Annotated in this window: 55 protein-coding genes (2 of these 55 running past the window's edge); 34 read left to right on the top strand and 21 right to left on the bottom strand. The window is 59.9% G+C overall.

Features of this window, described 5'->3' with window-relative positions; genetic code table 11:
• The 4 genes in view from cobG to N5D22_RS15170 are tightly spaced (each overlapping or abutting the next) and all read left to right on the top strand, a layout consistent with a single transcriptional unit that may run on beyond the window.
• On the top strand, positions 1-1,091 hold the 3' portion of the coding sequence (gene cobG / locus N5D22_RS15185) for a precorrin-3B synthase (protein ID WP_279656752.1). The gene continues 262 nt to the left of window position 1, outside the view; 1,091 of the gene's 1,353 nt are visible here — the last part of the coding sequence; its start codon lies off the left edge, out of view; it ends in the stop codon at positions 1,089-1,091.
• Positions 1,091-1,723 carry a precorrin-8X methylmutase gene (locus N5D22_RS15180; RefSeq protein ID WP_279656497.1) on the top strand — a complete coding sequence of 211 codons (633 nt, stop codon included), beginning with the start codon at positions 1,091-1,093 and terminating at the stop codon, positions 1,721-1,723. Before cobG ends, N5D22_RS15180 begins: the two co-directional genes overlap by 1 nt.
• Positions 1,720-2,487, top strand: coding sequence for a precorrin-2 C(20)-methyltransferase (locus N5D22_RS15175; RefSeq protein ID WP_279656498.1), 768 nt, complete (start codon positions 1,720-1,722; stop codon positions 2,485-2,487). The genes N5D22_RS15180 and N5D22_RS15175 overlap by 4 nt, the downstream gene beginning before the upstream one ends.
• Complete coding sequence (locus N5D22_RS15170) at positions 2,484-3,245, top strand: precorrin-3B C(17)-methyltransferase (RefSeq protein ID WP_279656499.1); 762 nt, start codon at positions 2,484-2,486, stop codon at positions 3,243-3,245. Before N5D22_RS15175 ends, N5D22_RS15170 begins: the two co-directional genes overlap by 4 nt.
• Here N5D22_RS15170 and N5D22_RS15165 read toward each other — a convergent pair.
• On the bottom strand, positions 3,212-3,994 hold the full coding sequence (locus tag N5D22_RS15165; RefSeq protein ID WP_279656500.1) for a cobalt-precorrin-6A reductase: 783 nt from the start codon (positions 3,992-3,994) through the stop codon (positions 3,212-3,214). The genes N5D22_RS15170 and N5D22_RS15165 overlap by 34 nt on opposite strands.
• On the opposite strand from N5D22_RS15165, the gene cbiE reads away from it, so the two are divergent.
• The 3 genes from cbiE to cobM are packed head-to-tail and all read left to right on the top strand — an operon-like array spanning position 3,993 to position 6,435.
• Positions 3,993-5,252: a precorrin-6y C5,15-methyltransferase (decarboxylating) subunit CbiE gene (gene cbiE / locus N5D22_RS15160; protein WP_279656501.1), complete on the top strand. Its 1,260-nt coding sequence runs from the start codon at positions 3,993-3,995 to the stop codon at positions 5,250-5,252. The two genes, N5D22_RS15165 and cbiE, sit on opposite strands and share 2 nt — an antisense overlap.
• On the top strand, positions 5,246-5,665 hold the full coding sequence (locus tag N5D22_RS15155; RefSeq protein ID WP_279656753.1) for a cobalamin biosynthesis protein: 420 nt from the start codon (positions 5,246-5,248) through the stop codon (positions 5,663-5,665). The genes cbiE and N5D22_RS15155 overlap by 7 nt, the downstream gene beginning before the upstream one ends.
• On the top strand, positions 5,662-6,435 hold the full coding sequence (cobM, locus tag N5D22_RS15150; protein WP_279656502.1) for a precorrin-4 C(11)-methyltransferase: 774 nt from the start codon (positions 5,662-5,664) through the stop codon (positions 6,433-6,435). Before N5D22_RS15155 ends, cobM begins: the two co-directional genes overlap by 4 nt.
• Here cobM and N5D22_RS15145 read toward each other — a convergent pair.
• Positions 6,390-7,520 carry a cobalt-precorrin-5B (C(1))-methyltransferase gene (locus tag N5D22_RS15145; RefSeq protein WP_279656503.1) on the bottom strand — a complete coding sequence of 377 codons (1,131 nt, stop codon included), beginning with the start codon at positions 7,518-7,520 and terminating at the stop codon, positions 6,390-6,392. The genes cobM and N5D22_RS15145 overlap by 46 nt on opposite strands.
• Before the next feature lie 60 nt (positions 7,521-7,580).
• On the opposite strand from N5D22_RS15145, the gene cobA reads away from it, so the two are divergent.
• The 3 genes from cobA to N5D22_RS15130 all read left to right on the top strand — a co-directional run bounded on the left by cobA (position 7,581) and on the right by N5D22_RS15130 (position 11,154).
• Positions 7,581-8,369 carry a uroporphyrinogen-III C-methyltransferase gene (cobA, locus tag N5D22_RS15140; protein WP_279656504.1) on the top strand — a complete coding sequence of 263 codons (789 nt, stop codon included), beginning with the start codon at positions 7,581-7,583 and terminating at the stop codon, positions 8,367-8,369.
• Positions 8,366-9,682, top strand: a complete 1,317-nt coding sequence (locus N5D22_RS15135) for a cobyrinate a,c-diamide synthase (RefSeq protein ID WP_279656505.1) — start codon at positions 8,366-8,368, stop codon at positions 9,680-9,682. Before cobA ends, N5D22_RS15135 begins: the two co-directional genes overlap by 4 nt.
• A gap of 221 nt (positions 9,683-9,903) precedes the next feature.
• Complete coding sequence (locus N5D22_RS15130) at positions 9,904-11,154, top strand: cytochrome-c peroxidase (RefSeq protein ID WP_279656507.1); 1,251 nt, start codon at positions 9,904-9,906, stop codon at positions 11,152-11,154.
• Here N5D22_RS15130 and leuB read toward each other — a convergent pair.
• The 3 genes from leuB to N5D22_RS15115 all read right to left on the bottom strand — a co-directional run bounded on the left by leuB (position 11,135) and on the right by N5D22_RS15115 (position 13,470).
• Positions 11,135-12,247, bottom strand: coding sequence for a 3-isopropylmalate dehydrogenase (leuB, locus tag N5D22_RS15125; RefSeq protein ID WP_279656509.1), 1,113 nt, complete (start codon positions 12,245-12,247; stop codon positions 11,135-11,137). The two genes, N5D22_RS15130 and leuB, sit on opposite strands and share 20 nt — an antisense overlap.
• Before the next feature lie 221 nt (positions 12,248-12,468).
• Positions 12,469-13,074: a 3-isopropylmalate dehydratase small subunit gene (gene leuD, locus N5D22_RS15120; RefSeq protein ID WP_065114390.1), complete on the bottom strand. Its 606-nt coding sequence runs from the start codon at positions 13,072-13,074 to the stop codon at positions 12,469-12,471.
• A 165-nt stretch (positions 13,075-13,239) separates the two neighbouring features.
• Complete coding sequence (locus tag N5D22_RS15115; RefSeq protein WP_279656515.1) at positions 13,240-13,470, bottom strand: hypothetical protein; 231 nt, start codon at positions 13,468-13,470, stop codon at positions 13,240-13,242.
• Positions 13,471-13,580: 110 nt separating this feature from the next.
• On the opposite strand from N5D22_RS15115, the gene N5D22_RS15110 reads away from it, so the two are divergent.
• Both N5D22_RS15110 and N5D22_RS15105 read left to right on the top strand, forming a co-directional pair.
• Positions 13,581-14,492 (top strand): CoA ester lyase, encoded by a 912-nt coding sequence (locus N5D22_RS15110; protein WP_279656517.1) that lies wholly within the window; start codon positions 13,581-13,583, stop codon positions 14,490-14,492.
• Positions 14,489-14,695: a DUF1737 domain-containing protein gene (locus N5D22_RS15105; protein ID WP_279656519.1), complete on the top strand. Its 207-nt coding sequence runs from the start codon at positions 14,489-14,491 to the stop codon at positions 14,693-14,695. Before N5D22_RS15110 ends, N5D22_RS15105 begins: the two co-directional genes overlap by 4 nt.
• Positions 14,696-14,712: 17 nt before the next feature.
• Here N5D22_RS15105 and N5D22_RS15100 read toward each other — a convergent pair whose 3' ends face one another.
• Entirely contained in the window at positions 14,713-15,153 is a 441-nt protein-coding gene (locus N5D22_RS15100; RefSeq protein ID WP_003492693.1) for a metallopeptidase family protein, read from the bottom strand.
• 330 nt (positions 15,154-15,483) lie between these two features.
• Here N5D22_RS15100 and rplU point away from each other — a divergent pair, with 330 nt between their 5' ends.
• The 14 genes from rplU to N5D22_RS15030 all read left to right on the top strand — a co-directional run bounded on the left by rplU (position 15,484) and on the right by N5D22_RS15030 (position 27,668).
• Positions 15,484-15,798, top strand: coding sequence for a 50S ribosomal protein L21 (gene rplU, locus N5D22_RS15095; protein ID WP_065114387.1), 315 nt, complete (start codon positions 15,484-15,486; stop codon positions 15,796-15,798).
• A gap of 40 nt (positions 15,799-15,838) precedes the next feature.
• Positions 15,839-16,108, top strand: coding sequence for a 50S ribosomal protein L27 (gene rpmA / locus N5D22_RS15090; protein WP_003492686.1), 270 nt, complete (start codon positions 15,839-15,841; stop codon positions 16,106-16,108).
• A gap of 131 nt (positions 16,109-16,239) precedes the next feature.
• Positions 16,240-16,872, top strand: a complete 633-nt coding sequence (locus tag N5D22_RS15085) for a GNAT family protein (protein WP_003505256.1) — start codon at positions 16,240-16,242, stop codon at positions 16,870-16,872.
• Entirely contained in the window at positions 16,869-17,462 is a 594-nt protein-coding gene (locus N5D22_RS15080; protein ID WP_279656537.1) for a GNAT family N-acetyltransferase, read from the top strand. The genes N5D22_RS15085 and N5D22_RS15080 overlap by 4 nt, the downstream gene beginning before the upstream one ends.
• 168 nt (positions 17,463-17,630) lie before the next feature.
• Entirely contained in the window at positions 17,631-18,701 is a 1,071-nt protein-coding gene (gene obgE / locus N5D22_RS15075) for a GTPase ObgE (RefSeq protein WP_035265258.1), read from the top strand.
• Positions 18,698-19,867, top strand: a complete 1,170-nt coding sequence (proB, locus tag N5D22_RS15070; protein WP_279656538.1) for a glutamate 5-kinase — start codon at positions 18,698-18,700, stop codon at positions 19,865-19,867. Before obgE ends, proB begins: the two co-directional genes overlap by 4 nt.
• Positions 19,860-21,146 (top strand): glutamate-5-semialdehyde dehydrogenase, encoded by a 1,287-nt coding sequence (locus tag N5D22_RS15065; RefSeq protein ID WP_279656539.1) that lies wholly within the window; start codon positions 19,860-19,862, stop codon positions 21,144-21,146. The genes proB and N5D22_RS15065 overlap by 8 nt, the downstream gene beginning before the upstream one ends.
• 3 nt (positions 21,147-21,149) lie before the next feature.
• Positions 21,150-21,773: a nicotinate-nucleotide adenylyltransferase gene (locus N5D22_RS15060; protein WP_279656540.1), complete on the top strand. Its 624-nt coding sequence runs from the start codon at positions 21,150-21,152 to the stop codon at positions 21,771-21,773.
• 69 nt (positions 21,774-21,842) lie between these two features.
• A complete protein-coding gene (gene rsfS / locus N5D22_RS15055; protein WP_279656541.1) occupies positions 21,843-22,331 on the top strand; it encodes a ribosome silencing factor in 489 nt (162 codons plus the stop codon).
• A gap of 158 nt (positions 22,332-22,489) precedes the next feature.
• On the top strand, positions 22,490-22,972 hold the full coding sequence (gene rlmH, locus N5D22_RS15050) for a 23S rRNA (pseudouridine(1915)-N(3))-methyltransferase RlmH (protein WP_279656542.1): 483 nt from the start codon (positions 22,490-22,492) through the stop codon (positions 22,970-22,972).
• A 159-nt stretch (positions 22,973-23,131) separates the two neighbouring features.
• Positions 23,132-24,529, top strand: a complete 1,398-nt coding sequence (locus N5D22_RS15045) for a murein hydrolase activator EnvC (protein ID WP_279656543.1) — start codon at positions 23,132-23,134, stop codon at positions 24,527-24,529.
• Entirely contained in the window at positions 24,519-25,847 is a 1,329-nt protein-coding gene (locus N5D22_RS15040) for a S41 family peptidase (RefSeq protein WP_035265249.1), read from the top strand. The genes N5D22_RS15045 and N5D22_RS15040 overlap by 11 nt, the downstream gene beginning before the upstream one ends.
• A 62-nt stretch (positions 25,848-25,909) precedes the next feature.
• A complete protein-coding gene (locus tag N5D22_RS15035) occupies positions 25,910-27,109 on the top strand; it encodes a divergent polysaccharide deacetylase family protein (RefSeq protein ID WP_279656544.1) in 1,200 nt (399 codons plus the stop codon).
• A gap of 46 nt (positions 27,110-27,155) precedes the next feature.
• Entirely contained in the window at positions 27,156-27,668 is a 513-nt protein-coding gene (locus N5D22_RS15030) for an RNA pyrophosphohydrolase (RefSeq protein WP_279656545.1), read from the top strand.
• 42 nt (positions 27,669-27,710) lie between these two features.
• On the opposite strand, the gene bfr is transcribed toward N5D22_RS15030, so the two are convergent.
• The 4 genes from bfr to N5D22_RS15010 all read right to left on the bottom strand — a co-directional run bounded on the left by bfr (position 27,711) and on the right by N5D22_RS15010 (position 30,774).
• Positions 27,711-28,196 (bottom strand): bacterioferritin, encoded by a 486-nt coding sequence (bfr, locus tag N5D22_RS15025; protein ID WP_279656546.1) that lies wholly within the window; start codon positions 28,194-28,196, stop codon positions 27,711-27,713.
• On the bottom strand, positions 28,162-28,473 hold the full coding sequence (locus N5D22_RS15020) for a (2Fe-2S)-binding protein (RefSeq protein ID WP_279656547.1): 312 nt from the start codon (positions 28,471-28,473) through the stop codon (positions 28,162-28,164). Before N5D22_RS15020 ends, bfr begins: the two co-directional genes overlap by 35 nt.
• Positions 28,474-28,739: 266 nt before the next feature.
• A complete protein-coding gene (gene phbB / locus N5D22_RS15015) occupies positions 28,740-29,465 on the bottom strand; it encodes an acetoacetyl-CoA reductase (RefSeq protein WP_279656548.1) in 726 nt (241 codons plus the stop codon).
• A gap of 127 nt (positions 29,466-29,592) precedes the next feature.
• The gene (locus N5D22_RS15010) at positions 29,593-30,774 is read right to left on the bottom strand and encodes an acetyl-CoA C-acetyltransferase (protein WP_279656549.1); all 1,182 of its coding nucleotides are present in this window, start codon (positions 30,772-30,774) and stop codon (positions 29,593-29,595) included.
• A 243-nt stretch (positions 30,775-31,017) separates the two neighbouring features.
• On the opposite strand from N5D22_RS15010, the gene phaR reads away from it, so the two are divergent.
• On the top strand, positions 31,018-31,593 hold the full coding sequence (gene phaR / locus N5D22_RS15005; protein WP_003520279.1) for a polyhydroxyalkanoate synthesis repressor PhaR: 576 nt from the start codon (positions 31,018-31,020) through the stop codon (positions 31,591-31,593).
• A gap of 59 nt (positions 31,594-31,652) precedes the next feature.
• Here phaR and N5D22_RS15000 read toward each other — a convergent pair whose 3' ends face one another.
• Together N5D22_RS15000 and N5D22_RS14995 are read right to left on the bottom strand one after the other, a co-directional pair.
• A complete protein-coding gene (locus N5D22_RS15000; protein ID WP_279656550.1) occupies positions 31,653-33,029 on the bottom strand; it encodes an MFS transporter in 1,377 nt (458 codons plus the stop codon).
• 113 nt (positions 33,030-33,142) lie between these two features.
• Entirely contained in the window at positions 33,143-37,903 is a 4,761-nt protein-coding gene (locus N5D22_RS14995; RefSeq protein WP_279656551.1) for an NAD-glutamate dehydrogenase, read from the bottom strand.
• Positions 37,904-38,445: 542 nt separating this feature from the next.
• On the opposite strand from N5D22_RS14995, the gene N5D22_RS14990 reads away from it, so the two are divergent.
• Positions 38,446-39,015: a CarD family transcriptional regulator gene (locus N5D22_RS14990; protein WP_003505223.1), complete on the top strand. Its 570-nt coding sequence runs from the start codon at positions 38,446-38,448 to the stop codon at positions 39,013-39,015.
• A gap of 71 nt (positions 39,016-39,086) precedes the next feature.
• Here the strand turns inward: N5D22_RS14990 and N5D22_RS14985 are convergent, their stop codons facing one another.
• On the bottom strand, positions 39,087-39,590 hold the full coding sequence (locus N5D22_RS14985; RefSeq protein ID WP_279656552.1) for a L,D-transpeptidase: 504 nt from the start codon (positions 39,588-39,590) through the stop codon (positions 39,087-39,089).
• Between the two features lie 284 nt (positions 39,591-39,874).
• Here N5D22_RS14985 and N5D22_RS14980 point away from each other — a divergent pair, with 284 nt between their 5' ends.
• Together N5D22_RS14980 and N5D22_RS14975 are read left to right on the top strand one after the other, a co-directional pair.
• On the top strand, positions 39,875-40,558 hold the full coding sequence (locus N5D22_RS14980) for a response regulator transcription factor (RefSeq protein WP_279656553.1): 684 nt from the start codon (positions 39,875-39,877) through the stop codon (positions 40,556-40,558).
• Between the two features lie 152 nt (positions 40,559-40,710).
• Entirely contained in the window at positions 40,711-41,166 is a 456-nt protein-coding gene (locus N5D22_RS14975) for a cyclic nucleotide-binding domain-containing protein (RefSeq protein ID WP_279656554.1), read from the top strand.
• Positions 41,167-41,187: 21 nt separating this feature from the next.
• Here N5D22_RS14975 and N5D22_RS14970 read toward each other — a convergent pair whose 3' ends face one another.
• The 6 genes from N5D22_RS14970 to tesB form a co-directional block, all read right to left on the bottom strand.
• Positions 41,188-41,991 (bottom strand): exodeoxyribonuclease III, encoded by an 804-nt coding sequence (locus N5D22_RS14970; RefSeq protein ID WP_279656555.1) that lies wholly within the window; start codon positions 41,989-41,991, stop codon positions 41,188-41,190.
• 160 nt (positions 41,992-42,151) lie between these two features.
• Positions 42,152-42,829 (bottom strand): outer membrane lipoprotein carrier protein LolA, encoded by a 678-nt coding sequence (locus tag N5D22_RS14965; protein WP_279656556.1) that lies wholly within the window; start codon positions 42,827-42,829, stop codon positions 42,152-42,154.
• Positions 42,830-42,996: 167 nt separating this feature from the next.
• Complete coding sequence (locus tag N5D22_RS14960; protein WP_279656557.1) at positions 42,997-45,660, bottom strand: DNA translocase FtsK; 2,664 nt, start codon at positions 45,658-45,660, stop codon at positions 42,997-42,999.
• 217 nt (positions 45,661-45,877) lie between these two features.
• Positions 45,878-47,290, bottom strand: a complete 1,413-nt coding sequence (locus tag N5D22_RS14955) for an ammonium transporter (protein WP_279656558.1) — start codon at positions 47,288-47,290, stop codon at positions 45,878-45,880.
• Between the two features lie 29 nt (positions 47,291-47,319).
• Positions 47,320-47,670, bottom strand: coding sequence for a P-II family nitrogen regulator (locus N5D22_RS14950; protein WP_004444057.1), 351 nt, complete (start codon positions 47,668-47,670; stop codon positions 47,320-47,322).
• A gap of 213 nt (positions 47,671-47,883) precedes the next feature.
• Positions 47,884-48,768, bottom strand: a complete 885-nt coding sequence (tesB, locus tag N5D22_RS14945) for an acyl-CoA thioesterase II (protein WP_279656559.1) — start codon at positions 48,766-48,768, stop codon at positions 47,884-47,886.
• A gap of 56 nt (positions 48,769-48,824) precedes the next feature.
• On the opposite strand from tesB, the gene N5D22_RS14940 reads away from it, so the two are divergent.
• From N5D22_RS14940 to fdxA, 4 genes are all read left to right on the top strand, one after another.
• Positions 48,825-50,069 (top strand): ubiquinone biosynthesis hydroxylase, encoded by a 1,245-nt coding sequence (locus tag N5D22_RS14940; protein WP_279656754.1) that lies wholly within the window; start codon positions 48,825-48,827, stop codon positions 50,067-50,069.
• A 457-nt stretch (positions 50,070-50,526) separates the two neighbouring features.
• Positions 50,527-53,607 (top strand): helicase-related protein, encoded by a 3,081-nt coding sequence (locus N5D22_RS14935; protein WP_279656755.1) that lies wholly within the window; start codon positions 50,527-50,529, stop codon positions 53,605-53,607.
• Positions 53,608-53,611: 4 nt separating this feature from the next.
• Positions 53,612-54,028 (top strand): RNA-binding S4 domain-containing protein, encoded by a 417-nt coding sequence (locus tag N5D22_RS14930; protein ID WP_279656560.1) that lies wholly within the window; start codon positions 53,612-53,614, stop codon positions 54,026-54,028.
• A gap of 158 nt (positions 54,029-54,186) precedes the next feature.
• Entirely contained in the window at positions 54,187-54,525 is a 339-nt protein-coding gene (fdxA, locus tag N5D22_RS14925) for a ferredoxin FdxA (RefSeq protein ID WP_003520294.1), read from the top strand.
• Positions 54,526-54,593: 68 nt separating this feature from the next.
• Here the strand turns inward: fdxA and holA are convergent, their stop codons facing one another.
• On the bottom strand, positions 54,594-55,631 hold the full coding sequence (gene holA, locus N5D22_RS14920; protein ID WP_279656561.1) for a DNA polymerase III subunit delta: 1,038 nt from the start codon (positions 55,629-55,631) through the stop codon (positions 54,594-54,596).
• A gap of 11 nt (positions 55,632-55,642) precedes the next feature.
• Positions 55,643-56,138, bottom strand: the 3' portion of a protein-coding gene (lptE, locus tag N5D22_RS14915) for an LPS assembly lipoprotein LptE (protein ID WP_279656562.1). It continues 50 nt past the right edge of the window; only the last 496 of its 546 coding nucleotides appear in the window; its start codon lies off the right edge, out of view; its stop codon occupies positions 55,643-55,645.

The raw sequence follows: 56,138 nt of genomic DNA, 5'->3' as shown, positions 1-56,138 counted from the left end.
TCGGTCTGCCTCTGCGCGAGGGGCTGGCAGTCGAGATTTCACCCCTTGCCGGCCGGGACGAGGTGGAAATTGCTGATAGCCGTCCCCTCGCCGCGGAGATTCGTAAAGAAGCTGACCGACTTGCTCTCCATGAAAAGCTCGCCGCCAAAATGTCCGTCGTCATCGACGGTGGCGGGCGTCCTTCCATGGGGGATTTGTTCGCCGATATTCGCCTGAAAGCAGTGTCGGTGGATGGTCAGGCCTTCTGGCGACTGCTGGTCGGAGGGCCTGAAAGCAAGGCGCTGAGCGCGGGAGTGGTTGAGACAGGTGCGGCGGCGGGTGTGGTTCTGTCACTGCTTCTTTGTCTGGCCGGCAAGGGACCGCTCGCGCGTGGCCGTGATCTGGATAGGCAGACCGTAAAAGCGGTCTGCGGCGATTGTTTGCAGGATCAGGTGACTGGCGGCGAAGCCGCCGCAGCGTTTTCGCCCTTGGGGCTGATGACCGTGGGAAAGGATCGCTCCGCTGCCTGGGTTGCGCCTGCCTTTGGCCAGGTGCGAGGATCCGACTTATCGCGCCTGTGCGAGCGTGCCGATCTGCTCGGTATCAAGGCCTTGCGGCCATCGCTGAACCATAGCCTGCTATTCTTTGGCTCGTCATCCGCCTGCAGCGCCGTTATTGAGACTGCGAAGGTGTCCGGTTTCGTCACTGCGGCCGGCGATGCGCGTTCGTCCATTGCCGCCTGCTCGGGTGCTCCGGGCTGCGCCTCTGCTTTTTTTTCGACCCACGAACTGGCCGCTTTTGCGTTCCGGGAATGTGCGTCGATGCTCGACGGCTCCTTCACGCTGCATTTTTCCGGCTGCGGTAAAGGTTGCGGGCATCCTGCTCCTTCACTTCTTGCCCTTTGCGGCACAGCCGATGGTCTCGCCGTTTCCGTTTCCGGCCGCGCAGGTGACCCGCCCGTTGTGATTATACCTTTCGAGCAACAGAAGACGGTGCTTTCGCGGCTTGCCCGTCTTTACGAAAAAGAACATAAGCCCGGGGAAAACGCTGCCACCCTGTTTGCCCGCCTGGGCAGGGACAAGATCGGTGCGGCGCTTCGACAGGATGACTGATGACAGACTATGATTATATTCGCGATGGCAATGCGATCTATGAGCGCTCTTTTGCCATTATCCGCGAGGAAGCGGATTTATCCGCCTTTACCGAAGAGCAGGCGGATATCGCCATCCGCATGATCCATGCCTGTGGGCAGGTGGAGGCAGCTAGCCATTTCCGCTTCTCGCCGAACTTCGTTTCGGCCGCCCGCGGCGCGCTTCTTGCCGGAAAGCCCGTTCTGTGCGACGCGGAAATGGTCGCCCATGGCGTGACCCGCGCCCGGCTTCCGGGCGATAATGCCGTCATCTGCACGCTGCGCGATCCGCGCACGCCGGAACTCGCGAAAAAGATCGGCAACACCCGGTCTGCGGCGGCTCTCGATCTCTGGGCGGACAAGCTCGAGGGTGCGCTCGTTGCGATCGGCAATGCGCCGACGGCCCTGTTCTATCTTCTGGAGATGCTGGAAAAGGGCGCCCCCCGTCCCGCCGCCATCCTCGGCATGCCGGTTGGTTTTGTCGGCGCGGCGGAATCGAAAGACGCGCTGGAGGCGAGTGGGCTCGGCATTCCCTATGCCATCGTCAAGGGACGGATGGGCGGCTCAGCCATGACGGCCGCCGCCGTCAACGCGGTTGCGAGGGCAGGCCTGTGAGTGCTGCTCTTTTTGAACATTCCAAGGGCAAACTCGTCGGTGTCGGCACCGGCCCCGGCGATCCCGAGCTGCTGACGCTGAAGGCCGTCCGCGCCATTGAAAATGCCGATGTCCTTGCCTTTTTCTGCAAGAAGGGCGGCAGCGGCAATGGTCGCGGCATCGTCGAGGCCTTCATCCGCCCCGGCACGCTGGAAATGCCGCTGATCTATCCCGTCACCGTCGAAAGCGACAAGAACGGCGAAGACTATCGTGGTGCGATCGCTGCATTCTTCGATCAGTCGGCGAAGGACATTGCGGCCCATCTCGATGCCGGACGTAATGTCGCCGTGCTCTCGGAAGGCGATCCGCTGTTTTACGGCTCGTATATGCATCTCCATCTGCGGCTTGCGCCCGCCTATGAGGCCGAGGTCGTTGCCGGCATCACTGCCATGTCCGGTTGCTGGTCCATGGCAGGGCTGCCGCTGGTACAGGGGGATGACATATTGAGCGTACTTCCCGGAACGCTCGGCGAGGATGTTCTGACGGAGCGCCTGTCCGGAACGGACGGCGCCGTCATCATGAAAGTCGGGCGTAACTTGCCAAAAATCCGCCGGGCGCTGGAAAAGGCCGGCAAGCTAAAAGAGGCGATTTATGTCGAGCGCGGCACCATGGCAAACAGCCACGCGGTACCGCTCATCGAGCGTGATGCATCGCCGGCACCCTATTTTTCGCTGGTTCTCGTACCCGGCTGGAAAACCAGACCCGGTGCGGGTGAAAAGCCATGACCGGCAAGCTCGTCGTTGTCGGCCTCGGCCCCGGCAATGTGGCGCAGGTAACGCCGGAGGCGCTTGCCGCCGTCGAAGCCTCGGAAGATTTCTTCGGTTATATCCCTTATCTCGACCGCCTGTCGCTGGCGCCGCACCAGCGTCGCCATGCCTCTGACAATCGCGAGGAAATCTCCCGCGCCGAACAGGCGCTCACCCTTGCGGCCGAGGGCGGCAAGGTCTGTGTGGTTTCCGGCGGCGATCCCGGGGTCTTCGCCATGGCGGCGGCGATTTGCGAGGCGATTGAAAACGGCCCGTCCGAATGGCGCAATATCGATTTTTCCGTCGTGCCGGGCGTGACCGCCATGCTGGCCGTTGCCGCTAAGGCCGGCGCGCCGCTGGGGCATGATTTTTGCGCCATTTCGCTGTCGGATAATCTGAAGCCGTGGAGCATCATCGAAAAACGGTTGATTGCGGCAGCGGAGGCCGGATTTGTGATGGCTTTCTACAATCCCGTCAGCAAGGCGCGTCCGCACCAGCTCGGCACCGCCTTCGACGTGTTGCGGGCGCATTTGCCCGGCTCGGTCCCGGTCATTTTCGGCCGCGCCGCGGGCCGTATGGAGGAGCGAATTAGGATCGTGCCGCTGTCGGAGGCAGCAAGCGACATGGCGGATATGGCCACCTGCATCATCGTCGGGTCGGTGGAAACACGTCTCATCGCGCGTTCCGGCAAAGAACCGATCGTTTATTCGCCGCGTTTTTCAAAAAGGGAAAGCTGATGGCGGATGGCGGTAAGCGCGGTTGCGATATCAGGCGCCGTCACCCTGTTTGCAGGCGTGTCGCTCAACTGTTGCGGCCGCTCGATCATGATGACCGGCAGGCCGAGCCGCCTCGCCGCTTCGATCTTGCCGTAACTGGCGCTGCCGCCCGAGTTTTTCGATATTACCGTCTCGATACGGTTTTCCTGCAGCATGCGGATTTCGTCATCCAATATGAAGGGGCCGCGGGCGGTGATGTAGCGCGCGTCCGGCACATTCAACTGCGGCTCCACGGGGTCCACGCTGCGAATGAGATAGCTGTGCTGGGGCGCGATTTCAAAAGGAAGAAGCTCCTGCCGGCCGAGCGCCAGAAAGACACGCTTTCTTTCGTTGCCGAGCGCGGCAACGGCCTGTCCGACAGTCTCGACGCTGTGCCATGTGTCCCCCGGCTGCCGGTCCCAGGCGGGACGCGCAAGTACGATAAGCGGGATACCGGCAAGCCTTGCCGCCTCAGTAGCGTTGGCGGAGATTCTCGCCGCATAGGGATGGGTGGCGTCCACCAGAATATCGAAACTCCCGGCCCGAATGAAATTCGCCAGCCCCGCCGCGCCGCCGAACCCGCCGCTGCGCATCGGTACGGGCTGTTCGACCGGCGAGAGCGTGCGCCCTGCCATGGACAGCAGAATTCGGTAGCCGGAGTCTTCCGCCAGCCTGCCGGCCAGAATGCGGGCATCCGCGGTGCCGCCAAGGATGAGTATGGAGCGCGTCATGACGTCTGAATATTCCGGAATGGGCGAGGCTTCCACCGAAAAGAGAGAAAAGCCCTGGCTTTCCATCGTCGGCATTGGCGAGGACGGGCTTGACGGACTTGGGAAAAATGCGCTCCGGGCGATTGAGGCTGCGGAGGTGGTGTTTGGAGGCAAACGCCATCTGGAGCTAGCGGCCGCAGCCGTTCGCGGTGAGGCCCGTCCATGGCCGGTGCCGTTCGATGTGGAGATGAGCGATGTTCTGGCGCTGCGTGGCAGGCGGATTTGCGTTCTCGCCTCTGGCGATCCATTCTTCTACGGCGTGGGTGTGACGCTTCTTCGGCGGATTCCGTCGAAGGAGACGATCTGCTATCCCGCCCCTTGCGCCTTTTCCCTGGCCGCCGCGCGGCTTGGCTGGGCATTGCAGTCAACCGAATGCGTATCGCTGCATGGGCGCTCCATCGATTTCCTGCGGCCGCATCTGCATGCCGGCGCGCGGATCATTGCGCTTACCTCGGATGAGCGTGACCCGGCCTTGATTGCGGAACTGCTCTCCGAGTCCGGTTTCGGTCAATCGGAGTTTCTTTTGCTCGAAGCCTTGGGCGGGGAGCGGGAACGGCGGCGGCAGGTTAAGGCGGCCGATTTTACCTTTGAAGAGATAGACCCGCTGAACCTGGTGGCGATCGACGTCGTGGCGGATGCGGATGCGCGAATCCTGGCTTTTACGCATGGTCTCGATGATAGCCTGTTCGAACATGACGGACAGATAACCAAACGCGAAATCCGGGCTGTGACGCTTTCCTCGCTGGCGCCCCGGCGTGGAGAATTGCTTTGGGATGTTGGCGCCGGTTCGGGTTCGATCGGTATCGAATGGATGTTGTCGCATCCCTCGCTGCGCGCCATCGCCATCGAGCAGCATTCGGAAAGGGCGGAGCGGATCACCCGCAATGCCGATGCTTGCGGCGTTCCGGGGCTTGAGGTCATGATAGGCGTAGCCCCCGGGGCTTTAGAAGGCTTGCCTGAGCCGGATGCGATCTTCATCGGCGGCGGCGGCAGTGAAACGGGTGTGTTCGAGGCTGCCGTGGACGCCCTGAAACCGGGCGGACGGCTGGTTGCCAATGCGGTGACGCTGGAAATGGAAGCGGTATTGCTTGCCGCCCAGGCGAAATTCGGTGGCTCGATGATCCGGCTGGAAGTTTCACGTGCGGGGGCTGTCGGTGCCATGTCGGGCTGGCGTCCTGCCATGCCGGTGACACAATGGAGCTGGATCAAACCGTGGTGACAGTCGCCGGCATAGGTTGCCGCAGGGGCACGGATTCGAAAGCGATTGTGGCTGCCGTGCGTGCTGCCGAGCAGATGTTTGGTATGATCGTCGAAAGCCTTGCGACCGCGCCGCTCAAGTCAGAAGAAGCAGGTCTTCGGGAGGCGGCGCAAAACCTGTCGCTGCTGCTTGAAATCATATCTGAGGATCGGCTCGATGCCGTTGCCTCAAAAACGATGACATTTTCACAGGCCAGCCTCGATCACGCCCACACGCCAAGCGTCAGCGAAGCTGCGGCTCTCGCCGGCGCGGGGGAAAATGCAAGGCTTGTCGCGCCGCGACTCGTGGTCGGTGATGTCACTGTGGCCATCGCAACGACAAGCAGCGCGCCACGGGATAATGGCTGCGCCATTGAACATGGAGAACAACAATGACGGTTCATTTCATCGGCGCCGGTCCGGGCGCCGCCGATCTCATTACGGTACGCGGGCGGGATCTCATCGCAGCGTGCCCCGTCTGCCTTTACGCCGGTTCGCTGGTCCCGAAGGCCCTGATCGATTATTGCCCGCCGGGTGCGCGCATCATCGATACGGCAGCACTTTCGCTCGATGAGATAGAGGCGGAATTCGTGGCGGCGGCAAAAGCCGGCAAGGATGTGGCGCGGCTGCATTCCGGCGATCTTTCGGTCTGGAGCGCCATGGGCGAACAGATACGCCGTCTGGAGCGTCTGGGCCTCGATTATACCGTCACGCCCGGCGTGCCCTCCTTCGCGGCCGCCGCTGCCACCCTGCAGCGGGAACTGACGGTGCCGGAAGTGGCCCAAAGTCTTGTATTGACCCGCATTTCCGGTCGTGCATCGAAGATGCCCGACGGCGAGACGCTGACGGCTTTCGGGGCGACCGGTGCGACGCTTGCCATCCACCTTGCCATCCACGCCATCGGCAAGGTGGTGGAGGAGCTGACGCCGCTTTACGGTTCCGATTGCCCGGTCGCTATCGTGGTGCGCGCTTCGTGGCCGGATGAGCGTGTCATTCGCGGCACGCTGTTTGATATCGAGGGCAGGCTTGTGGCCGAACCGGTGGAGCGCACGGCGCTGATCTTCGTGGGGCGTGGCCTTGTCTCGACGGATTTTCGTGAGAGCGCGCTTTATAGCGCCGACTATGTACGCCGGTTCCGCTCTCCGAAGGAAGATGCGGTGGGCTGATGCGACGGCGTGGAGGCGGTGCGGCCCTTGAGTGCACCCTGACGGTCAAACACCAGAATATCGAGCGCAATGGTCGGTGTTTTCAGCGCCGCAGCGGCGGTTACCCAGGCCTTTTCCGCAACGATTGCGCCGAGGTCGATGGACCTTTGGTCGGCCAGTTGGAACGCATGGGCCACCGTATTGGCGCTGCGTATGGCCGTGGCAAGCTCCCCGTCGCCTCCGGCTTCCGCGGCCAGCGCAGCCAGCGCGTCGAGATCGGCAAGACCTTTCTTGGAGTGCACGTCGAGCATGCCCTGGGCGAGTTTGGTCATCTTGGCGACGCCGCCGGCAATCGTCACCCGCTCGACCGGGTGGCTGCGCAGGTATTTCAGCATGCCGCCAATGAAATCTCCCATGTCGATCAGGGCGGTTTCGGGCAGGTCGTAAAGCGCCTGCCCGGCCCTTTCGGAACTGTTGCCGGTGGCGCCGAGAACATGCGTGCAGCCCGTAGCGCGCGCCACATCGATGCCGCGCCAGATGGAGTGAATCCAGGCCGAGCAGGAAAAGGGGATGACGACACCGGTGGTGCCGAGAATGGAAATGCCACCGAGAATGCCGAGCCTGCCATTCAGGGTTTTTTCCGCCAGTTTCTCGCCATCGCGAACGGAAATCTCGACTTCGAAATCTGCCTCCGGTCCCGCCACTTCCCGAATGGCGGCCTCGATCATCTTGCGTGGCACCGGGTTGATGGCGGGCTCTCCCGGCGGCAGCGGCAGGCCCGGCCGGGTAACGGTGCCGACGCCTTTTCCAGCCTTGAAGGTGATGCCGCTTCCGGGTTCGCCCCGCCTGATCGTACTTTCGATCAGCGCGCCATGAGTCACGTCTGGATCGTCACCCGCATCCTTGACGACACCGGCGCGGGCGAAGTTTTCACCCTTTTCTTCGGTGGCGAGGGAAAATGCAGGCCTCGCACCGCTTGGAAGTTCGACCTCGACAGGGTAAGGAAATTCGCCGGTCAGAAGGGCGGCGCAGGCCGCCTTCGTGGCGGCTGCCGCGCAGGTGCCCGTGGTCCAGCCGCGGCGAAGGGTCTTTCCATCCGTTTCCATATGAATTCCTATAGCCGGGACGGCTTTTTCCGTCATCGTTAAAAAAGCAGCCAAAAAAGAATGTCGATAGCGCAGATTTTGAACAGCATCGCCGCAAAAGGTCCGGTCTTCGAGGCCGGTCACGTCTGGCTTGCGGGCGCGGGGCCTGGCGATGTGCGTTATCTGACACTGGAAGTGGCGCTGGCGCTGTCTCAGGCCGAGATCATCGTGCGCGATGCGCTGGTGAGCGACGATGTCGTCGCGCTCGGTCCGCAGGCGGAAATCGTATTTGCGGGTAAAAGGGGCGGCAAGCCCTCCGCGACTCAGGACGACATTACCGCTTCGCTGATCGATTTTGCCCGGCAGGGCAAAAAGGTACTGCGGCTGAAGGGCGGCGATCCCTTCATCTTCGGCCGGGGTGGCGAAGAGGCGGAAGCGCTTGTCCGCGCCGGCATTCCCTTTCGCATATTGCCGGGCATGACCTCTTCGCTTGCGGCTCTCGCTTCTGCGCGCATTCCCGCCACCATGCGCGGCATCAGCCGCGCAGTGACGCTTGCCACCGGTCATGCTGCGGGCACTGAGGAGGATCTCGACTGGCCGGCGCTCGCGAAAACGCAGGAACCCATCGTCGTTTATATGGGACTGAAAAATATCGGCGTGATCGCGGCACTGCTGATGCAAGGCGGGCGTTCGGGCACTACCCCGGTTGCGGTTATCATGTCGGCGACGACGGCGCAGGAGCGTATTTTCATCGGAACACTGGAAAGCATAGCTGACGATGCACATCGCGAAAATTTCGAAGCCCCGGCTTTGATCGTCATCGGCGAGATTGTTTCGATGCGCGAACGGCTTGGAGTTTCAGGGGCATGACGGCGCGGGCGATCATCATCGGCGCACCGCGCTCGGGGTCCGGCAAGACCAGCGTGACCATCGGCCTGCTCCGAGCCTTTGCCCGACGCGGTATCAAGGTGCGCGGCATCAAGACGGGGCCGGATTACATCGATCCCGGTTTTCACGCCTTCGCCACCGGCACGCCGGGCCTCAATCTCGACAGCTGGGCCATGAAGCCGGACCTGTTGCGGCACCTGTTCTTGCAGCAGACCGAGGATGCGGAGCTTATTCTGATCGAAAGCGCCATGGGTCTGTTCGACGGTATTCCCGTGGCGGAAAACCGCACCGGTTCAGCTGCAGATCTGGCGCGGCTGTTCGGCATTCCCGTGCTTCTGGTGCTGGATGTGTCGGGCCAGTCGCAGACGGCCGCCGCCATCGCCCATGGTTTTGCCCATTACGACCCGACCGTTACCATGTCGGCGGTGGTGCTCAACCGGGCCGGCAGTGAAAGACACCGGACGTTGTGCACGGAGGCCATCGAAAAGATCGGCCTCCCCGTGGCCGGTTGCGTAATGCGTGATCCGTCGCTCATCCTGCCCGAACGGCATCTGGGGCTGGTGCAGGCGAGCGAACACCCGGAGATTGATGCCCATATCGAGCGGCTCGCGGATGCCATGGAAAAATCCATCGATCTCGATGCCCTGCTTTCACTCGCCGCGCCGGTGAATGTACCGTCCGGCTCGCTGTATGCGGCGATAGACCCCCCCGGGCAGCGCATTGCGCTGGCGGAAGACGCGGCTTTCACCTTCCTTTATCCGCATCTCAGGAAGCACTGGCACGCGGCCGGGGCCGAGATCGTGCCGTTTTCGCCGCTGGCAGATGAGGCGCCCGACGAGAGTTGCGATATCTGCTGGCTGCCCGGCGGATATCCGGAGCTTTTTGCCGGAAAACTCGCGGGCGCGACCGGTTTCAAGGCAGGGATCATCCGTTTTGCGGCGACAAGGCCGGTTCATGGCGAGTGCGGCGGCTACATGGTGCTGGGCGAGGCGCTGGAAGATGCTGGCGGCGTGACCCATGCAATGACTGGCCTTCTGTCGCATGCCACGAGTTTCGCGACGCGCAAAATGAATCTGGGCTACCGGCAGGCCACAATCGCTGCGAATGGCCCGCTCGGCATGGCGGGCGATATTCTGTGCGGCCATGAATTTCATTATGCCCGGGTCACCGATCCCGGCAGCGATGAGCCTTTCGCCCATATTGCTGACGGCCAGGGCCGACCGCTTGGACCATCGGGGGGCAGAAGAGGTCTTGTCTCGGGCACTTTTTTCCATGCCATCGCAAGAGGTGGCTGATCGTCTGCGATTTTGGCCCGGGCGACCTGCGGCAAAGTGGAGCGAGCTGCGAAAGTTTGTAGGCTCAGATCACGGATAAGTGCTATAGGTCGCTTATACGGCGCGGAAAAGCGGAGTTATCTCGCGTGATCCATGTCCGGTGAAGCGTGCGGGACCGAAAGCCGTTTCTTTTTTCCTGGTCCGAACCTGCTATCGCGCATTTATGTCGAGCGTGCCTACCGATGATGAAGCCTGGATTTTTTCTCTCTGCCGCTCTCGCCGCGACTATTCTGCTGGCACCTTTGGGCACCGGGTTCGATGGCACGGCTGCTCATGGCGGTGAAGATTTTGGCACCTTGGAAAAACTCGGTGCTGCGCTGTTCGACGATCCCAATCTTTCGATGAACCGCACCATGGCCTGTTCCACCTGCCATATGCAGGCCGCCGGTTTTTCCGATGCGCGGGAGAGCGACGAGGTGGGGCGGGATGTATCGCTTGGCGATGACGGTATTTCACTGGGCGATCGTAATGCTCCGACTGCAGCCTATGCCCGCTTCACGCCGCCTTTCGGGAGGAATGCTGCGGGAGAATATGTTGGCGGGCAGTTCTGGGATGGCCGTGCCTCCCTGCTGGAGGATCAGGCCGGCGGTCCACCGCTCAATCCCCTCGAAATGGGCATGCCGGACAAGGCTGCCGTCGTGAAACGGCTCAAGGAGAATCCGGATTATGTCGCGGCCTTCGGCACGCAGTTCGGCAAGGATGTTTTTGAGAGCGACGACACCGCCTATGCCGCGATGACCAAGGCGCTGGCGAGTTTCGAGCGGTCGGATGAATTCTCCACCTTCGATTCCAGATATGACCGCTTCCTGCGCGGTGAAGAAAAGCTGACGGATCAGGAAGAGCTGGGCCGGGTGCTGATCTCCTCGACGCAATTTACCAATTGCAATACCTGCCATGAAATCCGTGGCGCTAAAGGCCTGGAAGACGGCCTCTTCACCAACCACAAATATTTCAATATCGGCGTTCCCGCCAATATATCGGTTCGGGCCGTCAACGGCTCCAAGCCGGACGCGGTCGATCTGGGTCTGGCGCAAAATCCTGAAGTTGCCGGCGATGCCGCTCAGCGCGGCAAGTTCAAGGTGCCGACGCTGCGTAATGTCGCCGTCACCGGTCCTTACATGCACAATGGCGTGTTCAAGGATTTACGCACGGTGGTGCTGTTTTACGTGAAATATAAAAGCAAGAAGCCGAGCCGCCAGATCAATCCGGAAACGGGCAAGACGTGGGATGCGCCGGAAGTGCCTGAAAATATCGCCATGGCGGAACTGACATCCGCACCGGCGCTGGACGACAAGCGCGTGGACGCCATTGTCGCCTTTCTGAAGACGCTGACTGACAAAAGATATGAGCATCTTCTGCCAAAGGATGATGGGCAGGCGAACGCGCCGCCTGCCCAGCCGGTTTCGTCAAGCGTTACGCCGAAAGCGCCTTGAATTCGGCGAGAACCGCATCGCCCATTTCGGAGGTGCCGACCTGGCGGCTGCCCTCGGCCATGATGTCGGCAGTGCGGATGCCCTTGTCGAGCACGTTTGCGATCGCTGCTTCGAGCTTTGTTGCCTCATCCACCATGTTGAACGAGTAACGCAGGCACATGGCGAAGGACGCGATCATGGCGATCGGGTTGGCGACGCCCTTGCCGGCAATGTCAGGGGCCGAACCGTGCACAGGCTCATACATGGCCTTGCGCTTGCCGGTCTTGGCGTCCGGTGCGCCGAGCGATGCGGAAGGCAGCATGCCGAGCGAGCCGGTGAGCATGGCGGCGACGTCGGAGAGCATGTCGCCGAAGAGGTTGTCGGTGACGATCACGTCGAACTGCTTGGGCTTGCGCACCAGCTGCATGCCGCCGGCATCGGCCAGCATATGTTCCAGCTGAACATCCCTAAACTTGGTGGCGTGGGTTTCGGTGACCACCTGGTTCCACAAAACGCCTGACTTCATCACGTTGCGCTTTTCCATCGAGCAGACGCGGTTGTCGCGGGTGCGGGCCAGTTCGAAAGCGACGCTGGCGATGCGCTCGATCTCGAAAGTGTCGTAGATCTGTGTGTCGATGCCGCGCTTCTGGCCGTTGCCGAGATCGATGATCTGCTTCGGTTCGCCGAAATAGACGCCGCCGGTCAGCTCGCGGACGATAAGGATATCGAGGCCTTCAACCAGCTCCGGCTTCAGCGAGGAAGCGGCGGCAAGTGCCGGGTAGCAGATGGCGGGGCGCAGATTGGCGAAGAGTTCGAGGTCCTTGCGCAGACGCAGCAGGCCGGCTTCCGGGCGATGCTCATAGGGAACGCCATCCCATTTCGGGCCGCCGACGGCGCCGAACAGGATCGCATCGGCGGCAAGCGCCTTTTCCATATCCGCATCGGAAATCGCCACGCCATGGGCGTCATAGGCGGAGCCGCCGACCAGACCTTCCGAGACGGTAAAGCCGGCATTTTGCGTGCTGTTCATGTAATCGATCAGCTTGCGGACTTCGGCCATGGCCTCCGGGCCGATACCGTCACCGGGCAGAAGGAAAAGCGAACGAACTGTCATGAAAACCCTCCTTGGGCGGCGCGCCGGAAAACATCCTGAAGGGTTTTCGATTGCGGCGAACGCGGCGTCAAACTCATTCCGTCCTGCACATGGCAAATCGTGTCGCAGCCGGACGGGATCGGAGGCTTCTTATCTCCGCCTCAAGGGCTTTTCAAGCAAAGCAAAAGCCGATCCGGTACTGTTTGGTACGGGATCGGCTTTTTTGAAGAGCGGAAATGTGGTCAGGCCCAGGGGCGGACAGAGGCGTTTGCCTTTTCGAACGTGTCGATGGCGCCGGAATGTTCCAGCGTCAGGCCGATATCATCAAGCCCGTTCAGCATGCAATGGCGCTTGAATTCGTCGATCTCGAAGGTAATTGTGCCGCCATCCGGGCCGCTGATTTCCTGGCGTTCCAGATCGATGGACAGGACGGCGTTCGATCCGCGCGATGCGTCGTCCAAGAGCTTTTCGAGATTCTCTGGGCTGACGACGACAGGCAGGATGCCGTTCTTGAAACAGTTATTGTAGAAGATATCGGCGAAGCTGGTGGAGATCACGCAGCGGATGCCGAAATCGAGCAACGCCCATGGCGCATGTTCGCGCGAGGAGCCGCAGCCGAAATTGTCGCCCGCGACAAGAATCTGGGCGTTCTGATAGGCGGGCTTGTTCAGTACGAAATCCGGATTGGGCGAGCCATCCTCTAGGTAGCGCGACTCGGCGAAGAGGCCTTTGCCGAGGCCGGTGCGCTTGATGGTCTTCAGATAGTCTTTCGGAATGATCATATCGGTGTCGATATTGACCACCGGCATGGGCGCGGCAACGCCCGTCAGCTTGGTGAATTTTTCCATCTGTCGCTTCCCGTGTTTCCCTTGAACGAAATCCAGCACGGGCAAGAGCCTACCGGATGTTCTCTGCCGGGAAATACTGCAAAACTCGGCGCTTTAGAAGCGCAAACCCGCGTTCTTCGGTACGCCTCTCGCGGCGTACTGGCGTTTTGACCGGATTAAACGATCTCAGAGATCGATAATCGTGCCCTTGCCGTCGTTCCAGACATGCATGTCGCGCTGGTTGCGGGGCTTGACCGGAATGGGGGCCGGCTTCAGACGCGCGGAAAGCAGGCGGGCAGCGCTGAGGACCGCGAGCACGCCGATGAAAGCGACTGTGAGCGACGCGGTGAAAAGGGCGACTATCGCCAGAATTGCAATGCCGGATGCGGCGATGAAAAACGAACGTATGCCTTGCATGATCCAAACCTTTCTATCCAGACGAATGTGGGCCTTCTTCTTCCGGCTTGCAAGAGGATTCAGTGGATTGTCAGCTTGCAGATGTCACAAAAGCTTGACACAAGTGCGGCATGGCCAATTTTTCCGAAAATATTCTTGTGAGACCCCGCCGGTCGCTGCTCTCCGTTCCGGCCATCAATGTTCGGGCACTGGAAAAAATCCGCGATCTCGATTGTGACGCAGTGATCCTCGATCTGGAGGATTCGGTCGCGCCCGATATGAAGGGCAAGGCGCGGAACAATCTGGAGAAGCTGTTTTCGGAAGCGCCTTTTGCCAGGGACGAGATCATTATCCGCATCAACCCGCTCTCCACGCCGGACGGCGAGGCGGATCTGCGGCTTGTGCTTTCCTGCCGGCCGGATGCAATTCTTTTGCCGAAGGTGGAGCAGCCGGCCGATATTCACGAGGTGGCCGATCTTCTGGCCGAGGCGGATGTGCCGGAGCACCTGAAAATCTGGGCGATGATCGAAACGCCGCTTGGTGTCCTGAATGCCGCCTCTATTGCTGACGCGGCCCATACGCCGGATGCCCGGCTTTCGGCTTTTGTCATCGGGCTCAACGATCTGCGTAAGGCGACGCGGGTGCCGGCCCTTCCCGGACGCACTTATCTCGTACCCTGGATGATGCAGGTGGTGCTTGCCGCCCGCGCCTATGGTCTGGATGTCATCGACAGCGTTTCGAACGACTTTCGCGATATCGCCGCTTTCGAAGCCGAATGTGAGCAGGGTCGCGCCATGGGGTTCGATGGCAAGATGCTGATCCATCCGGCCCAGATCGAGCCGGCCAACCGACACTTCGCGCCGGATGAGGCAGCGGTTGCGGAAGCCCGCGAGATCATTGCCGCTTTCGCAAAACCCGAATCTGTGGAATTGAACGTCATCAACATGAACGGTCGCATGATCGAGCGGCTGCATGTGGGGCAGGCCGAAAGGCTGGTCGCCATGGCCGATATCATCGCACAAAGAAAGGCAAACAGGACGTGAAAGTCTATCGTTTCATAACCGGTCCGGACGACGCGAAATTCTGTCACCGGGTCACCGAGGCGCTGAACAAGGGATGGGAGCTCGCCGGTTCACCGAGCTACGCCTTCAACGCCGCAAGCGGCGTGATGCATTGCGGCCAGGCCGTGACCAAGACGGTCGAAGGCAAGGAATACCATCCGGACATGAAACTCGGCGAGCAATAAATGCGCCGCAGGCGGGGCTAACGCTCCGCCGCGGCCTCGTCGGCGCTTTCCTCAATCCGCTCCATGTCGTCATCCGACAGGCCAAAATGATGGCCGATTTCATGGATCAGGACATGGGTGATGATATCACCAAGTGTTTCCTCGTTCTCGGCCCAGTAATCGAGAATGGGACGGCGATAAAGCGTGATGCGGTTGACCATCTCGCCCGTTTCCATGGTAAAACGTTCGGAGATGCCGCGCCCCTCGAACAGTCCGAGAAGATCGAAGGGGGTTTCGAGCGCCATGTCCTCGAACACGTCATCGGTCGGAAAATCGGCGATCTCGATGATGAGATCTTTTGTCAGTGCGCGAAATTCTTCCGGCAGGTGGCCATATGCCTCGATCGCAAGCGACTCGAAGGCGGAAAGTGTCGGCGCATGGCGGTCCCGCCAATCGTCGGTCTGGTCTATGCGGGCCATTTCTGCTCCTTGTTGGAAGGCCCATATAAACACTTGCTGGACAAATTTCGAGACCCGACTGCTTCACCCGCCGAAAAAGCATGAAATTCTTGGCGTTACAGTTACTTTTCAAGCCGTCGTCATCTTGACATAAACGGGCGTCTCGCGTAATCGGCACCCAAATTGATGGCGTAGTGCGCCTTCTGTTTATTCCGCCCCTCAAAAGGCGGCTTCACCGGCAGACATTCAAAGGGGCATTCAGCCCTGACGGATTTCCGCTACTCCGACTGATAAAAAGACGGCCAGCTTGCATTTGCGGGCAGAGCCGGAACGAACATGAAAGGATAAAAAATGTTCGCAGTCATCAAGACCGGCGGTAAGCAGTACCGCGTAGCGGCCGACGCCGTGCTGACCATCGAAAAGCTGGAAGCAGAGGCAGGCGCAACTGTAGAATTCACCGAAGTTCTCGTTGTTGGCGAAGGCGCCGACGCCAAGATCGGTGCTCCCTTCGTCAAGGGCGCCATCGTCAAGGCTGAAGTTGTCGAGCACAATCGCGGCAAGAAGGTCATCGCCTTCAAGAAGCGTCGTCGTCAGAACTCCAAGCGTTCGCGCGGCCATCGTCAGCATCACACTGTCGTCCGCATCACGGACATCGTTGCTGCCTGATCGGCGCGACACGGGAAACAAGGTTTAAAGGAGAACTCCAATGGCACACAAAAAAGCTGGCGGTTCCTCGCGTAACGGTCGCGATTCCGAATCCAAGCGCCTTGGCGTGAAGAAGTTCGGCGGCGAAGCCGTCATTCCAGGCAACATTATTCTGCGTCAGCGCGGCACGCAGTGGCATCCGGGCGCCAATGTCGGCATCGGCAAGGACCACACGATTTTCGCACTGACCGCAGGTAACGTGAACTTCCGCACGAAGGCCAACGGCCGCGTATTCGTATCCGTGGCCCCGAAAGCGGAAGCCGCAGAATAAGCCGGTAAGCGTCATATGCAGCCGGTGTCCCATCGACCCGGCTGAGACGTATCAGGTTCAGTCAAGAAAACAGGGGAGATGGGGCACCACCCAACTCCCCTTTTTCTTTAACCTCATGGAGGGACTGAACCATGCAAGCTGAATTGTTGAGGGTTGACCAATCACGGTCACCCGAGGAACGGCCGAGGCCCGATCGGTCGAGGAGCGATTGCCCCGTTTTACTGTCGCAGAGGCTGGTTTTGCGCAAGCCTCACGAAGAAGACATCGACGCCCTTGCCCATCTTGCCAACAATGCCAATATCGCGACCATGGTGTCGCGTATGCCGCACCCTTACACGGCCAAAGACGCCGCGGACTTCGTGCGACGCTCCAAAGCTGGCGAGATTGGCAAGTGCGTCTATGCGATTACCCGCATGGACAATGGCGAGTTTTTAGGCTGCTGCGCGCTCGAACCCCAGGAAGATGAAAAGACGCTGGAAATCGGTTACTGGCTGGGGGAACCCTACTGGAACCGGGGTTACATGACGGAAGCGGCGCATGCGCTGATCGACATGGCCTTTCGTACGCGTGAAATCGACCAGATCGATGCCCGTTGCCGGGTCACCAACATCGCTTCGCGACGCGTCATCCAGAAGTGCGGTTTCCAGTTCCAGGGCTCCGGCATGGTCGGTTCGCTGGCGCTCGGCGGCATGGTGCCGGTCGAATGGTACAGGCTGGACCGCAAGACCTGGGTTTCGCTGAAGAGCTGGGGGGATATGGGATGAGCACGATTGAGCTTACCCGTCGCCGCGCCGCCACTGCCGTGGCGCCGCCCGGCCCCTGCCCTGTCATCGAGACAAAGCGCCTGGTGCTGCGGCCGCAGCGGCTTTCCGATGCCGGCAGCATTGCGGAATCGCTTGGCGACTTCGCCGTGACCAGAATGCTGGCCCGTGTTCCCGCGCCCTACCACAGGCAGGATGCGCTGGAATGGCTGGTCTTGCGCACCTCCGGCACCCTGCCCGACTGGGATTTCGCCATTACCAGCGGCGACGATACCCTGATCGGCGTCGTCTCGGTGGAATTGCGGCATGGCGAGTGGCATCTCGGCTATTGGCTGAACCGCTTCTACTGGGGCAAGGGTTACATGACCGAGGCGGTGGCCGCCGTGGTCGAGCGGTTCTTCCGCCGCATGCCGGGAGTGACCCTTCATTCCGGCGTATTTGCGGATAATCCCGCCTCGCTGCGCGTGCAGGAAAAACTCGGCTTCCGGGTGACCGGTTGCCACCAGGTCTACGCCACGGCGCGCGCCGCCATGGTGGCGCATATCGGTACGAAGATCACGGCTGAGGATTTCATTCAGCCGCATCGTACTTGAGGAGCATTGCAAGGCCGGTTTGATCCAAACCGGCCTTGTCTCGCGCATGGGCTTCCCGCACGATAGTCTTTGACCTCGTGAAGAAGCGCTTGTATTCGAAACGACGATATTTTTGTTCGACGCAACGGCAAGATTGTTGCGTCCGCAAACCGACAGAACGGCAGTCCGATGAAATTTCTCGATGAAGCAAAAGTCTATATCAAGTCCGGCGACGGCGGCGCGGGCGCCGTTTCCTTCCGGCGCGAAAAATTCATCGAATTCGGCGGTCCTGACGGTGGCGATGGCGGACGCGGCGGCGATGTCTGGGTTGAGGTGGTCAACGGCCTCAACACGCTGATCGACTTCCGTTTCCAGCAGCATTTCAAGGCCTCCATCGGACAGCACGGCATGGGCAAGACCCGCACCGGCGCCAAGGGTTCGGATGTGGTGCTGAAGGTGCCCGTTGGTACGCAGATCTTCGAGGAAGACAATGAAACGCTGATCGTCGATCTGACGAAAGAAGGCCAGCGCTTTCGTCTTGCTGCCGGCGGCAATGGCGGTTTCGGCAATGCCTATTTCAAGTCGTCGACCAACCAGGCCCCCACCCATGCCAATCCGGGCCTCGCGGGCGAGGAAAAGACAGTCTGGCTTCGCCTGAAACTGATCGCCGATGCCGGTCTCGTCGGTCTGCCCAATGCGGGTAAATCCACGTTCCTTGCGACGGTCACCCGTGCGCGACCGAAGATCGCCAACTATCCCTTCACCACCCTTCATCCGAACCTGGGCGTCGCGACCATCGATGGCCGTGAATTCGTGCTGGCCGATATTCCCGGCCTGATCGAAGGCGCGCATGAGGGTGTGGGCATCGGTGACCGTTTCCTCGGCCATGTGGAGCGTACCCGCGTGCTTCTGCATCTCGTTTCCGCGCAGGAGGAGAAGGTGGGCAAGGCCTATAAGACGGTTAAGGCCGAGCTGGACGCCTATGGCGGCGGGCTGACCGACAAGCCGGAAATCGTGGCGCTGTCGCAGATCGACGTGCTCGATGAAAAAGAGCTGAAAAAGAAGGCCAAGGAACTGGAGAAGGCCTGCGGCCGTCCCCCGCTACTTCTCTCCGCTGCCGCCCATATCGGCATGACGGAAGCGCTGCGCGCCCTTCGCGATGTCATCGTCTCGGCGAGCAATGGCGGCGAAACCGCCCTGCCCGACCGGTCGATGCCGCATGAGGACAGCGAGGCCGAGGAAGAGGACGACCGTCTATGAGCCTGACGCGCAAGCCGCTGGCGAGCCATCACCGGATCGTCATCAAGATCGGGTCGGCGCTTCTGGTGGACCGGAAGACCGGTCTCAAGAAAGACTGGCTCGACGCCATCTGCGAGGATATCGCCGCGCTGAAGAAAAACGGTGCGGATGTGCAGGTTGTGTCTTCGGGCGCCATCGCGCTTGGCCGCACCGTGCTTGGCCTGCCCTCCGGTGCATTGAAGCTGGAAGAAAGTCAGGCGGCGGCGGCTGTCGGCCAGATCGCGCTGGCGCGGGCATGGTCGGAAAGTCTGTCGAGACATGAGATCGTCGCCGGCCAGATTCTTCTGACGCTCTCCGATACCGAAGAGCGTCGCCGTTATCTCAATGCGCGCGCCACCATCAACCAGTTGCTGAAGATCGGCGCCATCCCGATCATCAATGAAAACGACACGGTTGCGACCACCGAGATCCGTTATGGCGACAATGACCGTCTGGCGGCGCGTGTGGCGACCATGACGGGCACCGATCTTCTGGTGCTACTTTCGGATATTGACGGGCTTTACACGGCTCCGCCGCATCTCGATCCCGACGCGAAATTCCTTGAGACGATTGCCGATATTACGCCCGAAATCGAGGCCATGGCAGGCGGTGCGGCATCCGAGCTTTCGCGCGGCGGCATGCGCACCAAGATCGATGCGGGCAAGATCGCGACCGCTGCCGGTTGCGGCATGATCATCGCTTCCGGCAAGACGCTTAATCCTTTGAAGGCTATTGAAAACGGCGAGCGCTCCTCATGGTTCGCGCCTTCGGGCACGCCGGTGACGGCGCGCAAGACCTGGATTGCCGGGCAATTGCAGCCGGCCGGCGAAATCCATGTCGATGCCGGCGCGGAAAAAGCCCTCTATGCCGGAAAAAGCCTGCTTCCCGCAGGCGTGCGGCAGGTGAAGGGCAATTTTGGGCGCGGCGATGCGATTGCCATTATCGGCGTCGAAGGCCGCGAAGTCGCGCGCGGCCTTGCGGGTTACGACGCGGAAGAAGCGCGCCTCATCATCGGTCACAAGTCCAATGAGATCGAGGCGATCCTCGGTTATATCGGGCGGGCGGCCATGATCCATCGCGACGATCTGGTGATGACCGGCGCCGCCGTCAAAGTTAAAGATGTGAAGAAGGATGAGGTCCATGCCTGAACAGGCCGTGAAGCAGAGCCATGACATCGACGCGCTGATGATGACCATCGGCGCTCAGGCGAAAGCTGCTTCACGACCGTTGTCCATCGCCGGCACAGACCAGAAGAACCGCGCGCTGCTTGCCATGGCCTCCGCAATCGAGGCATCCAGGGATGCGATCCTTGCCGCCAACAGGAAAGATCTGGCCGCGGCGGAAAGTGCAGGCCTTGCCGCTTCCTTCGTGGACAGGCTGACCCTCAACGATGCAAGGATCGCCGGTATTGCCGAAGGCATCCGTTCGGTTGCGGCGCTGTCTGATCCGGTCGGCGAAGTCATCGCCGCCTGGGACCGCCCCAATGGGCTGAAGATCGAGCGCGTGCGCACGCCGCTTGGCGTCATCGGCGTGATCTACGAAAGCCGCCCGAATGTGACGGCGGATGCCGGTGCCTTGTGCCTCAAGGCGGGCAATGCCGTGATCCTGCGCGGCGGCTCGGATTCGCAACATTCATCGCGTGCTATCCATGCCTGCCTCGTGGAAGGCCTGAAGATTGCCGGTCTTCCCGAGCACGCCATTCAGCTGGTGCCGGTGAGCGACCGTGCTGCCGTCGGCGCGCTTCTCAGCGGCCTGAACGGCACGGTTGATGTTATCGTGCCGCGCGGCGGCAAAAGCCTCGTGGCCCGGGTGCAATCGGAAGCCCGCGTTCCGGTCTTCGCGCATCTGGAAGGTATCTGCCATATCTATGTCGATGGGTCCGCTGATCTCGACATGGCGAAACGTATCGTCGTTAATGCCAAGATGCGCCGCACCGGCATTTGCGGTGCAGCTGAGACATTGCTGGTGGATGCCGCCGCCGTTTCCACGCATCTTACGCCGCTGGTCAATGCCCTGATCGAAGCCGGTTGCGAAGTGCGCGGTTCGCAGGCCGTTCGCGATGTGGTGGCGGGTCTGGCGCCGGCAACGGCAGAGGACTGGCGCACCGAATATCTCGATGCGATCATTTCGGTCGCCGTGGTGGAGGGTATTTCGGGTGCGATAGAGCATATCGGCACCTATTCGTCCAACCATACCGAGGCGGTGATCGCCGAGGATCCCGATGTGGTCGCTCGTTTCTTCAACGAACTCGATTCGGCCATTCTGCTGCACAATGCTTCAACGCAATTTGCCGATGGCGGCGAATTCGGCATGGGCGCGGAAATCGGCATCGCCACCGGCAAGATGCATGCTCGGGGCCCGGTTGGCGTCGAACAGCTTACCTCGTTCAAATACCGGGTGCATGGCACCGGCCAGACACGGACCTGATATTTGCCGGCTGACAAGCGCCTCGACAGACGTTACCTCACCATGCCGCATGTGGAGCGCGGCATGGTCGTTGGCCTGTTTGGCGGTTCTTTCAATCCGCCGCATGCCGGCCATGCGCTCGTGGCGGAGATTGCGCTGCGCCGGCTCGGTCTCGACCAGCTCTGGTGGATCGTCACACCGGGCAATCCGCTGAAAAGCCGTTCGGAACTGGCGTCCCTCGAAGATCGCATCGCCGCCTGCGAAAAGCTGGTTCACGATCCGCGCATCAAGGTCACGGCGTTCGAAAAGTCACTCGGCATGAGCTATACGGCCAATACGCTCGCCAAGGTGAAGGCAAAAAACCCGCATGTGCGCTTCATCTGGATCATGGGGGCTGACAATCTGAAGAGCTTCCATCGCTGGCAGAAATGGCGCACCATCGCCGAGACCTTCCCGATTGCGGTAATCGACCGGCCAGGCTCCACACTCTCTTATCTCTCCTCCACCATGGCGCAGGCTTTCAGCCAGGCGCGGATAGACGAGGACGATGCCGGGGTTTTGTGGAAAAAACGCGCTCCCGCCTGGGTTTTCATCCATGGGCCGCGTTCCACGCTCAGCTCCACGGCGCTGCGCAACGGCCGCAAATGACACGCTCGATCACAAATGATGTATGGGCCAGCCGCCAGAGGGTCCATATCTTGAAAAGTTAATGCTTTGATGCCACCTTCATTGTGTGACGCAGAGAATCGCGTCGCGCAGTGCCTGTTTTGTCATTCTTGGAAAGGAAAACCTCTGACAACAGTACACGCCAAGGGAAGAGCATTTGTTGCTATCCCGAAGGGCCAGGACAGTGGCGCCGATGCCGCCGGCCATGCCCTCGAAACCGTCCTCGCGAGCCTCGAGGACTCCAAGGCTGAAGATATCGTCTCTCTCAACATTGCCGGAAAATCGGCGCTTGCGGACTACATGGTCGTGGTCTCCGGGCGGTCGAACAGGCATGTTTCGGCGATTTGCGAGCATCTTCTGAAAGACATGAAGGATGAAGGGTTCGGCAACGCCCGCGTCGAAGGTCTCGAGACCGGAGACTGGGTGCTGATCGATACCGGCGACATCATCGTTCATGTGTTCCGCCCGGAAATCCGCGCCTTCTACAACATTGAAAAAATGTGGGCGACGCCGGACATGCTGGAAGAGACGCTGCATTGATGCGGTGAGCCTTTGAGCGAGTGCATCGTTTTTGCCGAAGATCTACCTGACTTCGGAAACGGCGCCTCTGGCCGGAAATCAGACCGGCCGCATAGGAATCCGCAGACTATGCTGTTAAGAGCGGGACCCTGTTGGGTCACGACGAATGCAGGTTTGCGATGCGGATTTCAATTTTTGCGGTGGGACGGCTGAAATCCGGCCCTGAAAAGGATCTTGCGGCCCGTTATATCGAGCGTCTGGCAAAGACCGGCCCGGCGATCGGGCTGGAGTTTTCGCGGGTGATTGAGGTTGCGGAAAGCCGCGCTTCCAATGCCGAGACCCGCAAGCGTGAAGAGGCCGCGATGCTGGAAAAATATCTGGCTGACGGAGCGGCCCTCATCCTGCTGGACGAGCGCGGGAAGGCGCTTGATAGTCCCGGCTTTGCTTCCTTTTTTGGCGATCTGCGCGATAGCGGCAAGCGTGACCTTGTGATCGCCATTGGCGGAGCCGACGGGCTCGATCCCGCGCTTTACGAGAAAGCGACCGCTGTTCTCAATCTCGGCAAGCTGACATGGCCGCATCAGATTGTTCGTATCTTGATCGCCGAGCAGCTCTACCGTGCCGTCACGATCCTTTCCGGCCATCCCTATCATCGCGTTTGATCGGGTTTCGATTCGGAGAATTGTCTCAATTTCAACATGAAGCTCCGCGACACCGCTGACAGCGCACGGCTTTGGCAGCGGCCTTTCCAGGGCCTCTTGGAAGATCGCGGCAAAATCCCTAATATCGGCGCTTCTGCTTCGGCATCAAAGAAAGTTCACATGGACAACAGGCCTCAACGAAAACGGCACGCTGCCCTTGCGGGCGCGGTTATTGCTGCTTTCGTCATGGGGAGCGGTCCGACCTATTCGCGCGACGATGCGGGCGCCATCCCGGTGGCAGGCGAGGATTCATCGCCGGATGCGCTGCAGACGCTGGAGAAGCGCCGCGACCAGAACCGGCAGGATCTGGAGGAGCTGGTCGACAGCATCGGCCTTTCGGAAGACAAGACAAGGAGGCTTGAGGAAAGCATCTCTTCCCTCAACCAGGACAGTGCGCGCATCCGGGAGGAGCTGATTGCGTCTGCTGCCCGCCGCAAGGCGCTGGAGGCGAAGATCAGTGACGGCGAGGATCGTCTCGCCAAGCTTTCGGTTCGCGAGGATGGCGTCAAGGCGTCGCTGCGGGAAAGACGCGGCGTGCTGGCGGAGGTTCTGGCAGCGCTGCAGCGCATGGGCAGAAACCCGCCCCCCGCCCTTCTCGTCTCGCCGGAGGATGCGCTTGCGTCCGTGCGAAGCGCCATTCTTCTCGGCGCGGTCGTGCCCGGCATTCGCGGTGAAACCGACAAGCTGGTCGCCGCTCTCAAAGAATTGACCGATGTCAGGCAGGCAATCGCTCGCGAAAAGGACGATCTTACGGGTATGATGACGGCAAGTCTGGAAGAGGAAAAGCGCCTCGACCTGCTGATTGCCGAAAACGACCGCAAGAACACCCAGACGGCAGCGGAGCTGGAGGCGGAACGCAAGCGATCCGAAGAGCTTGCGAGCAAGGCGACGAGCCTTGAGGGGCTGGTCAGCTCGCTCGAAGGCGAGATTAGCTCGGTGCGTGAGGCGATGGAAAAGGCGCGGGCGGAAGAGCAGCGACTGGCCCGTCTTTCCGAGGCGGAACGCGAGAAGGAGCGGGCCGCGGCCGAGGCTGGAATGCCCGATAAAAACCGCATTGCGCCCGCATATCCCTTCGCGAGTTTGAAGGGGAAGCTGGAGTTGCCGGTGACCGGCGAGGTGCTGCGGCGCTTCGGCGATGCGGACGGAACGGGCCACTTTTCCAAGGGAATTGTCGTCGCGAGCGGGCCGGAAGCCATCGTGACGGCGCCTGCAGACGGCTTTGTGGTGTTTGCCGGAGATTTTCGCAGTTACGGCCGAATGATCATCCTCAATACGGGTGATGGATATCATGTGGTGATGACGGGCATGGACAATGTGAGGACGCGGCAGGGAATGTTCGTGTTCTCCGGAGAGCCCATCGCCTCCATGGGTGCAAAAAGAGTAGCGAGTGCAGCAGCATTGGCGCTGGAAACCGACAGGCCAACGCTCTACATTGAATTCAGGAAAGATGGTGTACCGGTTGATTCCCAACCGTGGTGGACCGCAAAAAATACCGGAAGGGCGCACAATGATTCGTAAGGTTTCGCTTCTCCTTATCGGTGGGCTTATGGGCGCCACGGCGATGAGCGTGATTTATTCGGCGAGCATGCCGGCACAGGCGGCCGGGCCTTCGACCTATAAGGAACTGTCGATCTTTGGCGACGTGTTCGAGCGCGTGCGCGCACAATATGTGACGCCGCCGGATGACGAGAAGCTGGTTGAGAACGCCATCAATGGCATGCTCAGCTCTCTCGATCCGCATTCGAGCTTCATGAATGCCAAGGATGCCAACGACATGCGCACCCAGACCAAGGGTGAATTCGGCGGTCTCGGCATTGAAGTGACCATGGAGAACGAGCTCGTCAAAGTCATCACGCCGATCGACGACACGCCGGCTTCCCGCGCAGGCATTCTCGCCGGCGACTTCATTTCGGAAATTGACGGTACGCCGGTTCGTGGCCTGAAGCTGGAGCAGGCGGTCGAAAAGATGCGCGGCGCGGTGAAGACGCCGATCAAGCTGACGATCATCCGTCAGGGCGCCGACAAGCCGCTCGAATTCACCGTCATGCGCGATGTCATTGCGGTGCGGGCCGTCAAGTCCCGTGTCGAAGGTGACAATGTCGGTTACCTGCGCGTCATCTCCTTTACCGAGAAGACCTATGACGATCTCGAAAAGGCGATCAAGAAGATCAAGGCTGACGTGCCGGCCGACAAGCTGAAGGGCTATGTCCTCGACCTGCGCCTCAACCCGGGCGGTCTGCTTGATCAGGCGATCAATGTTTCCGACGCCTTCCTCGAGCGTGGTGAGGTCGTTTCGACCCGTGGCCGCAACCCCGATGAGACCCGCCGCTTCAACGCGACGGCTGGCGATCTGACGGATGGCAAGCCGGTAATCGTGCTCGTTAACGGCGGTTCGGCTTCGGCTTCGGAAATCGTTGCCGGTGCGCTGCAGGATCTGCGCCGTGCGACCGTGGTCGGCACGCGCTCCTTCGGCAAGGGTTCGGTCCAGACGATCATTCCGCTCGGCGAGGCGGGTGCGCTGCGCCTGACGACTGCGCTTTATTACACGCCGTCGGGCAAATCGATCCAGGGCACGGGTATCGAGCCCGACATCAAGGTGGAGCAGCCATTGCCGCCCGAACTGCAGGGCAAGGTGACCACCGAAGGTGAATCCGGCCTTTCCGGCCATATCAAGGGACAGAGCGAGACCGACGAAGGTTCGGGTTCTTCCGCTTACGTGCCGCCGGAAGCCAAGGACGACATCCAGCTCAACTATGCGCTGGATCTGTTGCGCGGCACCAAGACGGATCCGTCTTTCCCGCCGAACCCCGAAAAGGCTGTGGTCAACAAGCAGTAAGACGGTGCGCCGGCTGACCGGCGCATCATCTCGATTGCCCAACCGTTTGGACGGATCGTTCATTGCCTTCGGACCTGCGAAAACCGCTTCTGGGTCGTCAGAAAAAAAGCGCCGGTATCAACCGGCGCTTTTCCGTCATTATGGTTCTGTCGGCGCTTGCTGTTCTGTCGATTGGCGGCCTGTCCGTTTATACGGCGTTTTCACCCGGCAATTTACAGAAGACGGCAACCGGGCCGGATGTACAGCCTCAGCTTGCTGAAAAGATACCTGAAAGCGCGCCGGCCGATGTGTCGGCCGCCGGCGGCACTGCCGGTCTCCAGCCGCAAAGCGGGAGGTCAGGCGCCACTATCAGTCGCGAGACGATGCCTGATGGCAATGTCGTATCGGTTTATTCCCCTCGCTCCCGTGAGACAGACGGGCCGGTGCTGATGAGCGGCCAGACCTATGGGCAGGATCCGCGCATGGCGACACGGCCCAATGAGGAACTGCTGGAAGAAACCGCATTCGGCAAATTGCCTGTCGTCGGTGCTGATGGTCTGCGGCCGATGGAGCAATATGCCCGGCCCTGGTCTGGTGCACGCGGCACCCGGATTGCGATCGTGGTCGGCGGGCTGGGCCTCAGCCAGACGGGCTCGCAAAAAGCAATTCGGGAACTGCCGCCGGAGGTGACGCTCGGTTTTGCCGCCAGCGGCAACAGCCTGCAGCGCTGGATGCAGGAAGCGCGCCGTCAGGGACATGAAATTCTTCTTCAGATTCCGTTGGAACCCTTCGGCTATCCGGGCACCAATCCGGGCCCGGACACATTGCTGGCGGGTGATCCAGCCAAGGTCAATATCGACCGGCTGCATCGTTCCATGGCGAAAATCACCAATTATACCGGCATCATGAACTATCTCGGCGGGCGCTTTCTTGCGGAGCAGGCGGCCTTGGAGCCTGTCATGCGCGACATCGGCAAGCGTGGCCTGCTGTTTCTGGATGACGGCTCCTCGGCGCAGTCGCTGAGCGGCGGAATTGCGAAGGCCATTTCCGCTCCACAGGGTTTTGCCGATCTTCTGCTCGACGGCGAAGTCACCGAAGCATCCATTCTGCGCAAGCTGGACGAGCTGGAGCGAATTGCACGGCGTAACGGTCAGGCGATCGGTGTGGCGTCGGCCTTCGATGAAAGCGTTGCGGCTATCTCGAAATGGTCGCGTGAGGCGGGCGGGCGCGGCATCGAGATTGTCGGCGTTTCCGCGCTTGTTTCCGGGCAGGCGGGGCAGTAAACCTTGCCTGCGGCCATTTCCGGCGTTGAGACAGTGCGGGTTTCCCATGACAATCAAAGCAGAAGATTTGCCTTACCGTCCCTGTGCGGGAATAATGGTTCTGAATGCTCAAGGCCTCGTCTGGGCCGGCCGGCGTATCAAGGAAGGCAATTCCGAATATGACGGCTCACCGCAATTGTGGCAGATGCCGCAGGGCGGTATCGATGACGGCGAACGGCCTTTGACGGCCGCCATTCGCGAACTCTACGAAGAGACGGGCATGAAAACGGTGACCCTGCTTGCGGAAGCGAGCGACTGGATTCACTATGATCTGCCGCCGGAACTGATCGGCATCGGCCTGAAGGGCAAATATCGCGGCCAGGCGCAGCGCTGGTTCGCGTTCCGCTTCGAGGGGGATGAAAGAGAAATCCAGATCGATCCGCCGCCCACCGGGCATTCGGCCGAATTCGACGCCTGGGACTGGAAGCCGATGGAAAGCCTGCCGGAACTCATCGTGCCGTTCAAGCGCGCGGTCTATGAAAAAGTCGTGGCGGAGTTCCAGCACCTTTCCGGCAAATAAAAAAGGCGGCCAAGGCCGCCTTTTCTGTCCTGTTGCCAGTGCTTATTCCGCTTCGTTGGCGGAATCGGCGTTAAGCTGGCCGTATTTTTCTTCGCCGATCTTGCCGAGCAGTTCGAGCTGGGTTTCGAGAAAGTCGATATGGCCTTCCTCGTCGATCAGCAGTTCTTCGAAAAGCTTCATGGAGACGTAGTCTCCGGCCTCAGAACAGATATCACGCGATTTCTTGTAGGAGGTGCGGGCGTCATATTCGCCGGCAAGGTCGGATTCCAAGACTTCCTTGACGTTCTGGCCGATGCGCAGGGGCGCGACGGTCTGAAGGTTGGGATGGCCTTCAAGGAAGATGATTCGTGCGACCAACTTGTCGGCGTGCTGCATTTCCTCGATGGATTCGGCACGTTCCTTCTTGGCGAGCTTCGTGTAGCCCCAGTCTTCCAGCAAACGATAATGAAGCCAGTACTGGTTTACCGCACCGAGTTCGAGAAAAAGGGCCTCGTTAAGCCGCTCGATGACTTTTTTGTCGCCTTTCAATGTCCGCTCTCCTGTTGTCTTCATGGAATTGCTTCAAGCGGGACATAAAATCAAAAACATCGGCCTCAGTCGAGTGGCGACGGGCATGATATTCTTCGGTGGTTTTGATGATCAGGTCGACAACGGTCGGAAAACAGCCGCAGCAGCGGCCGCGTTTTTCCATGGCGTGATACACTTTTGCAGGAACGATGAGCTGCCAACAGTCCTCGTCGAGGAGCTCGTTGATGACGTCCCTGATGTCATGATCGGTGATGTAATTGCAGCTGCAAACCAGCATGATGGACTGCCTGTATGACGCAACACGTTGTTTTCGTTCTTAAACCAAAACAGGACAGCAAATGTCAAGAAAAACCTCTTGGCGAGTTTCCGAGGATTTTCTAGACTCGTTCTAAACTATACAAAAACTATCGTATTTTCATTGGTTTAGGCCGCATATCATTCCGGTGTTTCGTCTTCAAGTTTTTGTGCGCGGCAAAATTATCGAAGCTGGCATCACGGAAAGTTTACTGAGTTCGGGCGGCCGGAAGGCGGAGATGGATGGCCTCAGGCGAAATATTGTCCGCCATTGGCCGTCATCGTCGAACCGGTGATGAAACCGGCCTCGTCGGAAACCAGAAACAGGACGCAGCGCGCGATTTCTTCGGGTTCGCCCAATCGCCCGACAGGGATCTGCGGCACGATCCGCTCAGCCAGAACCTTCTCCGGTATCGCTCTTACCATCTCCGTGCCGATATAGCCGGGGCAGATGGCGTTGACGGTGATGTTGCGGCTGGCGCCTTCCTGGGCCAGCGCCTTGGTGAAGCCGATATCGCCCGCTTTCGAAGCGGAATAATTGGCCTGGCCTGCCTGGCCCTTCTGGCCATTGATGGAAGAGATATTGACGATGCGCCCGAAGCCGCGCTCCCGCATGCCCGGCCAGACGGGATGCGTCATATTGAAGACGCCAGTAAGATTGGTGTCGACTACCTCACGCCATTGCTGCGGCGTCATCTTGTGAAACATCGCGTCGCGGGTGATGCCGGCATTGTTGACGAGGACTTCGACCGGACCAAAGGTTGCTTCCACCTTTGCAATACCATCTACGCAGGCATCATAGTCGCGGACATCCCATTGAAATGCGGGGATACCGGTTTCCTTCTGAAAGGCTTCCGCCCTGTCCGTGGTGAAGGCGTAATTGACGGCCACCCGGTAGCCGGCGGCCTGCAGGGCGCGGGCGATTGCAGCACCTATGCCGCTCGTCCCGCCGGAAATCAATGCAACCCGGCTCATATCGCCTCCATCTCCAGAACTGCTTTAGCGGTGCTCAAGGGCCACAGAAATGCGGCCAATGGGAGGCCGCTTCTACCCTATTGTCAGTTGAACCGGAATTGATTTTTGAGAAGCGGCGCCTGCGGTTTCAGAGCGCTTCGATGCACATGGCGACACCCATGCCACCGCCGATGCAGAGCGTTGCGAGGCCCTTGGACACGTTACGGCGGCGCATTTCGAAAATCAGGGTGTTCAGGACGCGCGCACCTGAGGCGCCGATCGGATGGCCGATGGCAATCGCCCCGCCATTGACGTTGACGATAGCGGGATCGAGGCCAAGTTCGCGCACCACGGCGCAGGACTGGGCCGCAAAGGCTTCGTTGGCCTCCACAAGGCCGATATCGTTGATTGACCAGCCGGCCTTAGCCAGCGCCTTGCGGGACGCGGGAATAGGCCCGGTGCCCATGATCTGCGGATCGACGCCCGCCGTTGCCCAGGAGGCGATACGGGCGAGCGGCTTGATGCCGCGCCTTGCCGCTTCTTGTTCCGACATCAGAAGCGTTGCGGCTGCGCCGTCATTCAGGCCGGAGGCGTTGCCGGCTGTGACAGTGCCCTCCTTGTCGAAGGCGGGGCGCAGTTTAGCCATGGTTTCCAGCGAAGCGCCATGACGGATATGTTCATCCGCATCGATGACGATATCGGCCTTGCGGCCTTTGACCGTAAAGGCCACGATCTCATCGGCAAAACGGCCGGCGTTCTGCGCCGCTTCGGCCTTGTTTTGCGACGCGACGGCAAACTGATCCTGCTCATCGCGGGAAAGCTGCCATTGGCGCGCAATGTTCTCGGCGGTGATGCCCATGTGATAGCCGTAAAAGGCGTCGGTCAGGCCGTCCTTCAACATGGTATCGATCATCTTGAAATCGCCCATCTTCACGCCCCCGCGCAAATGGGCGCAGTGAGGCGCCATGGACATGGATTCCTGGCCGCCGGCGATGACAATGTTCGCATCGCCGGTCGCGATCTGCTGCATGCCGAGTGCGACGGTGCGCAGGCCCGAACCACAGAGCTGATTGAGGCCGAAGGCGGTCGCTTCCTGCGGAATGCCAGCCCTCATTGCCGCCTGCCGCGCCGGGTTCTGCCCCTCGCCCGCCGTCAGGACCTGACCGAGAATGACTTCATCGATTTCGTTCGCTGCGACACCGGCGCGCTCCAGCACGGCGCTGATGACGGTCGCCCCGAGTTCGTGGGCTGGCGTATTGGCGAAGTGGCCATTGAAAGAGCCGACGGCAGTGCGCGCGGCGCTGGCAATCACGATTGAAGGCAGGGTCATCAGTTTTCTCCTCACTTGCGGGCGGAGACTGGCAAAGCTTTCAATACAAGTCAAATGGCGAAAGTTGCTTTAAAAGATGTTGCTAAATGACACCGGAATCTTGCGAAAAATTGCTGCGCAAAAAACAAACTGTTGCGATGCACAAAACATTTGTCAGAGAGCGCATTTTGCGCATACACTTTGCACCGGGAAGAGCAATAACACCAAAAAACAAGAAAATACCATCATCGCGAGGAGGCGGGCATGGCGAAACACGACGGCGAAACAATCATCAAAAAATATGCCAACCGGCGGCTCTACAACACCGGCACCAGCACCTATGTGACGCTCGATGATCTGGCGCAGATGGTCAAGCGCGGCGAGGACTTCAAGGTTCAGGATGCAAAGTCCTCCGAAGATATTACCCACGCGGTGCTGACGCAGATCATCGTCGAACAGGAGGCCAAAACCGGCAATACGTTGCTGCCGACGGCGTTTCTGCGGCAACTGATCTCCTATTACGGCGACCAGATGCAGATGGTCGTGCCGACATTTCTCGAACATTCGATGAAGACCTTTTCCGACCAGCAGAGCCAGATGCAGGAGCATATGGCCAAGGCTTTCGGCGATGGCTCGCTTGCCCGCAATTTTCAGGCGCCGCTGCAAATGATGGAAGAGCAGATCCGCCGCAATACGGAACTGTTCCGGCAGGCAATGCAGGGTTTCACGCCTTTCGCAATGCCGCAGGCGCCCAAGGAAACCCGCAAGCCGAACGCCTCCGAAATCGATGAGCTGAAGGCGCAGCTGCGCGCATTGCAGCAAAAGCTCGATCAGCTTTGATCCTGCTTGGCCCTGGCCGATGCCGAATCTGACCATCGCATCGTTGCTGCTTCAGATCTTCAGCCTGCTGCTCTTTCCGGAACGCGCAACAGCAGCAGGAAACCTGCTCCCAGAAACACGATGAGTGTCGCCATGCCGACATGGGCGGAACCGCTCATATAGGTTGCCATGGAAAATGACAGCGTCGCCATGAAGCTGGTGGCCCGTCCGGAAAGCGCGTAGATGCCGAAATAGCGGCCCGCTTCCGCCACGGTGATATTGCGGGCGAGATAAGAGCGGGACGAAGCTTGAACCGGGCCGAAGGCGAAGCCGATCAGCACGCCATAAAGAAGATAGGCCTTTTCCGCGCCTGTAGCGAAAATGCCGCCATTATCCACTGTCGACAATTGCATCAAGCCGAACAGGGTTGAGCCCTTTTCCGTCGAGACGATACCGAGCGTGGCCAGCAGCAGGAGCACCAGACTGATAAGGATGGTGATGCGCGAGCCGAGTTTCTGGTCGATACGCCCGGCGGCAAAACAACCGGCAATAGCGACGACGTTAAGCAGAATACCGAAGAGGCCGATTTCCATCGTCGCCCAGCCGAACATGCCGGCAGCAAAGGCTCCGCCCAAAATAAGCACGCCATTGACGCCATCCTGATAGAGCATGCGCGCGATCAGAAACCGCAACAGAACGGGACGATAGCGCAGTTCGCGCAGGGTTATCTTCAGCTCCCCCAGTCCCGAGCGGATCGCGGCACCAAAAGGCAGGCCCTTTTTCGCATCCGGGGTCAGCAGAAACATCGGCATAATGAAGATGAGGTACCAGAGCGCGGCGAGCGGGCCGGTTATTCTGGCGTCTTCTCCGGTTGCGGGGTCAAGACCGAAAAGCGGCCTGATACCGGCGATGGTGAACCCGGTCTGCGGATTGGCGGCGAGCAGCGTGACCACGGCAATCAGCACCACCATGCCGCCGAGATAACCGAGCCCCCAGGCGAGATTGGAGATACGTCCGACATTTTGCGGATTGGTCAGCCGGGGCATCATCGAGTCGTTGAAGACAATCGAAAACTCCGCCGCGATGGAGGCGAAAATCATACAGATGACGGGCAGGACGATCGGCGAGCCTGGCGCGGCAAACCAGAGGAAGAAAAGGCTGACGATCTTGATAACGGCAAAAAAGGCGATCCACGGTTTGCGTGCGCCGGACTGGTCGGCGATCGAGCCGAGGATGGGCGAGAACAGGGCGATGATGATCGACGACACCGTCGCCATGTTGCTCCAAGTCGCCTGGGCCGAAATCGGATCATCGGTGAGGCGGGCGACGAAATAGGGGCCGAAAATGAAGGTTGTGACGACCGTAAAGAAGGGCTGCGCCGCCCAGTCGAACATCACCCAGCCCCAGATGCCGCGTTTGGCAACCACTGTTTCCGCATTTGGGGAAGGGACAGTCATTCATCGTCCTATCGGAAAATCGGCGGGAGAATAAAATGCGGAATGCCGCTGCATCCCGTTTTGTCTGCCGCCATCCGGGCCTGCGACCCGGATGGCTTTATCGAAACTGCCGGTCAGCGTGCCTGAACGATATCGCCAAGCAGCCCTGCCGCGACCGTCAGACGGGCAAGGTTTGTGTCGCCGCTTTCGCTGAGCGCGCCGAGTTCGGAGACGATACGGTTGACGCGCACGCGGTCGGCCGCATACCAGGCCTGAACCGGGTCTTTCTCCTTGGCATATTCCGTGAGCGCGGAAACAACGATCCGCCGTCTCGACGAAGAAATCTGGTCCTGACTGCGCAGAAGCGCCAGACTTTCATAGTGATCGGCGGGCGTGATGCGCTGGCTGGCATCCAGCAGGCGCGCGACACGGAAGGTCGATGAGACGGTGGCATAGCTTTCGGCGGCGCGGGCAAGCGTGGTGCCGGCGCTTTCGGCGATGCGCATGATCTCCGGCACATAGACGAGCAGGGAAAGCGTATCGAGTTCCTCCAGAAGACCGGAAGGAACGCCGTCGATTTCCGTGACGCCGAGTTCGCGACGATACTTCGCCGCTGCCGGTGACAGGGTCTTGATGGCGGTTTTCAGTCGCTCGATTTCGGTCGCCATGTCACCTGCGGCCGCACCCGCGCTCCCGGTTTGCAGGTAAAGCCTGCTCGCATCCGAGAAGATGCGCGTGATCGTGGCATAAAGCCCGTTCTGGACTTCACCGCCGATCTTGCCGTCAAGCGCGTCGACCTCGCTCCACAGACGTTTGAGACCGAAACCATCCTCGACGATCACCGCAGCCTTGACGACGTCGGCCGCCAGAAGGCCGCTCGCATCGGCAAGTTTCTGCACAAAGCCCGGGCCGCCGCGATTGACGACGGCATTGGCGAGCGCGGTCGCGACGATTTCGCGATGCAGACGATGCGCCTTGATATCGTCCGCATAGTTCTTCTGCATCTTGGCCGGGAAATAATCGACCAGAAGATGCTGGAGATAGGGTTCGTCGGGAAGCGTGCTTGCCACCAATGCATCGAACAATGTGAGCTTGGCATAGGAGAGGAGCACGCCGATTTCCGGCCGGGTCAGCGGTTTGCCGGTGGCGTATCTTTCGCTGAATTCGGCATTGTTCGGCAGGGTCTCGACCTTGCGGTTCAGTTGTCCGGTCGCCTCCAGCGCGCTCATCAGGCGGCCGAGTTCTTCGCGGTTCGAAAGGCCCAGCCGCTCCGTCAGCGAGATCGCCAGCGATTGCAGGTAGTTGTTGCGCAATACCAGCTGTGCCACTTCCGGCGTCATGGAAGCGAGAAGCTGGTTGCGTTTCGGCATCGTCAGGCGACCGCTGTTAACGGCGGAGGCAAGCGCGATCTTGATGTTGACCTCCACGTCCGAGGAGTTCACGCCGGCCGAGTTATCGATGGCGTCGGAATTGCATCGCCCGCCCGAAAGCGCATAGGCGATGCGCCCCTTCTGGGTGATGCCGAGATTGGCGCCTTCGCCGATGACCTTGGCGCGCAGCTCGGTTGCGTTGACGCGGATGGGGTCGTTCGCCCTGTCACCCACCTCGGCATTGGTTTCCACCGCCGCCTTGATGTAGGTGCCGATGCCGCCGAACCACAGAAGATCGGTTGGTGCCTTCAGTATGGCCGTCATGATCTCGAAGGGCGTGGCGACTGACTTGTCGATGCCGATGGCGGCCACGGCTTCCGGTGTCAGCGTCACCGATTTTTCGGCGCGCGAAATGATCATCGCGCCGGCGGAGAGGGCCGAACGATCGTAATCCTGCCAGCTGGAACGCGGCAGTTCGAAAAGCCGCTTGCGTTCGGCAAAGGACCTGTCGGTGTCGGGATCCGGATCGATGAAGATGTCGCGGTGATCGAAGGCGGCGATCAGCCTGATCTTTTCCGACAGCAGCATGCCGTTGCCGAAAACGTCACCGGACATATCGCCCACACCCGCCACCGTGAAGGGGGTGGTCTGGATGTCGGTGTCCATTTCACGGAAATGGCGTTTTACCGTTTCCCAGGCGCCACGGGCGGTAATACCCATCTTCTTGTGGTCGTAACCGGCCGAACCGCCCGATGCGAAGGCGTCGTCCAGCCAGAAACCGGCCTCATGGGCAAGGCCGTTCGCCGTATCGGAGAAGGTCGCCGTTCCCTTGTCGGCGGCGACGACAAAATAGGGGTCGTCACCATCCAGTCGCAACGTATCGGCCGGCGGCACGATGGCATCGTCGACGATATTGTCGGTGATGGACAGCAGGGTGCGGATATAGGTCTTGTAGGCCTCGCGGCCGGCATTAAAGACCTCGTCGCGGGAGCCGCCGGCCGGCAGGTTCTTCGGGAAGAAGCCGCCCTTGGCGCCAACAGGCACGATCACCGCATTCTTGACCTGTTGCGCCTTGACGAGACCGAGCACTTCCGTGCGGTAATCCTGGCCGCGATCCGACCAGCGCAGACCGCCGCGCGCGACCTTGCCGAAGCGCAGATGCACGCCTTCGACCTCGGTGCCGTAGACGAAGATTTCGCGGAAGGGACGCGGGTCTGGCAGGCCATCCAGATGTTTCGGATCGAACTTGAAGGCCAACAGGTCACGCGGCGTACCGTCGGCATTTTTCTGGAAGTAGTTGGTGCGCAGCGTCGCGTCGATGGCGTTGACGTAACGTCTGAGGGTGCGGTCCTCATCGAGATTGGGAACGCCGCTCAAAGCCGCTTCGATTGCCTTGTGTATTTCGGCGAGCTTTTTCAGCCGCTTCTTTTCATCGACGGACGGATCGAAGCCGGCCTTGAACAGCGCGAAAATATTGCGGGAAATCGCCGGATATTTATAGAGCGTTTCGGAAATATGCTCCTGCGAATAGACGATGCCGGTCTGGCGGAGATAACGCGCATAGGCGCGCAGCACGGAGACTTCGCGCACGGTGAGGCCGCAGGCGAGGATCAGGCGGTTGAAGTTGTCATTGTCAACCTTGCTGGAGAAGGCGGCGAGGAAAGCTTCTTCGAGTTTCTGTCCGTAATGCGGCAGATCGAGCGTCGTTCCCTTGGCGACGGATAGCTCCATATCATGCAGCACGATGTCGCGCTTTTCGCCGTCCAGGACGACACCGATATCGAAGGTGCGCTCGCTAATGACATTGAAACCGAGATTCTCGAGCAGCGGCACGCGGCGCGAAAGCGGCAGGTGGCCGTCGCGGTGGAAAATCTTCAGTGACAGCGTTTCGGCCGACTGGCCTTCCTGCTGGTAAAACTCGATGCGGACCGGCTCACCCTTCGCCGCACCCAGAATATCCGGCATATCGCCGATCGCCTCTTCCGGCGTAAAGGCTTCCTGATAGGCTTGGTCCACCTCCAGCACCGGCGCACCCGGCTCGGAGAGGGCGACGAAATGGTCTATCCAGCGTGCCGCGATATCGCTGACGGCATCTTCCAGCTTGTCCTGGGCGATGCGCGGCGTCTTGCCTTCCGTGCGGCCGACGATGAAGTGGACGCGGGCGACGGCGCCTTCCGGAAAGGCGGGGTAATAGGCGGAAATATGCCCGTCATAGACCTTGCTCAGATAATCGCCGATCTTCTCGCGGACGTAAGAATTATATTCCTCGCGCGGCACGAAGATAATGGCGGAAACGAAGCGGTCGAAACGGTCGATACGTGCGAGCACACGCACGCGCGGCCGGTCGCTCAGCTCCATGATCTGCTCGATGAAGCGGATCAGAAGATCGGTTTCGATCTGGAAGAGATCGTCACGGGGATAGGCTTCCAGCGTGTTCTGCAGGATGCGACCGGAGTGGCTGTTCGGGTCGAAACCGAAATGCCGCTCGACTTCCGCGACCTTGGCGCGCAGCAGCGGTATCTGCTTGACCGAGCGCGTATAGGCGGTGGCGGTAAAGAGGCCGACGATGCGCAATTCGCCGATGACGTTGCCGTCCTCGTCGAAGCGCTTGATACCGATATAATCCATGTAGGCGCGGCGGTGCACGATGGATTTCACATTGGCCTTGGTGACAATGAGGAAATCCGGGCCGTCGAGGAAGGCGAGGATTTCCGGTGTCGTCGTCACGGCGTTCTTGCCGAGGCGCAGCACGCGTACATCCGGATCGCTGAGGCTGCCGAGGCCAACGCCGTCACCGCGCTCGATCTTGGCGTTCTTTCCCTTGCCGGAATAGGTGTAGTCACGCATGCCGAGGAAGGTGAAATTGTCGTTGCGAAGCCAGTTGAGGAATTCGACGGCTTCCGCACGCTCGGTCTTGCGCCGCGACGAGCCGCGCTTGGACAATTCATCCAGCGCCTCATCGAGTTTCGCCAGCATCGGCCGCCAGTCCCGATAGGCGAACTGGACCTGCGCCAGCACGAAGCGCAGCCGTTCCTCCAGCGTTGCGGCGGCCTGCTGCGTCAGCGGCGCGATATGCAGCTGGATGAGGCTTATATTCTCGGTCGGATCGTCCTCGGGTTCCGCGAGGCGATAGCCCGCCTGCGCACTTTCGTCGCGCACCAATATTGGATGCACGGCGAGATAAAGACCGCGATAGCTGCTCGTGACCTCGCCCATGACGGAATCGTAAAGGAAAGGCATGTTGCGGCCGATAATGGTCAGGACCGTTACCGGAATATCCCGCGGGGAGACACCTTCCACCTGGGTGATGCTGATATAAGGAGCCTCTCCGCTCCAGCGGGAAAGCGCCTCGAAACTGTGAGCCGCGCTTGCCGCCAGCATCTCCGCGGAATAATATTCTATATCGTCGGCACTTGCCCTTCCATAAAGAATACCTGGATCAAGAAATTGGACATTTTCGGCAATTGCCTGCTGACGCGCTTTTTCGATCTGTTTTTCGCGTTTTGGATTATTTCTGTAGCCCATTTGACGCGGATTCCTCCAAAAATCACACTTTAAAGTAAAAAAGCATCGCCAATTTGCGGATTTTGCCTTTTCAGTCGAATCGGATATTGGCGTGGAATTACGAAGAGTTTAAGAGGCTTTCGTGTTTCTTCACTCAGGAAACGAAATTTTTTTGCTCCTTTTGCCGCGAGGGCCTGTCACGAAGCATTTTGACAGTATTTCTGAGGCTAATTTATAGGCGGTTCTTTGGCCGCCATGTGATGTTGCGGCCACGGTCGAAGCAAATTATTGATTTGCGCCTATTTTTGTGGTACACCAACGATACTGATCCACAGCGTGGCATTTGTGTGCCCAAAAACACCACGAAAGCAACACCTCTTTTGCACGCGGTTTCCGTGACATATCGAGCGTTTACGTTATCGAACCCCGCAAGACGGGAAGGTGTGTTTTTGCGTGCATGGCCGGACCAGTGCGGAGTCACCTGACGGTTCCCCCGTCTCATCAGGGCCTGACCGACCCAACCCCGGCATTGCCGGGTATGTAACAGGGAGTTTTTAGAACGAATGACGACCCAGCAGAAGAAATCTCCAGCACATCACGGTTTCAAGACCGGTGAAGCGATTGTGTATCCCGCTCATGGTGTCGGTACCATTTCTGCAATCGAGGAACAAGAAGTCGCTGGCATGAAGCTTGAGCTTTTTGTCATTGATTTCGAAAAAGACAAGATGCGTCTTAAAGTTCCCGTCGCCAAAGCCGTCAGCATCGGCATGCGCAAGCTTTCCGAAGGCGATTTTGTCGAGCGGGCGCTGAAAGTGGTGCAGGGCAAGGCGCGTGTGAAGCGTACCATGTGGTCGCGCCGCGCGCAGGAATATGATGCGAAGATCAATTCCGGCGATCTCATCGCGATTGCGGAAGTTGTTCGCGATCTCTACCGCGCGGAAAACCAGCCGGAGCAGTCCTATTCCGAGCGTCAGCTTTACGAAGCCGCTCTCGACCGCATGGCGCGCGAAATCGCCGCCGTCAACAAGATGTCCGAAACCGAGGCTGTTCGCCTGGTGGAAGTGAACCTTGCCAAGGGTCCCAAGCGCGGCAAGACCGTCGAAGAGGACGATTCTCAGGACGAAGCCGCTTAATAACCGGCTTTTTCCCTCTAAAAAACCCGCCTTAATGGCGGGTTTTTTGTTGGCCGATTGCGGCGTGGAGATCACAGAATGCGGATTTTGGCACCGCCGCGCAGATGCGGCAGAATGCGGCGCATGTCTCGCGGGTCCAGGGCGACGCAGCCGGCGGTCGGCTCGTAGTCCGGCCGGATCAGATGCATGAAGATTGCCGAGCCGCGGTTGCGGCTTCTCGAGGTAATGTTCCAGTCGAGCACCAGGCAGACGTCGTAAAGACCATCCCTGCGCATCATCTCCTCGTGGCTCGATGCAAAGGGCGCCTTGACCAGCCTGTTGTAATTGGCGTTGCGCGGCTCGTCGCACCACAGCATGGACTTTCTCGTCCGCTGCATCGGCAGTGCCGTGGCGATAGCGGCGTTTCGGTCGCCACGATAAAAACCGTATAGCAGGCGGGTGGTGGAAATGGGTGATTTTCCGTCTCCCTCGCGTTTCAGCACGGTGCGTCCGTTGCGTCCGATTGCGGCGGGAAAGGTGAGATGTCCGAGCTGAACGATCGCCCGGCTTATTTTCAAAGGGGCAGGCCGAACCATGAGCGTCAATGCGCGTTTATGTTGCTTTAGGGGCTGTTTGCTCATGTTTTTCACGAGATTTTGCTTTGCAGGTTATCTAACGTGAAGTCATAGCACTTCGTAATATCATGGCAATGGGTTGACCTTTTATCGGCAAACCGCTGAATTGGCTGACAATTAGAGCACCGTGCGTCTTTTTGGATGTATGGGAAACGCTCTAACTCTTTTAAACTGGGCATTGTGATTTCCGAAATCGTGCGCGATTTTCGGCCGGTGCGCTAAAGTAAGAAAGGCTGAGACTCCGAATGACGGCTCGCACTATCCTTCTGGTGGACGATGACGACGATCTTCGGGAGACGCTGACCGAGCAACTGTCTCCTTATGAGGAATTCTCACTTCTGAGCGGCGCAAATGCTGCGCAGGCAATGCAGACTGCAAAGACCGCCCAGGTCGATCTTCTCATCATGGATGTCGGCCTTCCGGATATGGACGGCCGTGAGGCGGTGAAGCTGCTGCGCAAGGCTGGCTTCAAGGCGCCGATCATCATGCTGACCGGGCATGACACCGATTCCGATACGATCCTCGGGCTCGAAGCCGGGGCCAATGACTATGTGACGAAGCCGTTCCGCTTCGCCGTGCTTCTGGCGCGCATCCGGGCGCAGCTGCGTCAATATGAACAGAGCGAGGACGCGGTCTTTACCGTCGGTCCCTATCAGTTCAAGCCCAGCCAGAAGCTGCTGACGACCGAAGACGGCAAGAAAATCCGGCTGACGGAAAAGGAAGCCGCGATCATTCGTTATCTCTACCGTGCCGGCAGCACCGTCGTGACCCGCGATGTCCTGCTTGAAGAGGTCTGGGGTTACAATTCCGGCGTGACCACGCATACGCTCGAAACGCATGTCTACCGCCTGCGTCAGAAGATCGAGCGCGACCCGTCCAACGCCGAAATTCTGGTGACAGAGAACGGCGGCTACAAGATCGTTCCCTGACACGGGCGTCTTTTTCATCGTCACATGTCATGTTTGAAAAACCGAGCTGCGCATCCGAAAAGGTGCGCGGCGTTCTAATATCTTGTATTTTGAAGGCTGATATTGGAAAACCGCTATAGTGATGCAGGCGGTTTCCCGGAGTAGCAATCGACATGGCCTTGACGGACGACATCATTCTGCTGGGGCAAGTGCCGCTATTCGCCGGGTTCAGCGACGATCAGTTGCGGCTCATCGCCTTCGGCGCGGAACGCCGTCGTGTCTCGGCGGGACAGACATTGTTCCGGGAACATTCGCCGGCGGAATGCGCCTTCGCCGTGACATCAGGCCATTTCGAACTGTTCACCGCCGGGCGGGACGGCAAGCCCGTGCTGCAGGCGACGCCCGGCAAGGGTGCGCTGCTTTCGGAACTTGCGCTATTCACGCTCTGCGAACGAAAGTTCACCGCCGTCGCAGCCGAGGATTCCGAAGTCATCCGGATAACCCGCATCCTCTTCCACCGGCTGGTGGAGGAGTTTCCGGAGGTTGCCGATATCGTATCGGCGCGCATTCGCGACAATATAGCGGCCCTGGCGGCGGGTGCGGCCCGTTTGCAGAACCGCTTCGCCTGACATCAAGTCAAACGTAGTGGTTCAGAACCGGAAATGGGCGGTGACGGGAACATGGTCTGATGGCCGGTTCCAGCCGCGGGCCTCGCGCAATATGTCGATTTTTTCAAGCGAGGGGCCGAGATCCTGCGATGACCAGATGTGGTCGAGACGGCGGCCGCGATCAGCAGCTTCCCAATCCTTGGCGCGGTAGCTCCACCAAGTATAGATCTTTTCCGTCTCCGGCACGTTCAGCCGCATCAGATCGAGCCAGTTGCCCTTCTTCATGATGTCGAGCATTCCCTCGGTTTCCACCGGCGTATGGCTGACGATCTTCAGCAACTGTTTGTGCGACCAGACGTCGTTTTCAAGCGGTGCAATGTTGAGATCGCCGACGAGAATGGATGAGGTGCCGGGCACGCCATCGGCGCGAAGCGCCTTCATTTCCTCGATGAAATCGAGCTTGTGGCCGAATTTCGGGTTTATCGACCGGTCGGGTTCGTCGCCGCCGGCCGGCACGTAGAAGTTATGCAGTCGCACACGGCGCGATCCGACCTCAAAAATCGCGGAAATGTGCCGCGCATCGCCGATACCGCAATAGTCCTGGCGGTGGTCTTCGATCAGCGGAATTTTCGAGGCGATGGCGACGCCGTGATAGCCTTTCTGGCCGTGGATGATGACGTGCTCATAACCGAGCGCCTTCAGCGGTTTCATCGGAAATTCGCCATTCGGGCATTTGGTTTCCTGCAGGCAGAGAATGTCGGGCTTGTAGCGCACGAGAAACTGCTCAACGATCGGCATTCTGAGCCTGACGGAGTTGATGTTCCAGGTGGTTATCGAAAACGACATGCATGTGCTCCGCTTTTACTGCCGCGAACCGCATGGCCCGTGACATGTTTCCGGGGCGCAGGCTTATAACATCGCGATGAAAACGGGAATTTATTTTAGCGCTGAAATGAAAAAGGCGGCCGCAGGGCCGCCTTTCGAAAAGTTTCCGTGGCCAAACGTCTCAGCCGCCTTTGCGAACTTCTTCGTAATTGATGTTGAAGACGCGTTCATCGAGGTTCACGCCGGTCTGGACGTTGAAAATCATGACGGTCGTGTCCTTGTTCTGCGCGTCAGTCGTCGTCCATTGCCTCAGATCGAAGGTTTTCGGGTCGAACATCAGGGTAATGGTGGAATCGCCGAAGACGCTCTTGTCGCCAAGCACGATGGTGGTCAGGTCCGATTCTTCCTTCACGTCACGGACTTTCTGGTTGCCGAGATCGATCTTGTCGGAGAGAAGCAGGCTGAGCGGGGTCTTGGAAAGCGGGTAAAGATCCCATGTCTTCAGCTTCATGTTGCCGATGACGACGTTTTTGCCATCGGCGATGACGCGCATGGGCGAGGGGTCTTCATAGTTGAAGCGGAGCTTGCCGGGGCGTTCGATATAGAACTTGCCGCCAGTCTGTTCGCCGCGCGGGCCGAACTGGACAAATTCCCCCATCATGGTTTTGACCGATGAGAAGTGATTGGCGATCTTCTGTGCGGTTGCGCTGCTATTGCCGGCTGCCTGGGCAAATGCATCGAGCGGCGACAGGCCGGCCATGATTGCGGCCATGGAAAATGCCGTCAGCACGCCGCGACGCGTCACGCCGTTTTGCGGCGTGTTTGCGTTGGTCGTTTCGCCGATGGTGAGGTCGTTCATTCTATTCTCCTTCATCGCAGCGATTGTCCGCATAAAAGGCGGCGGCTTCATGACGTTGAAAGCGTGTAATAACGCTTCTCGGCCCCGCATGGTTGCCCGGCGCATCGGGCCTCTGCTTTGTGCATGTCGTTATCCCGAAACCGCTACACACTTTCGGGCGACATGTATTACCGCTCGATGATGTCTGCTTCCGTCGGCACGAGTATTTCGCGTTTTCCGGCGTGGTTGGCGGGGCCGATGATGCCCTCCTGCTCCATGCGCTCGATCAGCGAGGCAGCGCGGTTGTAACCGATGCCGAGACGTCGCTGCACATAGGAGGTGGAGGCCTTGCCATCGCGAAGTACGACGGCCACGGCCTGATCGTAGGGGTCCTCGGAATCGGAGAAATTGCCGGCGCCGGCCGGGCCGCCGCCATTGCCTTCCTCGTCATCTTCCTCGGTGATTGCTTCCAGATATTCCGGTGCGCCCTGTGTCTTCAGATAGGCGACGATTTCCTCCACCTCATTATCCGAGACGAAGGGGCCGTGCACGCGCTGGATGCGCCCGCCGCCTGCCATATAGAGCATGTCGCCCATGCCGAGCAGCTGCTCGGCGCCCTGCTCGCCAAGGATCGTGCGGCTGTCGATCTTCGAGGTGACCTGGAACGAGATGCGGGTCGGGAAGTTGGCCTTGATCGTGCCGGTGATGACATCGACCGACGGACGCTGGGTGGCCATGATGACGTGGATGCCGGCGGCGCGCGCCATCTGCGCCAGGCGCTGCACCGCGCCTTCGATGTCCTTGCCGGCGACCATCATCAGGTCTGCCATCTCGTCGATGATGACGACGATATAGGGCAGGGGCTTCAGGTCGAATTCTTCCGTCTCGTAGATCGCCTCGCCGGTCTGGCGGTCGAAACCGGTCTGCACCGTGCGGGTGAGGATTTCGCCCTTGTCGAGCGCCTGCTGCACGCGGCTGTTGAAGCCGTCGATGTTGCGCACGCCGATCTTCGACATCTTCTTGTAGCGCTCCTCCATCTCGCGCACCGTCCACTTGAGCGCCACGACGGCCTTTTTCGGATCGGTGACCACAGGGGAAAGCAGGTGCGGAATGCCGTCATAGATCGACAATTCCAGCATTTTAGGGTCGATCATGATCAGGCGGCACTGTTCCGGCGACATGCGGTAGAGCAGCGACAGGATCATGGTGTTGATGGCGACCGACTTGCCCGAGCCGGTGGTGCCGGCGACGAGAAGATGCGGCATCTTGGCAAGATCGGCGATAACAGGCTCGCCGCCGATGGTCTTGCCGAGCGCCATGGCAAGCTTTGCCTTGCTGTTTTCGAAATCGCGGCTGCCGATCAGTTCCCGCAGGAACACGGTTTCGCGCGTCTGGTTCGGCAGTTCGATGCCGATGGCATTGCGGCCGGGAACGACGGCGACACGGGCGGCAATCGCGCTCATGGAGCGGGCGATGTCATCGGCAAGACCGATGACACGCGAGGATTTGATGCCGGGCGCGGGTTCCAGTTCATAAAGCGTGACGACCGGGCCGGGCCGAACATGGATGATTTCGCCCTTGACGCCGAAATCCTCGAGAACACCCTCCAGAAGGCGGGCATTCTGCTCCAGCACTTCTTCACTCAGCATGTTGTCGCGCACGACATTCTTCGGTTCGGCCAGAAGATGGACGGTGGGCAGCTGGAAACCGTCGGCGGCGATGAAGGAGGCCTGCGCTTCACGCGCCACGCGCTCGCTTGGCTTCGGGCGTGCGGAAGGGGCGGTTATTCTGGGCTGCCCACGTCCAGGCGCCTGTCTGGCGGTGAATTTCTGGTCGGTTTCTTCGTCGGATAGAATGCCGTTCGGCAGGCGGCGTCCGTCCGCGTCGAAGGGCGGCTCATCATCCATCTCGTCGTCGTGATCGAGCGCGATGGATGGGGGAGACATCTGCCGGCGCGATGCGGCGCGTTCTTCGAAGGACGGTTCCGCGCGCTGGTCGAGGCGGTTGATCGCGGTCTTGAGGCGCGAAGGTTCGTTCAGCGTCCCGAATTCATATTCGTTGAAATCGTAGGGGTGTTCGAATTCGTCCTGCAGGGATTTCGACTTCAGGCCGAACAGTCGGCGGAAACGCGCCTGGGTGATATACCAGTAATGCGCCAGCGCGCCGAAGGCGAGCATGTTGGCGAAGAAGCCTTCGCCGTCGTCTTCATCGTCCTCTTCGGCCTCGCGGGCGGCGCGGGCCTTGCTGGCGACCGGGGCGGTATCTTCCCGCTCGAGTTCATCATCCAGGCCGCCGACAATACCGGCTGCAAACAGCATCAGCCAGGCGGCTGGCGCTGCAAATATGACACCCAGTACCGTGGCAATGGTGCCGGTAGGGTAGGCACCGATGAAAAGGGCGGGAAAGCGCAGGATCATGTCACCGATGACGCCGCCGATGCCGTTCGGCAGGGGCCACGTGACGGGAGCCGGAAAACAGCCGAGCGACGCGGCGCAGACGATGGCGCCTGCAATCCAGGCGACGATACGGGCGGGTATGCGATTGAACCTGCGTCCGGCGATCAGGGCGATCGCCCAGGCGATGACGGGCAGGAGCGAGATGATGGCGGAAAGCCCGAGGAACTGCATCACGATATCGGCGAAGATCGCGCCGCTGTAACCCAGGAGATTGGTGGGTTGGTTTCCCGTGGCGTAGGAGAGGCTCGGATCCGCCACGTTCCATGTCGCGAGTGCGGCAATACCGAGCGAAATCGTGGCCAGCAGGGCGAAACCGGCGAGAGCCATGATCTGACGCACGAAAAACGCCGTCAACACGAAGCGCGTGTGACGACCATCGAATGTCGGAGAATGCATTCTGCCCATGTCCCTGAACCCGTTGTTTTGTGGTTTCGGCAAGATCCCGGCAGGAGACCTGATCCCGGATTGACAGGGAAAACTAACCGCTCGCTGGTTAATGTCGTGTTAACCATGCGGTTTTTTGAGGCCGGTCGCAGATTGGCGGCAAAGAAAAAGGCCCGCCGGAGCGGGCCTTCCTTTTGGGAAAGGGATGGAGAAACCCTTTTCCCTGATATCAAGAATGGTAGGCGGCTTCGCCGTGGGTCGCGAGGTCGAGACCTTCGCGCTCGGCTTCGACCGGAACCCTGAGGCCGACGATCACATCGACGATCTTGTAGAGGATGGCGGAGCCGATACCGGACCACAGGATCGTTACGAGGACGCCCTTGGCCTGCGCCCATACCTGCGTTGCCGTACCTGCGTAGCTGGCTGCGAAGTCGGCCGTGGAATAATCCACGATGCCGGCGCCGCCGAGAGCCGGATTGACGAATACGCCGGTGAGCAGGGCGCCGAGAATACCGCCTATGCCGTGTACACCAAAGACGTCCGCCGTATCGTCATAGCCGAACTTGTTCTTCACGGTGGAGACGAAGAAGTAGCAGGCAGGAGAAACGATGAGGCCCATGATGATTGCGCCCATCGGACCGACGAAACCGGCGGCAGGCGTAATAACGACGAGACCGGCGACGGCGCCGGAAGCAGCGCCAAGCATGGAGGCTTTGCCACGGGTGAAGTTTTCAACCAGCGCCCAGGAAACGATGGCGCCAGCTGTTGCAACGAAGGTGTTGATCATCGCAAGTGCGGCGTAAGCATTGGATTCCAGATTGGAACCGGCGTTGAAGCCGAACCAGCCCACCCAAAGAAGGGCCGCGCCGACCATGGTCAGCGTCATGGAGTGCGGAGCCATCATGTCTTTGCCGAAGCCTGTGCGCTTTCCGACCATGATGGCGCCAACGAGACCGGCAATACCGGCATTGATGTGAACGACGGTGCCGCCGGCAAAGTCGATTGCGCCGAAACCGAAGATAAGGCCGGTCGGGCCGTCATAGGCGCTCGGGCCGCCCCAGAACCAGACCATGTGCGCGATCGGGAAATAAACGAAGGTCAGCCACAGGATGGTAAAGAGGATGACAGCCGAAAATTTGATTCGTTCGGCAAATGCGCCGACGATCAGCGCCGGTGTGATGGCGGCAAATGTCATCTGGAAGCAGACGAAGACCAGTTCAGGAATGGCCGCGCCCTTGGTGAAGCTTTCCGACAGGGTCGTCGTATCGACACCGGCAAGGAACATCTTCGAGAAGCCGCCGACGAAGCTGTTGAGCGAGCCGCCATCCGTGAAAGCGAGCGAATAGCCGTATGTGACCCAGATGATCATGGCGACGGCCGCAATCATCATGACCTGCATCAGAACCGACAGCATGTTTTTGGTGCGCACGAGGCCACCATAAAAAAGCGCCAGGCCGGGTACGATCATGAGAAGGACGAGGATTGTCGAGATCAGCATCCAGGTGGTGTCACCCTTGTCGACCGTCATTGCCGGTGCGGCTGCTGCCGGCGCAGCCTCCTGGGCAAAGGCGATGGCGGGGGCCATCAGGGCCGCCGCACCGGCGCCCAGCTTGCCGAGCGTCAAAAACTTGTTGAGTTGCATAGTTGGAAAACTCCCCTGTCAGCCGTGCTTCAAAGCGCTTCTGTGTTGGTTTCGCCGGTACGGATGCGCACGGCCTGTTCGATAGAGTAGACGAAGATCTTGCCGTCACCGATCTGCCCGGTCTTTGCCGCAGACGCGATCGCCTCGACGGCCTTGTCGACGACGTCGGATGGAACTGCGATCTCGATCTTCAGTTTGGGAAGGAAGCTCACCGCATATTCCGTGCCGCGATAAATTTCGGTATGCCCCTTCTGGCGTCCGTAACCCTTCACCTCGGTCACGGTCAGGCCCTGGATGCCGACACCGGTAAGCGCCTCGCGCACCTCATCCAGCTTGAACGGCTTGATAATGGCCATCACAATTTTCATCTGGTTTCCCATCCTTTGTTTGTCCTCGGCGCGGAGCCGACTCTCCTTGCCGCTGGCAGATCAGTAACAGCGACTGCGGAGATACATTCAAAGGGCGTGCCAGTTTTGGATGGTTCTTCTAACTTATTGAAATATAAAATTTATATGACAGGCGTCTGAAAAACGGGCACGAAGCCGCGCAATTTTCGTCTATTAAATGTGCGATTTTCAAAAAAAGCGCATTATTTAATCATTTGCCCTTTTGCGGATCAAACCTTCCTGCGCCACGGAGGCGACCAGTTGACCCTGTCTGGTGAAAATATTGCCACGGGTCAAACCGCGGGCACCGGAGGCGCTGGGGCTGTCCTGTGCGTAGAGCAGCCAGTCATCCAGCCGGCAGGGGCGATGAAACCACATGGCGTGATCGAGGCTTGCGACCTGAATGGACGGATCGAAGATGGTCGTGCCATGGGCGTAAAGCGAGGTGTCGAGCAGGGTCATGTCGGAGAGATAAGCGAGAATGGCCGATTGCAGGCACGGATCGTCAGGTACATCGCCGACGGCGCGAACCCAGATATCCTGCCGCGGTTCGAGTTTTTCCTTGGAGATGTAGTGTGTCAGCGAAACCGGCCTTATCTCGATCGGCCGCTTGTTGCTCCAGTATTTGCGGATGGAAGCGGGCGCCTTGGCAAGAAAGGCCGCCTGCATCTGTTCCTCGCTCATCAGTTTTTCAGGCGGCGTCACGTCCGGCATTCTGATCTGATGGTCGAAGCCGTCCTCGAAAATCTGAAACGAGGCCGACATGGAAAAAATCGCCTTGCCGTGCTGGATGGCGACCACGCGCCGGGTACAGAAGCTTGCGCCGTCGCGGATACGTTCCACCTGATAGACTATAGGCACGAGCGGATCGCCGGGGCGCATGAAATAGGCATGCAGCGAATGCACCAGGCGGTCGTCTTCCACTGTTTTTTGCGCGGCGATCAGGGCCTGTGCGATGACCTGGCCGCCGAAAACCCGCTGCCAGCCGATCTGCGGACTTTCGCCCCGGTAGAGGTTCTCCTCCAGCTTCTCGAGATCGAGCGTGGCAATGAGATTGACCATCGGGTCTGACGTTTGCAAGGGATGCGACATTTTTTCGACCTGCTGCGGCTGTAGGAAGACGTCACATGGTCTATAGTGCGCCGATGATGCGTGCACAAGATTTGAGGAGAAGCGCGATGCTGGACGTGGTAGTTGCAGGTGGCGGATATGTCGGTCTTTCCGCTGCCGTCGCAATCAAGCAGGCTGCGCCGCACCTCAACGTGCAGGTGATTGAAGCCGCTTCCGAGGACGTCTGGAAGAAGGACGTCCGTGCCTCCGCCATCATTGCGGCGGCCACCCGGATGCTCGATGTTTTCGGCATCTGGAACGAGATCGAGCCGGAGGCACAGCCGATCCACAAGATGGTCGTCACCGATTCGAAGACGGCCGATCCCGTGCGACCGGTGTTCCTCACCTTTGACGGTGCGGTGGAGGAGGGCCGACCCTTTGCCCATATGGTTCCGAATGTTGCCATGGTGGGCGCGCTCCGGGGTCTGTGTGACCGTCTTGGCATTGAAATCCATCATGGTCTCAGCGTTTCCGGCTTTACCGCGGGGCCGCAATCAACGGCCATCACCCTTTCCGACAATTCGGTGCTGGAATCGCGATTGCTCATCGCCTGCGACGGCGTTCGCTCGGCTCTCAGGGACATGGCGGGCATCAAGACCGTGCACTGGGCTTACGATCAGTCCGGCATTGTCACAACTGTTGAGCATGAGCGGCCGCATGAGGGCTGTGCCGAGGAACATTTCCTGCCATCCGGCCCTTTCGCCATTCTGCCGCTGAAGGGAAACCGTTCGTCGCTCGTCTGGACCGAACGCACCGCCGATGCCGACAGGCTGATCGCCTCCGACGATCTGGTGTTCGAGGAAGAGCTGGAGCGCCGGTTCGGTCACAAGCTCGGTCCTGTCCGGCCGGTCGGGCCCCGTCGCGCCTTCCCGCTGGGTCTGACGCTGGCGCGCTCCTTCGTCGCGCCGCGTTTTGCGCTTGCCGGTGATGCGGCGCACGGCATTCACCCGATCTCCGGGCAAGGCCTCAACCTCGGCTTCAAGGACGTTGCCGCGCTGGCTGAAACGGTGGTTGAGGCGGACCGTCTTGGCCTCGATATCGGCTCCCTCAATGTTCTGGAGCGGTACCAGTCCTGGCGGCGTTTCGACACGTTGCGCATGGGCGTGACGACGGATGTGCTGAACCGGCTGTTCTCCAACGATGTCGGTCCCATTCGCATCATGCGCGATTTCGGTCTGGGCGTGGTGGATCGTTTGCCGGGTCTCAAGTCCTATTTCATCGGCCAGGCCGCCGGCACGACGGATGCGAATGCGCCGCGTCTTTTGGCCGGCGAGGCGCTTTGATCGGCGCGTTCGCGAAACGGCGAACAAGCCTCCCCGCAATTGTCGCTTGACAGGTGATTACGGCAGTTTTCGTCTTTTGCCGGAAACGGAAAGCTGAATCCGGGCAAGGACTTACCCGGATTCACAATCTGGTATGGAATATGGATTCTCCAACCAGATATTGCGGAGAACAAAAGCTGAATCCGGGAGAGTCAGCGATTCGTATTCGATTCGTTCGCAGACTGTTCCGCAGCCGAATCGATTCCATTTTCGCCGGATTCTTTTTTGGCCTTCAAGTCGCTGAATCTGAAGGAAAAATTCGGCTACCAATTCCCCTTAGGCGAGTTTCCGGATGAGGCCTATTGCCTTTGTCGGCGGGCATTGCCATGTGTGGTGCGTGCGGCTCGCATCGATAATAGCGAGTGGCACGACAAGCAGATGAAGTCGATTCGCGGATACTACGTTGAATTTTCGCCCCATGATCCTGAGCGGCCGCGGTGTTACGGCCGTTCTCGGCCCCACCAATACCGGCAAGACCCATTACGCGATCGAGCGGATGGTCGCGCATGGCAGCGGTGTCATCGGCCTGCCGCTGCGTCTTCTGGCGCGGGAGGTCTATACCCGTCTGGTCGAAAAAGTGGGTGCGCCGAATGTGGCGCTGATTACCGGCGAAGAAAAAATCGCGCCGCCGAAAGCCAAATATTCCGTCTGCACGGTGGAAGCCATGCCGCGCGAGACAAATGCCGCCTTCGTCGCTATTGACGAGGTGCAGCTGGCGGGCGATCTCGAGCGCGGCCACATCTTCACTGATCGGGTGCTGCATCTGCGGGGTCGGGAAGAGACGCTGCTGCTTGGCGCCGGCACGATGCGCCCGATCCTCGAAAGGCTGCTGCCGGGAATCACCGTTGTGGAGCGGCCGCGCCTGTCGCAGCTCTTTTATGCCGGCCAGAAGAAGATCACCCGCCTGCCGCAGCGCACCGCGATCGTCGCTTTTTCCGCCGACGAGGTCTATGCGATTGCCGAACTCGTGCGCCGTCAGCGCGGCGGCGCGGCCGTGGTGCTGGGCGCGCTGTCGCCGCGCACGCGCAATGCGCAGGTAGGGCTCTACCAGTCGGGCGACGTCGAATATCTTGTCGCGACGGATGCCATCGGCATGGGCCTCAACCTCGATGTCGACCATGTCGCCTTTGCGCAGGACCGCAAGTTCGACGGTTACCAGTTCCGCAATCTCAACCCGGGTGAAATCGGCCAGATTGCCGGCCGCGCCGGCCGTCATCTCCGCGATGGCACATTCGGCGTGACAGGGCGTGTCGATCCATTCGATGACGAGCTGGTGGAGCGGATCGAAACCCATCAGTTCGATGCGGTGAAGGTGCTGCAGTGGCGGACGAAAAATTTCGATTTTTCCTCCATCGCCAATCTGCGCGCGAGCCTGGATGCCGCCCCGACGATACAGGGGCTATCGAGGGCCTTGCCCGCGATCGACCAGCAGGCGCTCGAATATCTGTCGCGTTATCCCGAGATCATCGACGTGACGACGACGGATGCGCGGGTGGAAAAGTTGTGGGAGACCTGCGCGCTGCCCGACTATCGCCGTATTGCCCCTGCCCAACATGCGGACCTGATCTCGACGCTTTATTTCGATCTCGTCAAGCGCGGAACCGTGAACGAGGATTTCATGGCCGAGCAGGTGCGCCGCGCCGACCGCACCGATGGAGAGATCGATACCTTGTCTGCGAGGATTGCGCAGATCAGAACATGGACTTATGTATCGAACCGCCCAGGATGGCTTGCCGATCCGACACACTGGCAAGAAAAGACGCGGGAAATCGAGGATCGATTGTCCGATGCGCTACATGAAAGGTTGACGAAACGCTTTGTTGATCGCAGGACATCTGTGCTCATGAGGCGCCTGAGAGAGAATGCGATGCTTGAAGCTGAAATCAGTGTAAATGGTGATGTCTTCGTAGAAGGTCATCACGTCGGCCAGTTGGCCGGGTTCCGGTTCACGCCGGTGCCGGGAATGGAAGGGCCGGATCAGAAGGCCGTGCAGGCTGCAGCGCAGAAGGCGCTTGCGCTCGAATTCGAGGCGCGTGCCGCGCGTCTGCATGCCAGTGGAAATGGCGATCTTGCTTTGAGCTCCGATGGTCTGGTGCGCTGGCTGGGCGAGCCGGTGGCCCGCCTTTCGGCCGGCGACAACATCATGAAGCCACGGGTGATCCTGCTTGCCGACGAGCAGCTAAGCGGCAATGCCCGCGATCACGCGCTTGCGCGGATCGAGCGTTTCGTCAACCACCAGATTGCGACCGTGCTGAAACCGCTGGACGATATTTCCCGCGCCGAAGACCTTCAGGGTCTGGCGAAGGGTCTGGCGTTCCAGCTCGTGGAAAACCTCGGTGTGCTCTTCCGCCGCGATGTTGCCGAGGACGTGAAGTCGCTCGATCAGGACGCACGTGCCTCCATGCGTCGTTACGGCGTGCGTTTCGGCGCCTATCATGTCTTCCTGCCTGCGCTTCTGAAGCCCGCTCCGGCGGAGCTTGTCACGCTGCTGTGGGCGTTGAAGAATGATGGTCTTGGCAAGCCGGGTTATGGCGATCTCATTCCGGTGCTGGCCGCAGGCCGTACCTCGGTCGTCACCGATGCCAGTTTCGAGCGCATGTTCTACAAGCTCGCGGGTTTCCGCTTCCTCGGGAAGCGTGCCGTGCGTATCGATATTCTCGAGCGCCTGGCCGATCTCATCCGTCCGCTGCTGCAGTGGAAGCCCGGCCAGCAGCCGCGTCCGGAAGGCGCTTATGACGGCCGCCGTTTCACGACGACGACCGCCATGCTTTCCATTCTCGGCGCAACGCTTGATGACATGGAAGAGATTCTGAAGGGCCTCGGTTACCGCGCCGATCAGGTGACGGCGGAAGAGGCGCAGGCCTTCCTCGCCAGCCACGCCGGCGCTTCTGCTCCGGCTGCCGGCGAAGCGGCTGCGGCTGAAGAGGAAAGCGTCGAGACCGAGGAGCACGAGCCGGCTTCAGAAGAACACGTGTCCGAGACGGCAGTTGTTGCTGAAGGCGAAGCTGCCGAGGCGCCAGTTGCGGAGGCTGCCAGCGAAGAAGCTGTCGCAGTCGAAGCCGCGCCGGAAGGCGCCGAGGCCGCCGAGCCCAAGCCTGTCCTCCTGTGGCGTCCGGGTGGGCGCAACGAAAATCAGCGCAGCGAAAACCGTCGCCCCGGCAATCGCGGTCAGGGCCGTGGTGAGGGAGCGCGCGAACAGGGCGAGCGTCGTGGTGAAGGCCGTCGCGACAATCGTGATGGTGCAAACCGCGAGGCTGCCAATCGCAGTGGCGAGGGCGAGCGCAAGCGCGATGGCGGGCGTCCGGACCGCGGCAACAACCGCAACAATGATCGTCATGATCGCGGGGAGCGCAAGGACCGGCCGGAACGCAATGACCGTGGCGGAAAGCCTCAGGGTCAGCAGCGCTTCGAAGCCAAGCCGCCGCGCAAGGAGAAGCCGCTCGATCCGGATTCACCCTTCGCAAAGCTCGCTGCCCTCAAGGAGCAGCTGAAGAAGTAAGCCTATGGGAAACAGCGAACAGCCACTGGAAAGCACGCGTCAGCGTCTGGACAAGTGGCTGTTCTTTGCCCGTATGGCCAAGTCCCGTTCGCTTGCCCAAGGCTACATTCAGTCGGGCCATGTCAAGGTCAACGGGCTTACCGTCCGCCAGCCCAGCCATGCGGTGAAGGCGGGTGACAGGCTCGATATCAGTTTCGAGCGCATGGACAAAATGCTCGTCGTCAAGTCCGGCGGGACACGGCGTGGGCCCTATGAGGAAGCCAGACTTCTCTATGACGACCAGACACCGCCGCGGGAGCCTTCCGACAGGCTGACGCCTCTTGAGCAGGCGTTGCGTCAGCCGGGCAGCGGGCGCCCCACCAAAAAAGAGCGCAGGGCGCTCGACAGGTTTCTGTCTGATAGCGACGGAAGCAAAGATTAGAATAAACCTCCAGACTGCACCCCTTTTTCAGAATTGTTTATCCTTGCTATCTGAATGCAAAGGCATTACGTCACTTGCGAAATTGCCCTGTCTGAATTCCGGGCGACGGCTTGTGTTCCGAAGCCCACAGACCCGGCCTGCATATTCTGGAGTTCATCATGACATATGTCGTGACCGACAATTGCATCCGCTGCAAATATACCGATTGCGTCGAGGTTTGCCCTGTCGACTGCTTTTACGAGGGTGAAAATTTCCTCGCGATCAATCCCGATGAGTGCATCGATTGCGGTGTGTGCGAACCGGAATGTCCCGCCGAGGCCATCAAGCCCGATACGGAGCCGGGTCTCGACAAGTGGCTGAAGCTCAATGCCGAATATGCGGCAATCTGGCCTAATATCACGATCAAGCGCGACCCGATGCCGGAAGCCAAGGAAATGGACGGCGTTGAAGGCAAGCTGGAACTCTATTTCTCAGCCGAGCCAGGGCAGGGCGACTGAGTTCTGCGCCGTGGCGTCGAAATCATGACTAAAAAAGAGCCCTCGCAGCTGCAGCGCGAGGGCTTTTTTTATCCGCCGCGGCCGGATTGCAGTGTGGTCGATAGCAGCGTCAGAAGGGCCACGCTTTCCTCTAGGCTTTGCCGCTGACGGCTTTGCAGGATGGCGGCCTGCAGACGGTTCATTTCGCGGGCGATCGCCGCTGGCTGCCATGTCCGCAGCGCTCTTTCGATGATGGGTTTCCTACGGAAATGGATGTGGCGTCCAAGTGTCTGCATGACCTGACCGGCCTGCAGTTTTTTCTCATCCATTTCCGCCCGCATCTGGTCGAGCAGCTGGAACTGCTTGAGGCAGCCCTGAAGCACGAGAAAAATCGGCGTCTTCGAGGCGATGATCTTCTGGGTGGCATGAAAAAAGGCGTTTCTATCACCCTTCAGAATGGCGTCGACGGCATCGTCGGCGGAAACCGTGCTGGCATCACCGATGATGGAAAGAACGTCGTCTTCCTCGATCACCTCGACGCCTCGGCAATAGAGCGCCAGCTTGCGGATCTCGTTGCGCGATGCGATACGGTCGCCGCCGAGCGATTCTATCAACCTCTGCCGCGCAGCCGGCGCGATGCGCAGGTTGTCTGCGGACAGTTCCTGATCGATCAATGCATTCAGCGAGCGGGCATCGTCGGCATAACAGGGGATCGCGGCGACCGAGCGCGCGGGTTCTGCGATCTTGCGCAGTCCGGTGCCTTTTTTAATGTCGCCCGCTTCGATGATCAGGAAGCTTGCTTCCGGCGGTGTTTCCGCCAAAATCTGCAGCGCATCCACCAGCGCCTTTTCGGCCGAAGCGCCTTTGACCCAGACGAGCTTTTCGCCGCCGAAAAGGCCGATGGCATTCACCTCGTCGAGCAGACGGCCGGGGTCGCCCTGCAGATCGGATGCGGTCAGTTTCAGCGATGCGAAAGCGTCATCGGGATCGATACCGGTCTTCTTGGCGATGACGCCCGCGCGTTCCGATACCAGACCGCGATCCGGGCCGTAAAGTACGAAAACGCGAAAGCGCTCCGCCGGATTTTCGGCGAAGCGCTCGAATTCATGGGACTTTATCTCCGTCACGGCCGCCGTTCTCAGCGGCCGAGCGTGGCGGCGATATCGGTGCGGATGATTTCAGCCAGTTCTCGAGCCGCACGGTTCTCGGCGTCGCGGGTCGCCCGGATCTTGGCGAATTCCTGCTGCGGCAGGTCCACCTGCGCGGTCACGCTGCGGCGTGCGGAGCGCAGGATCTGGCCATCGGAAACGCGCGTCAGCACATATTGACCGTTCATCACGACACGGCCGGGGTAGGGGCCATCGTAATTGTTGTTCGCGCGGGTCGTCAGGTCGTAATTCTGCACTTCCGTCGATGTGGCGCTCGAGCTCACGGAAACCTTGACGTTATATTGCGCCGTGGCGGGTTCGCCAGCGCCGCCGGACATCAGAAAGATCAACTGGTTGCGGACTTCCTGCCCAACCCTGCCGCCGGTCTCGGAGACGCTGACGGCCGCCAGTCTTTCCTTGGTTCCGGAAGCTTCCCCATAAAGCGGGCGCACCTGGCAGCCTGCCAGAAGACCGGCCATCGTCACG

Origin of the sequence: Agrobacterium sp. GD03872, assembly GCF_029840625.1 — a bacterium.
Taxonomy (GTDB): Bacteria; Pseudomonadota; Alphaproteobacteria; order Rhizobiales; family Rhizobiaceae; genus Agrobacterium; species Agrobacterium fabrum_A.
Note: the sequence above shows the minus strand (reverse complement) of the source record. Positions and strands in the feature narration are given on the sequence as shown.

Bases quoted from the DNA above. Each gene is read 5' to 3' on its own strand.
- N5D22_RS15180 (WP_279656497.1), top strand. From the start codon at position 1,091: ATGACAGACTATGATTATATTCGCGATGGCAATGCGATCTATGAGCGC.
- N5D22_RS15170 (WP_279656499.1), top strand. From the start codon at position 2,484: ATGACCGGCAAGCTCGTCGTTGTCGGCCTCGGCCCCGGCAATGTGGCG.
- cbiE (WP_279656501.1), top strand. From the start codon at position 3,993: ATGACGTCTGAATATTCCGGAATGGGCGAGGCTTCCACCGAAAAGAGA.
- N5D22_RS15165 (WP_279656500.1), bottom strand. From the start codon at position 3,994: ATGACGCGCTCCATACTCATCCTTGGCGGCACCGCGGATGCCCGCATT.
- cobM (WP_279656502.1), top strand. From the start codon at position 5,662: ATGACGGTTCATTTCATCGGCGCCGGTCCGGGCGCCGCCGATCTCATT.
- N5D22_RS15145 (WP_279656503.1), bottom strand. From the start codon at position 7,520: ATGGAAACGGATGGAAAGACCCTTCGCCGCGGCTGGACCACGGGCACC.
- cobA (WP_279656504.1), top strand. From the start codon at position 7,581: ATGTCGATAGCGCAGATTTTGAACAGCATCGCCGCAAAAGGTCCGGTC.
- N5D22_RS15135 (WP_279656505.1), top strand. From the start codon at position 8,366: ATGACGGCGCGGGCGATCATCATCGGCGCACCGCGCTCGGGGTCCGGC.
- N5D22_RS15130 (WP_279656507.1), top strand. From the start codon at position 9,904: ATGATGAAGCCTGGATTTTTTCTCTCTGCCGCTCTCGCCGCGACTATT.
- leuB (WP_279656509.1), bottom strand. From the start codon at position 12,247: ATGACAGTTCGTTCGCTTTTCCTTCTGCCCGGTGACGGTATCGGCCCG.
- leuD (WP_065114390.1), bottom strand. From the start codon at position 13,074: ATGGAAAAATTCACCAAGCTGACGGGCGTTGCCGCGCCCATGCCGGTG.
- N5D22_RS15115 (WP_279656515.1), bottom strand. From the start codon at position 13,470: ATGCAAGGCATACGTTCGTTTTTCATCGCCGCATCCGGCATTGCAATT.
- N5D22_RS15110 (WP_279656517.1), top strand. From the start codon at position 13,581: ATGGCCAATTTTTCCGAAAATATTCTTGTGAGACCCCGCCGGTCGCTG.
- N5D22_RS15100 (WP_003492693.1), bottom strand. From the start codon at position 15,153: ATGGCCCGCATAGACCAGACCGACGATTGGCGGGACCGCCATGCGCCG.
- rplU (WP_065114387.1), top strand. From the start codon at position 15,484: ATGTTCGCAGTCATCAAGACCGGCGGTAAGCAGTACCGCGTAGCGGCC.
- rpmA (WP_003492686.1), top strand. From the start codon at position 15,839: ATGGCACACAAAAAAGCTGGCGGTTCCTCGCGTAACGGTCGCGATTCC.
- N5D22_RS15085 (WP_003505256.1), top strand. From the start codon at position 16,240: ATGCAAGCTGAATTGTTGAGGGTTGACCAATCACGGTCACCCGAGGAA.
- N5D22_RS15080 (WP_279656537.1), top strand. From the start codon at position 16,869: ATGAGCACGATTGAGCTTACCCGTCGCCGCGCCGCCACTGCCGTGGCG.
- obgE (WP_035265258.1), top strand. From the start codon at position 17,631: ATGAAATTTCTCGATGAAGCAAAAGTCTATATCAAGTCCGGCGACGGC.
- proB (WP_279656538.1), top strand. From the start codon at position 18,698: ATGAGCCTGACGCGCAAGCCGCTGGCGAGCCATCACCGGATCGTCATC.
- N5D22_RS15065 (WP_279656539.1), top strand. From the start codon at position 19,860: ATGCCTGAACAGGCCGTGAAGCAGAGCCATGACATCGACGCGCTGATG.
- rsfS (WP_279656541.1), top strand. From the start codon at position 21,843: ATGCCACCTTCATTGTGTGACGCAGAGAATCGCGTCGCGCAGTGCCTG.
- rlmH (WP_279656542.1), top strand. From the start codon at position 22,490: ATGCGGATTTCAATTTTTGCGGTGGGACGGCTGAAATCCGGCCCTGAA.
- N5D22_RS15045 (WP_279656543.1), top strand. From the start codon at position 23,132: ATGGACAACAGGCCTCAACGAAAACGGCACGCTGCCCTTGCGGGCGCG.
- N5D22_RS15040 (WP_035265249.1), top strand. From the start codon at position 24,519: ATGATTCGTAAGGTTTCGCTTCTCCTTATCGGTGGGCTTATGGGCGCC.
- N5D22_RS15030 (WP_279656545.1), top strand. From the start codon at position 27,156: ATGACAATCAAAGCAGAAGATTTGCCTTACCGTCCCTGTGCGGGAATA.
- N5D22_RS15020 (WP_279656547.1), bottom strand. From the start codon at position 28,473: ATGCTGGTTTGCAGCTGCAATTACATCACCGATCATGACATCAGGGAC.
- phbB (WP_279656548.1), bottom strand. From the start codon at position 29,465: ATGAGCCGGGTTGCATTGATTTCCGGCGGGACGAGCGGCATAGGTGCT.
- N5D22_RS15010 (WP_279656549.1), bottom strand. From the start codon at position 30,774: ATGACCCTGCCTTCAATCGTGATTGCCAGCGCCGCGCGCACTGCCGTC.
- phaR (WP_003520279.1), top strand. From the start codon at position 31,018: ATGGCGAAACACGACGGCGAAACAATCATCAAAAAATATGCCAACCGG.
- N5D22_RS15000 (WP_279656550.1), bottom strand. From the start codon at position 33,029: ATGACTGTCCCTTCCCCAAATGCGGAAACAGTGGTTGCCAAACGCGGC.
- N5D22_RS14995 (WP_279656551.1), bottom strand. From the start codon at position 37,903: ATGGGCTACAGAAATAATCCAAAACGCGAAAAACAGATCGAAAAAGCG.
- N5D22_RS14990 (WP_003505223.1), top strand. From the start codon at position 38,446: ATGACGACCCAGCAGAAGAAATCTCCAGCACATCACGGTTTCAAGACC.
- N5D22_RS14985 (WP_279656552.1), bottom strand. From the start codon at position 39,590: ATGGTTCGGCCTGCCCCTTTGAAAATAAGCCGGGCGATCGTTCAGCTC.
- N5D22_RS14980 (WP_279656553.1), top strand. From the start codon at position 39,875: ATGACGGCTCGCACTATCCTTCTGGTGGACGATGACGACGATCTTCGG.
- N5D22_RS14975 (WP_279656554.1), top strand. From the start codon at position 40,711: ATGGCCTTGACGGACGACATCATTCTGCTGGGGCAAGTGCCGCTATTC.
- N5D22_RS14970 (WP_279656555.1), bottom strand. From the start codon at position 41,991: ATGTCGTTTTCGATAACCACCTGGAACATCAACTCCGTCAGGCTCAGA.
- N5D22_RS14965 (WP_279656556.1), bottom strand. From the start codon at position 42,829: ATGAACGACCTCACCATCGGCGAAACGACCAACGCAAACACGCCGCAA.
- N5D22_RS14960 (WP_279656557.1), bottom strand. From the start codon at position 45,660: ATGCATTCTCCGACATTCGATGGTCGTCACACGCGCTTCGTGTTGACG.
- N5D22_RS14955 (WP_279656558.1), bottom strand. From the start codon at position 47,290: ATGCAACTCAACAAGTTTTTGACGCTCGGCAAGCTGGGCGCCGGTGCG.
- N5D22_RS14950 (WP_004444057.1), bottom strand. From the start codon at position 47,670: ATGGGAAACCAGATGAAAATTGTGATGGCCATTATCAAGCCGTTCAAG.
- tesB (WP_279656559.1), bottom strand. From the start codon at position 48,768: ATGTCGCATCCCTTGCAAACGTCAGACCCGATGGTCAATCTCATTGCC.
- N5D22_RS14940 (WP_279656754.1), top strand. From the start codon at position 48,825: ATGCGTGCACAAGATTTGAGGAGAAGCGCGATGCTGGACGTGGTAGTT.
- N5D22_RS14935 (WP_279656755.1), top strand. From the start codon at position 50,527: ATGATCCTGAGCGGCCGCGGTGTTACGGCCGTTCTCGGCCCCACCAAT.
- N5D22_RS14930 (WP_279656560.1), top strand. From the start codon at position 53,612: ATGGGAAACAGCGAACAGCCACTGGAAAGCACGCGTCAGCGTCTGGAC.
- fdxA (WP_003520294.1), top strand. From the start codon at position 54,187: ATGACATATGTCGTGACCGACAATTGCATCCGCTGCAAATATACCGAT.